The 57,014-nt window shown below is 65.3% G+C and carries 52 protein-coding genes, 1 tRNA gene and 2 pseudogenes (1 of these 55 running past the window's edge); 29 read left to right on the top strand and 26 right to left on the bottom strand.

Going from position 1 to position 57,014, the window contains the following annotated elements; all coding sequences use genetic code 11:
* The 9 genes from ACGFK1_RS24445 to ACGFK1_RS24405 all read left to right on the top strand — a co-directional run.
* On the top strand, window positions 1-182 hold the 3' end of the coding sequence (locus ACGFK1_RS24445; protein WP_393435439.1) for a CaiB/BaiF CoA transferase family protein. It extends 1,027 nt beyond the left edge of the window; 182 of the gene's 1,209 nt are visible here — the last part of the coding sequence; its start codon lies beyond the left edge, outside the window; the stop codon is at window positions 180-182.
* 3 nt (window positions 183-185) lie between these two features.
* On the top strand, window positions 186-1,352 hold the full coding sequence (locus ACGFK1_RS24440; protein WP_393435436.1) for an acyl-CoA dehydrogenase family protein: 1,167 nt from the start codon (window positions 186-188) through the stop codon (window positions 1,350-1,352).
* Window positions 1,349-2,266, top strand: a complete 918-nt coding sequence (locus ACGFK1_RS24435; protein ID WP_393435433.1) for an acyl-CoA dehydrogenase family protein — start codon at window positions 1,349-1,351, stop codon at window positions 2,264-2,266. The genes ACGFK1_RS24440 and ACGFK1_RS24435 overlap by 4 nt, the downstream gene beginning before the upstream one ends.
* A complete protein-coding gene (locus ACGFK1_RS24430) occupies window positions 2,263-3,429 on the top strand; it encodes an acyl-CoA dehydrogenase family protein (RefSeq protein ID WP_393435430.1) in 1,167 nt (388 codons plus the stop codon). Before ACGFK1_RS24435 ends, ACGFK1_RS24430 begins: the two co-directional genes overlap by 4 nt.
* A complete protein-coding gene (locus ACGFK1_RS24425; RefSeq protein ID WP_393435428.1) occupies window positions 3,429-4,382 on the top strand; it encodes an acyl-CoA dehydrogenase family protein in 954 nt (317 codons plus the stop codon). The genes ACGFK1_RS24430 and ACGFK1_RS24425 overlap by 1 nt, the downstream gene beginning before the upstream one ends.
* A complete protein-coding gene (locus ACGFK1_RS24420) occupies window positions 4,383-6,089 on the top strand; it encodes a thiamine pyrophosphate-binding protein (RefSeq protein ID WP_393435425.1) in 1,707 nt (568 codons plus the stop codon).
* Between the two features lie 14 nt (window positions 6,090-6,103).
* Window positions 6,104-7,528, top strand: coding sequence for an aldehyde dehydrogenase family protein (locus tag ACGFK1_RS24415; RefSeq protein WP_393435423.1), 1,425 nt, complete (start codon window positions 6,104-6,106; stop codon window positions 7,526-7,528).
* Window positions 7,529-7,546: 18 nt separating this feature from the next.
* Window positions 7,547-8,443 (top strand): amidohydrolase family protein, encoded by an 897-nt coding sequence (locus tag ACGFK1_RS24410; RefSeq protein WP_393435420.1) that lies wholly within the window; start codon window positions 7,547-7,549, stop codon window positions 8,441-8,443.
* A gap of 136 nt (window positions 8,444-8,579) precedes the next feature.
* On the top strand, window positions 8,580-9,350 hold the full coding sequence (locus ACGFK1_RS24405; protein ID WP_393435417.1) for a VOC family protein: 771 nt from the start codon (window positions 8,580-8,582) through the stop codon (window positions 9,348-9,350).
* A gap of 1 nt (window position 9,351) precedes the next feature.
* On the opposite strand, the gene ACGFK1_RS24400 is transcribed toward ACGFK1_RS24405, so the two are convergent.
* Entirely contained in the window at window positions 9,352-9,987 is a 636-nt protein-coding gene (locus ACGFK1_RS24400) for an SDR family oxidoreductase (RefSeq protein WP_393435415.1), read from the bottom strand.
* 122 nt (window positions 9,988-10,109) lie between these two features.
* Between ACGFK1_RS24400 and ACGFK1_RS24395 the strand changes: the two genes are divergently transcribed.
* Window positions 10,110-10,832 (top strand): 3-keto-5-aminohexanoate cleavage protein, encoded by a 723-nt coding sequence (locus tag ACGFK1_RS24395; protein WP_393435412.1) that lies wholly within the window; start codon window positions 10,110-10,112, stop codon window positions 10,830-10,832.
* On the opposite strand, the gene ACGFK1_RS24390 is transcribed toward ACGFK1_RS24395, so the two are convergent.
* Entirely contained in the window at window positions 10,822-11,268 is a 447-nt protein-coding gene (locus ACGFK1_RS24390; protein WP_393435409.1) for a cupin domain-containing protein, read from the bottom strand. The two genes, ACGFK1_RS24395 and ACGFK1_RS24390, sit on opposite strands and share 11 nt — an antisense overlap.
* Window positions 11,269-11,313: 45 nt before the next feature.
* Between ACGFK1_RS24390 and ACGFK1_RS24385 the strand changes: the two genes are divergently transcribed.
* From ACGFK1_RS24385 to ACGFK1_RS24375, 3 genes are read left to right on the top strand one after another with little or no spacing between them, the layout of a single operon-like run.
* Window positions 11,314-12,114 carry an alpha/beta hydrolase gene (locus tag ACGFK1_RS24385; RefSeq protein WP_393435406.1) on the top strand — a complete coding sequence of 267 codons (801 nt, stop codon included), beginning with the start codon at window positions 11,314-11,316 and terminating at the stop codon, window positions 12,112-12,114.
* Between the two features lie 9 nt (window positions 12,115-12,123).
* Complete coding sequence (locus tag ACGFK1_RS24380) at window positions 12,124-12,549, top strand: hypothetical protein (protein ID WP_393435403.1); 426 nt, start codon at window positions 12,124-12,126, stop codon at window positions 12,547-12,549.
* Window positions 12,546-13,142 carry a GNAT family N-acetyltransferase gene (locus ACGFK1_RS24375; protein ID WP_393435789.1) on the top strand — a complete coding sequence of 199 codons (597 nt, stop codon included), beginning with the start codon at window positions 12,546-12,548 and terminating at the stop codon, window positions 13,140-13,142. The genes ACGFK1_RS24380 and ACGFK1_RS24375 overlap by 4 nt, the downstream gene beginning before the upstream one ends.
* An 82-nt stretch (window positions 13,143-13,224) precedes the next feature.
* Here ACGFK1_RS24375 and ACGFK1_RS24370 read toward each other — a convergent pair whose 3' ends face one another.
* The 4 genes from ACGFK1_RS24370 to ACGFK1_RS24355 form a co-directional block, all read right to left on the bottom strand.
* Window positions 13,225-13,674, bottom strand: a complete 450-nt coding sequence (locus ACGFK1_RS24370) for an Hsp20/alpha crystallin family protein (RefSeq protein ID WP_393435400.1) — start codon at window positions 13,672-13,674, stop codon at window positions 13,225-13,227.
* A 102-nt stretch (window positions 13,675-13,776) separates the two neighbouring features.
* Window positions 13,777-14,628: a winged helix-turn-helix transcriptional regulator gene (locus ACGFK1_RS24365; protein ID WP_393435786.1), complete on the bottom strand. Its 852-nt coding sequence runs from the start codon at window positions 14,626-14,628 to the stop codon at window positions 13,777-13,779.
* A gap of 29 nt (window positions 14,629-14,657) precedes the next feature.
* Window positions 14,658-16,172, bottom strand: coding sequence for a carotenoid oxygenase family protein (locus ACGFK1_RS24360; RefSeq protein WP_393435398.1), 1,515 nt, complete (start codon window positions 16,170-16,172; stop codon window positions 14,658-14,660).
* Window positions 16,169-17,386 carry an acetyl-CoA acetyltransferase gene (locus tag ACGFK1_RS24355; protein ID WP_393435395.1) on the bottom strand — a complete coding sequence of 406 codons (1,218 nt, stop codon included), beginning with the start codon at window positions 17,384-17,386 and terminating at the stop codon, window positions 16,169-16,171. Before ACGFK1_RS24355 ends, ACGFK1_RS24360 begins: the two co-directional genes overlap by 4 nt.
* A 202-nt stretch (window positions 17,387-17,588) precedes the next feature.
* Here ACGFK1_RS24355 and ACGFK1_RS24350 point away from each other — a divergent pair, with 202 nt between their 5' ends.
* Both ACGFK1_RS24350 and ACGFK1_RS24345 read left to right on the top strand, forming a co-directional pair.
* On the top strand, window positions 17,589-18,278 hold the full coding sequence (locus ACGFK1_RS24350; protein WP_393435392.1) for a GAF and ANTAR domain-containing protein: 690 nt from the start codon (window positions 17,589-17,591) through the stop codon (window positions 18,276-18,278).
* 71 nt (window positions 18,279-18,349) lie between these two features.
* The gene (locus ACGFK1_RS24345; protein ID WP_393435389.1) at window positions 18,350-18,793 is read left to right on the top strand and encodes a hypothetical protein; all 444 of its coding nucleotides are present in this window, start codon (window positions 18,350-18,352) and stop codon (window positions 18,791-18,793) included.
* Window positions 18,794-18,936: 143 nt separating this feature from the next.
* Here the strand turns inward: ACGFK1_RS24345 and ACGFK1_RS24340 are convergent, their stop codons facing one another.
* From ACGFK1_RS24340 to fdxA, 7 genes and pseudogenes are all read right to left on the bottom strand, one after another.
* Complete coding sequence (locus tag ACGFK1_RS24340) at window positions 18,937-19,845, bottom strand: esterase family protein (RefSeq protein ID WP_393435386.1); 909 nt, start codon at window positions 19,843-19,845, stop codon at window positions 18,937-18,939.
* A 99-nt stretch (window positions 19,846-19,944) separates the two neighbouring features.
* Window positions 19,945-20,520: a DUF5994 family protein gene (locus ACGFK1_RS24335; protein WP_393435383.1), complete on the bottom strand. Its 576-nt coding sequence runs from the start codon at window positions 20,518-20,520 to the stop codon at window positions 19,945-19,947.
* 682 nt (window positions 20,521-21,202) lie between these two features.
* Window positions 21,203-21,640, bottom strand: a complete 438-nt coding sequence (locus ACGFK1_RS24330) for a DUF5994 family protein (RefSeq protein ID WP_393435380.1) — start codon at window positions 21,638-21,640, stop codon at window positions 21,203-21,205.
* Window positions 21,641-21,662: 22 nt separating this feature from the next.
* Window positions 21,663-22,175, bottom strand: coding sequence for a hypothetical protein (locus tag ACGFK1_RS24325; RefSeq protein WP_393435377.1), 513 nt, complete (start codon window positions 22,173-22,175; stop codon window positions 21,663-21,665).
* Between the two features lie 132 nt (window positions 22,176-22,307).
* Window positions 22,308-22,499 carry a ferredoxin gene (locus tag ACGFK1_RS24320; RefSeq protein WP_393435374.1) on the bottom strand — a complete coding sequence of 64 codons (192 nt, stop codon included), beginning with the start codon at window positions 22,497-22,499 and terminating at the stop codon, window positions 22,308-22,310.
* An 11-nt stretch (window positions 22,500-22,510) separates the two neighbouring features.
* A pseudogene (locus ACGFK1_RS24315) lies at window positions 22,511-23,171 on the bottom strand (helix-turn-helix transcriptional regulator).
* Window positions 23,171-23,515 (bottom strand): ferredoxin, encoded by a 345-nt coding sequence (fdxA, locus tag ACGFK1_RS24310; RefSeq protein WP_393435371.1) that lies wholly within the window; start codon window positions 23,513-23,515, stop codon window positions 23,171-23,173. The pseudogene ACGFK1_RS24315 and the gene fdxA overlap by 1 nt, the downstream one beginning before the upstream one ends.
* A gap of 373 nt (window positions 23,516-23,888) precedes the next feature.
* Between fdxA and ACGFK1_RS24305 the strand changes: the two genes are divergently transcribed.
* Together ACGFK1_RS24305 and ACGFK1_RS24300 are read left to right on the top strand one after the other, a co-directional pair.
* Entirely contained in the window at window positions 23,889-29,054 is a 5,166-nt protein-coding gene (locus ACGFK1_RS24305; protein ID WP_393435369.1) for a hypothetical protein, read from the top strand.
* Between the two features lie 13 nt (window positions 29,055-29,067).
* Window positions 29,068-33,252, top strand: a complete 4,185-nt coding sequence (locus ACGFK1_RS24300; protein WP_393435366.1) for a hypothetical protein — start codon at window positions 29,068-29,070, stop codon at window positions 33,250-33,252.
* On the opposite strand, the gene ACGFK1_RS24295 is transcribed toward ACGFK1_RS24300, so the two are convergent.
* From ACGFK1_RS24295 to ACGFK1_RS24285, 3 genes are all read right to left on the bottom strand, one after another.
* Window positions 33,249-33,419, bottom strand: a complete 171-nt coding sequence (locus tag ACGFK1_RS24295) for a hypothetical protein (protein ID WP_393435363.1) — start codon at window positions 33,417-33,419, stop codon at window positions 33,249-33,251. The two genes, ACGFK1_RS24300 and ACGFK1_RS24295, sit on opposite strands and share 4 nt — an antisense overlap.
* Before the next feature lie 191 nt (window positions 33,420-33,610).
* Window positions 33,611-33,683 (bottom strand) — tRNA-Arg (locus ACGFK1_RS24290).
* A 29-nt stretch (window positions 33,684-33,712) separates the two neighbouring features.
* Window positions 33,713-34,537 (bottom strand): LLM class F420-dependent oxidoreductase, encoded by an 825-nt coding sequence (locus ACGFK1_RS24285; protein ID WP_393435361.1) that lies wholly within the window; start codon window positions 34,535-34,537, stop codon window positions 33,713-33,715.
* 170 nt (window positions 34,538-34,707) lie between these two features.
* On the opposite strand from ACGFK1_RS24285, the gene ACGFK1_RS24280 reads away from it, so the two are divergent.
* From ACGFK1_RS24280 to ACGFK1_RS24270, 3 genes are read left to right on the top strand one after another with little or no spacing between them, the layout of a single operon-like run.
* Window positions 34,708-35,799: a glutamate--cysteine ligase gene (locus ACGFK1_RS24280; RefSeq protein WP_393435358.1), complete on the top strand. Its 1,092-nt coding sequence runs from the start codon at window positions 34,708-34,710 to the stop codon at window positions 35,797-35,799.
* Window positions 35,800-35,853: 54 nt separating this feature from the next.
* Window positions 35,854-37,440 carry an amidohydrolase gene (locus tag ACGFK1_RS24275; RefSeq protein WP_393435355.1) on the top strand — a complete coding sequence of 529 codons (1,587 nt, stop codon included), beginning with the start codon at window positions 35,854-35,856 and terminating at the stop codon, window positions 37,438-37,440.
* A 10-nt stretch (window positions 37,441-37,450) separates the two neighbouring features.
* Window positions 37,451-38,812 carry an APC family permease gene (locus ACGFK1_RS24270; protein WP_393435352.1) on the top strand — a complete coding sequence of 454 codons (1,362 nt, stop codon included), beginning with the start codon at window positions 37,451-37,453 and terminating at the stop codon, window positions 38,810-38,812.
* A gap of 37 nt (window positions 38,813-38,849) precedes the next feature.
* On the opposite strand, the gene ACGFK1_RS24265 is transcribed toward ACGFK1_RS24270, so the two are convergent.
* The 6 genes from ACGFK1_RS24265 to ACGFK1_RS24240 all read right to left on the bottom strand — a co-directional run bounded on the left by ACGFK1_RS24265 (window position 38,850) and on the right by ACGFK1_RS24240 (window position 43,762).
* Entirely contained in the window at window positions 38,850-39,920 is a 1,071-nt protein-coding gene (locus tag ACGFK1_RS24265; protein ID WP_393435349.1) for a poly-gamma-glutamate hydrolase family protein, read from the bottom strand.
* A 70-nt stretch (window positions 39,921-39,990) separates the two neighbouring features.
* Window positions 39,991-41,217, bottom strand: coding sequence for an Nramp family divalent metal transporter (locus tag ACGFK1_RS24260; protein WP_393435346.1), 1,227 nt, complete (start codon window positions 41,215-41,217; stop codon window positions 39,991-39,993).
* A gap of 62 nt (window positions 41,218-41,279) precedes the next feature.
* A complete protein-coding gene (locus ACGFK1_RS24255) occupies window positions 41,280-41,525 on the bottom strand; it encodes a hypothetical protein (protein WP_393435343.1) in 246 nt (81 codons plus the stop codon).
* A gap of 34 nt (window positions 41,526-41,559) precedes the next feature.
* A complete protein-coding gene (locus ACGFK1_RS24250) occupies window positions 41,560-41,850 on the bottom strand; it encodes a hypothetical protein (RefSeq protein WP_393435341.1) in 291 nt (96 codons plus the stop codon).
* 33 nt (window positions 41,851-41,883) lie between these two features.
* Window positions 41,884-42,960, bottom strand: coding sequence for a Gfo/Idh/MocA family oxidoreductase (locus tag ACGFK1_RS24245; protein ID WP_393435338.1), 1,077 nt, complete (start codon window positions 42,958-42,960; stop codon window positions 41,884-41,886).
* Between the two features lie 10 nt (window positions 42,961-42,970).
* Window positions 42,971-43,762, bottom strand: a complete 792-nt coding sequence (locus ACGFK1_RS24240) for an SDR family oxidoreductase (protein WP_393435336.1) — start codon at window positions 43,760-43,762, stop codon at window positions 42,971-42,973.
* A gap of 198 nt (window positions 43,763-43,960) precedes the next feature.
* Between ACGFK1_RS24240 and ACGFK1_RS24235 the strand changes: the two are divergent.
* Window positions 43,961-44,814 (top strand): annotated as a pseudogene (locus tag ACGFK1_RS24235) (hypothetical protein).
* Between the two features lie 88 nt (window positions 44,815-44,902).
* The gene (locus ACGFK1_RS24230; RefSeq protein ID WP_393435333.1) at window positions 44,903-45,370 is read left to right on the top strand and encodes a glucose-6-phosphate dehydrogenase; all 468 of its coding nucleotides are present in this window, start codon (window positions 44,903-44,905) and stop codon (window positions 45,368-45,370) included.
* On the opposite strand, the gene ACGFK1_RS24225 is transcribed toward ACGFK1_RS24230, so the two are convergent.
* From ACGFK1_RS24225 to ACGFK1_RS24210, 4 genes are read right to left on the bottom strand one after another with little or no spacing between them, the layout of a single operon-like run.
* Entirely contained in the window at window positions 45,371-46,294 is a 924-nt protein-coding gene (locus tag ACGFK1_RS24225) for a Ku protein (RefSeq protein ID WP_393435330.1), read from the bottom strand.
* Window positions 46,295-46,303: 9 nt separating this feature from the next.
* Complete coding sequence (locus ACGFK1_RS24220) at window positions 46,304-47,272, bottom strand: carbohydrate kinase (protein WP_393435327.1); 969 nt, start codon at window positions 47,270-47,272, stop codon at window positions 46,304-46,306.
* Window positions 47,269-48,687: a mannitol dehydrogenase family protein gene (locus tag ACGFK1_RS24215; RefSeq protein ID WP_393435324.1), complete on the bottom strand. Its 1,419-nt coding sequence runs from the start codon at window positions 48,685-48,687 to the stop codon at window positions 47,269-47,271. The genes ACGFK1_RS24220 and ACGFK1_RS24215 overlap by 4 nt, the downstream gene beginning before the upstream one ends.
* A complete protein-coding gene (locus tag ACGFK1_RS24210; RefSeq protein WP_393435784.1) occupies window positions 48,684-49,685 on the bottom strand; it encodes an NAD(P)-dependent alcohol dehydrogenase in 1,002 nt (333 codons plus the stop codon). The genes ACGFK1_RS24215 and ACGFK1_RS24210 overlap by 4 nt, the downstream gene beginning before the upstream one ends.
* Window positions 49,686-49,764: 79 nt before the next feature.
* Between ACGFK1_RS24210 and ACGFK1_RS24205 the strand changes: the two genes are divergently transcribed.
* The 7 genes from ACGFK1_RS24205 to ACGFK1_RS24175 all read left to right on the top strand — a co-directional run.
* Entirely contained in the window at window positions 49,765-50,829 is a 1,065-nt protein-coding gene (locus ACGFK1_RS24205) for a sugar-binding transcriptional regulator (protein WP_393435321.1), read from the top strand.
* Window positions 50,830-50,843: 14 nt separating this feature from the next.
* Window positions 50,844-52,208 carry an ABC transporter substrate-binding protein gene (locus ACGFK1_RS24200; protein WP_393435318.1) on the top strand — a complete coding sequence of 455 codons (1,365 nt, stop codon included), beginning with the start codon at window positions 50,844-50,846 and terminating at the stop codon, window positions 52,206-52,208.
* The gene (locus ACGFK1_RS24195; RefSeq protein ID WP_393435316.1) at window positions 52,208-53,182 is read left to right on the top strand and encodes a carbohydrate ABC transporter permease; all 975 of its coding nucleotides are present in this window, start codon (window positions 52,208-52,210) and stop codon (window positions 53,180-53,182) included. The genes ACGFK1_RS24200 and ACGFK1_RS24195 overlap by 1 nt, the downstream gene beginning before the upstream one ends.
* Before the next feature lies 1 nt (window position 53,183).
* Complete coding sequence (locus ACGFK1_RS24190) at window positions 53,184-54,068, top strand: carbohydrate ABC transporter permease (RefSeq protein ID WP_393435313.1); 885 nt, start codon at window positions 53,184-53,186, stop codon at window positions 54,066-54,068.
* Between the two features lie 10 nt (window positions 54,069-54,078).
* A complete protein-coding gene (locus ACGFK1_RS24185; RefSeq protein ID WP_393435310.1) occupies window positions 54,079-55,158 on the top strand; it encodes an ABC transporter ATP-binding protein in 1,080 nt (359 codons plus the stop codon).
* 69 nt (window positions 55,159-55,227) lie between these two features.
* Window positions 55,228-56,505 (top strand): DUF4032 domain-containing protein, encoded by a 1,278-nt coding sequence (locus tag ACGFK1_RS24180; protein WP_393435307.1) that lies wholly within the window; start codon window positions 55,228-55,230, stop codon window positions 56,503-56,505.
* A gap of 39 nt (window positions 56,506-56,544) precedes the next feature.
* Window positions 56,545-57,014 (top strand): DUF222 domain-containing protein (locus ACGFK1_RS24175; RefSeq protein ID WP_393435304.1); only part of this gene is annotated, 470 nt, incomplete at its 3' end.

Raw genomic sequence — 57,014 nt, 5'->3', positions numbered from 1 at the left:
GGTTTCCTGGTGTGCCGACATGGTTTTCCCGGACCCCGGGAAAGGTTGCAGGCCCGGCTCCGCTGCTGGGCGCGGACACCGACGCCGTGCTCACCCAAATCGCCGCCGAGGCTACGGTTTATGACGGAAATCAGCCGGATCTTGTAAGAAACCGTAGCGTCGATGCGGCCGGGCAGGAGTAGCCGGTGGACTTCGAGATGGGCCAGCGGGCCGACGAACTGCGCCGTGACCTTCGCGATCTGGTGAAAGCCCATGTGCCCGAGCACTATCTAGGCGCGTTCACCGACAACCCGGCCGACCTCGAGACGGCTCAGCAGTTCTGCCGCACCCTCGCCGACCGTAATCTGCTGTGCCTGGCGTGGCCGGAGAAGTTCGGCGGCGGCGGTGCGTCGGTGTGGGAGCAGACGGTGGTGCGCGAGGAGATGTGGGCGCACCACGAACCCCGCGGCGCGCAGTACATGGGGGTCAACTGGGTCGGTCCGATCATCATGCGCCACGGCACCGAGGAGCAGCAGCGCAAACACCTGCCGCCGATCGCGCGCGGCGAAGTGATCTGGTGCCAAGGGTTTTCCGAACCGGAGGCCGGCTCGGACCTGGCCTCGCTGCGCACGACCGCTCGGCGCGACGGTGACGGGTGGCTGGTCAGCGGCCAGAAGATATGGACGTCCTACGCGACCATGGCGCAGTGGTGCTTCCTGCTGGTCCGCACCTCGAAAGTCGGAGAGGGCGCAACCCAGAAAAAACAACAGGGCCTGACAATCTTCCTTGTCCCGATGGATGATCCGGCGATTGCGGTGCGGCCGATCCGGTGCATGATGGGGCCGCATCACCTCAACGAGGTGTTCTTCGACGACCTGCGCGTCACCGAGGCCGATGTGCTCGGCGCCGTCGACCAGGGCTGGTCGATCGTGCAGGACGTGATGTCGTACGAACGCGTCGGAATCGCGCGCTACGCACGGTGTGAACGGTTACTGGCCGCCGCGCCAGAAGTTCTCGGCGATCGCTGGGACGATCTGCCCGCCGAACTGCGCGCAAGGTGGGTGCGGATGCTCACGCACTGCCGCCGTGCCCGCTTGATGGCATACCGCGTCGTCGATCTGCAGAGCAGTGGGCGCATCCAGCCAGGTGATGCGGCGGCCTATCGGATCGCGGTGACCAAGCTCGACCAGGACAGCGCCGAAGTGCTGATGGACATTGCAGCAGAGGTGTCGCACGACGATCCGCGCGCGAAATGGTTCCTCGGTGAAGTCGAGGACCACTGGCGCTACTCGCAGGCCTCGACCGTGTCGTCCGGCAGCATCGAGATGCAGCGCATCCTTCTGTCGCGAACATTGTTGGCGGGCAGGAAATGATTCTCGACCTCGCCGACGACGCCAAACAATATGGCCGCGAAGCGCTTCGGGCCTTCGAAGCCGCGGGCGGCGATCAGCTGGTGCAGCAGGCCGAAGCCAAACCGGATGTGCGTGAGTCGCTCGTGGGGCCGGTGCTCAACGAACTCGGCGCATGGGACCTGGACCCGCGCGCCGACGCCGACGGACTCGAGGCGGCCGCATCGTTGTGCCGCAGCGCGGGATACTGGGCACTGCCGTACCCGGTGGCCGAGCGGTTGGCCAAACCCGTCGACCTCGACGTCGACGCGCTGCTCGTGGTGGCGGACAACCGCCCATCCGGTGTGGTGGCCGGGCTGGAACTGGATTGGGCCGCAGTCTCTTCGGCCGGCTCGCGCAGCCGCGTGGTCGGTCAGGGCCCTGCAGGTGCGGGGTTCGTGGCAGAACTGGACCTTTCGGCCATCGACACCGACGGCGCCGGCGATGTCGCGCTGGGCCTGGTGCTGCCGTGCTGGACATTGCTCGGCATGCTCGACCGCGCCCTCGAGCTGACCATATCGCACGTCAGCCTGCGCAAGCAGTTCGGCCAGCCGCTGTCTGCGTTCCAGGGTGTGCAGTTCCAACTGACCGACGCCGAGGTGGAACGCAGCGGGATGGAGATGTTGGCCAAGTACGCGCTGTGGAGCATCGGCACCGGTCAGACCCAGGCGATCGATGACGCACTCGCGTTGCGGATGTCGGCGCTCGAGGCCGCCGAGGTGGTCTTCCGTGTGTGTCACCAACTGCACGGCGCCGTCGGATTCTGCGATGAGACGACACTGTCGTGGCTGTCCCGCTACAGCCAACCACTGCGCAGGCTGCCGCTGGGCCTGTCGGCGACCCGAGACGAACTGACTCGCCGCGTCGGGCGAACCGGGCTGACAGGTCTGTTCACGTGACCGCCGATCTCGACGAATTCCGCGCGACCGTCCGAACCTGGTGCGAACAGCACGTCCCACCGGACTGGCGCCAGACGCAGACCGGCGTCGGCGACGACGAGTTCGTCCAATTCCAGAAGTCCTGGTTCGCCGAACTGCACGGCGCCGGTTACGCGGTGCCGCATTGGCCACGCGAATGGGGCGGCGGGCGTTCGGTTTCCGAGCAGATCGTGCTGTATCAGGAACTGGCCGCCCATGACGCGCCGCGCCTGGTGCTGGCGTTCGTCGGCATCCACCACGCCGCCGTGACGCTGCTGGCTGCTGGCACTGACGAGCAGCGTCGACGACACTTGCCTGCGATCCTCGACGGCGAGATCTGGGTGCAGGGGTTCTCTGAACCGGAAGCCGGTTCCGACCTGGCCAGCCTGCGCACGTCGGCCCGCCGCGTCGGTGACTCCTACGTCGTCAACGGCCAGAAGCTGTGGGCCAGTGGCGGCAAGCACGCGGACTGGTGCCTGCTGCTGGCCCGCACCGACCCCGACGCACCGAAACGGAAAGGCATTTCGTATTTCCTGCTCGACATGACCACGCCGGGTGTCGAGGTCCGCCCGATCCGCAACGCCATCGGCGACTCGCACTTCTGCGAGATCTTCCTCAACGACGTGGAGATACCGGCCGCCAACCTCGTCGGCGCGGAAAACGCCGGATGGCAGGTCGCGCAGGCGACACTGGGCGCCGAACGCGGATTGACCATGCTCGAATTGGCCGAGCGCCTCGGTAATGCCGGCTTCCGCTGGTTGGTGCAAGCGGCGCCGGTGGACGATCCGGTCGTGGCCGACCGGCTGGCACAGTTCGAAACCGAGATCGCGGGGCTGCGCGGGCTGTGCCGAAAAGTAGTGCAGGACAGTGAATCTGGTACCGCCAATCCGGCCGACGCGTCGATCGTCAAGCTGTTCTACAGCGAGCTTCTGCAACGGCTCACCGACTTCGGTGCCGAAATCGGCGGCCTGCCTGCTCACACTCGGCTGGTGAAGCCGATGTCCAGCGGGTGGGAATCCGGCGCGTGGATGCTCGACTTCATCGGCTCGTGGGAGTGGACGATCCCCGGCGGCTCGAGCGAGATCCAGCGGACCATCATCGGCGAGCGCGGGCTGGGGCTACCCAGGGAACCGAGCGCGGTGTGATGGCAGCCGAGTTCTCGGAGTTTCACGGCGAATTACGGGCGGTGGCCGCAGATCTGCTTGCCAAGGATCGGTCGGTCGACTGGGCGTCGCTGCTCGACGCTGGGTGGGTCGGACTCGAGGTGTCCGAGGAGTTCGGCGGGGCGGGCGCCACGTTTGCCGAAGTCGCGGTCGTCTGCCAGGAGATGGGCCGCGCCGCCAGCGCGAACAGCTACCTCGGCAGTGCCGTGTTGGCGGTCGGCGCGCTGAACATGCTGCAGCCCAGCGATACCCGTGACCGGCTGCTTGCCGATGTGGCGTCCGGCGCTGCCAGGTTGGCGGTTGCCGTGGAATCCGAGTTCGTGCCCGACGCCGAAGGAGCCGACTACATCCTGCTGATCACGGCCGACGATGTCGCCGTGGCCACCGCCACCGTCACACCACAGCCTGTCCTCGACGAGACGCGGCGCCTGGCCCGTGTCGATGATCTGGAGATCTCGCAGCGACTCAGGTTCACCGAAAACGCCGAGCGGTTGCGCGACCGCGCGGCCGTCGCAGTCGCCTGCGACAGCCTGGGACTCTGCGAGGCAATGCTTTCCGCGACCGTCGGCTATGCGAAGATGCGTCACCAATTCGGCCGCCCGATCGGCTCGTTCCAGGCCGTCAAGCACGCCTGCGCCGACATGGCGGTCAGCATCGCCGTCGCTCGCCAACTCGTCGACGCGGCAGTGCAGGCGATCGTCGACGATCGGGCCGACGCCGGGGTGGCCGCCGCGATGGCGAAGTCCTACGTCTGCGGCGTCGCCGTCGACGTCGTCGGCAAGGCCATGCAGTTGCACGGCGGCATCGGCTACACGTGGGAAAGCGGCATCCACGTCTATCTCAAACGCGCCGCGCTGAATCGTTCGCTGTTCGGTTCGCCGGGGGAGCACCGCGCGCAACTAGCCAAACGTTATCTGCAGAAGGAGTCTCGATAAATGGCGGTACCTGTCTACAAACGCATCCTCGACCTGTTCGAGGCCGAGGGGGTCAACACCCTGTTCGGCATACCCGACCCGAATTTCGTGCACATGTTCGCCGAGGCGGATGCACGCGGTTGGTCGGTCGTCGCGCCGCACCACGAACTGAGCGCAGGCTTCATGGCCGAGGCCGTCTCACGGATGACCGGCGGACCTGGGCTGTGCATCGGCACCCTCGGCCCGGGCATGGCCAACATCGCGGGTGCGATCCAGTGCGCGAAGGTGGAGAACTCGCCCGTCATCTTCCTCGGCGGCCAGCGAGCCCGCATCACCGAGCGCCGGGTCCGTCGCGGCCGCATCCAATTCGTACGCCAGGAACCCCTTTTCGCGCCGTCGGTGAAGTACAGCGCGTCGATCGAATATGCCGACCAGACCGACGAAATCGTCCACGAGGCGATCCGACGGGCAATGTCAGGCACCCCAGGTCCGGCGTACATCGAATATCCGGCGCACGTTTTGCTCACCGAATTGGATGTGCCGGATCCGCTGCCGCCGCATCGGTATCGGCTGGTCAATCAGGGCGCAGGTGCGGCTGAGGTGGCCGAGGCGGCGAAGCTGATTCGTGAGGCACAGAGTCCGATCCTGTTGGTGGGCCACGCCGTTCACACATCGCGCAGCCAGGCCGCGGTCAAGGAACTCGCCGACCTGATGGCCTGCCCCGTCATTCAGACGTCCGGTGGCACGTCGTTCATCCCGGGCCTGGAAGACCGGACGTTCGCCTACGGCTTCTCGCCGTCGGCCGTTGAAGCGGTGGTCAACTCGGACCTGTGCGTCGCGCTCGGCACCGAACTCGGCGAGCCGGTGCACTACGGCAAGACCCGACACTGGGCGCAGCGCAACGACATTCGCAAGTGGATTCTTGTCGAACAGGACCCGTTCGCCATCGGCGTCAACCGGCCGATCGACGTGCCGCTGGTCGGCGATCTGCGCGGTGTCGTCCCGCAGTTGGTCGAGGCATTGAAGGACACTCCTCGCCAGCCGTCGCCGAACCTGGACGTATTGATCGAGAAGGACGCCGACGAACTCGCTCAGCTCGCGGAGAACGCACCGACGGGCAGGACGCCGATACACCCGGCGCGCTACGTCGTCGAGGCCACTCGCGCTTTCCCGAAGGACGGCATTCTCGTTCGCGACGGCGGGGCCACCGTCATTTTCCAGTGGACCTATTCACAGGCCAAGCCGCGCGACGTGATCTGGAACCAGAACTTCGGCCACCTGGGCACCGGCCTGCCCTACGCGGTCGGGGCGTCGGTCGCCGACGGCGGTAAGCGCCCGGTCATGTTGCTGACCAGCGACTCGGCCTTCCTGTTCCACATCGCCGAACTCGAGACCGCAGCGCGGCACAACCTGCCGCTGGTCTGTGTGGTCGGCGTCGACCACCAGTGGGGCCTGGAGGTCGGGGTCTACAAGCGCACGTTCGAACAGCCGTCGCCGCAGCCAGGCGTGCACTGGAGCAAGGACGTGCGGTTCGACAAGATCGCCGAGGGCTTCGGCTGCCACGGCGAATACGTGGAGAAGGAAGACGAGATCGGCGCGGCCATCGAGCGGGCGTACGCCAGCGGTAAGACCGCCGTGGTGCACGTCTGCATCGACCCGAAGGCCAACTCGGAGGAGATGCCGAAGTACGACGAATTCAGAACTTGGTACGCCGAGGGCACGCAATGAGGAAAGGTGGCGTTATGCGCGAATATCTGAAGTTCTACATCGACGGCAAGTGGGTTGATCCGGTCGAGTCGAAGACGCTCGACGTCGACAACCCGACGACCGAGCAGATGTCCGGCAGGATCGCACTCGGCGCGGCCGCCGACGTCGACAGGGCGGTCAAGGCGGCGCGCACGGCGTTCGCCACCTGGTCACAAACCACCCGCGAGGAACGCCTCGATGTGCTGCAGGCGATGCTGGTGGAATACCAGAAACGGGCGGCCGACCTCGCCGACGCGGTGACCGAGGAGATGGGGGCGCCGCGCTCGCTGGCGGCAGGCCCGCAGGTCAACCTCGGCCTCGGGCATCTGGCGACGGCCATCGACGTGCTGAAGAACTACGAATTCGAAGAGCAGCACGGCAGCACACTGGTGGTCAAGGAGCCCATCGGGGTGTGCGGGCTGATCACGCCGTGGAACTGGCCGATCAACCAGATCGCGGTGAAGGTGTACCCGGCGCTGGCCACCGGCTGCACGATGGTGCTCAAGCCGTCGGAGGTGGCGCCGTACTCCGCGCAGATCTTCACCGAAATCATCGATGCGGCAGGCGTTCCCGCAGGCGTGTACAACCTGGTCTACGGCGACGGGCCCGGTGTCGGTGCCGCGTTGTCCAGCCATCCCGATGTCGACATGGTGTCGTTCACCGGATCCACCCGCGCCGGTGTCGAGGTCGCCCGCAATGCGGCTCCGACGGTGAAGCGGGTCAGCCAGGAACTCGGCGGCAAGAGCCCGAACATCGTGCTCGACGACGACGAGTTCGCGAAGAGTGTGACCGCAGGCGTGTCGGTGATGATGATGAACAGCGGGCAGAGCTGCAACGCGCCGTCGCGCATGCTGGTGCCGAACTCGCGCAAGGACGAAGCTGTTTCGATCGCGAAGGCCGTCGCCGAACAGGTGAAAGTCGGCGACCCCGGCGACAAGACCGCGATCGGGCCGGTGGCGTCGAAGGCGCAATTCGACAAGATCCAAGGGCTGATCCAGAAGGGCATAGACGAGGGCGCGACGGTCGTCGTCGGCGGCCTTGGCAGGCCGGAGGGACTGGACACCGGCTACTACGTCAAGCCGACGGTGTTCGCGGACGTCAAGAACGATATGACGATCGCGCGCGAGGAGATCTTCGGGCCGGTGCTGTGCATCATCGGCTACGACGACCTCGACCAGGCGCTGGACATCGCCAACGACACCGAATACGGTCTGGCCGGTTATGTTTCGGGCGCCGACCTCGACCAGGCCCGCGCGGTCGCCCGTCGGATTCGCGCCGGCTCCGTCGCGATCAACCACGGCTTCGACATGAACGCGCCGTTCGGCGGCTACAAGCGCAGTGGCAACGGGCGTGAATGGGGTCAGTTCGCCTTCGACGAGTATCTGGAGACCAAGGCGGCCCTTGGCTACGCGCCGGAGTAGCCGCAATACACTGCGGCCATGCCCAGCGAAAAGTACGAATACGGTATCGATTTCGAGCATGTCGCGGCCATCGACATCCACACCCACGTGGAGGTCGACGGCCACGGCCACAAGGCCTACGACGACGAACTGGTCGACGCCGTCGGGAAGTACTTCAAGCGGGGGCCGGGCGCACTGGCAAGCGTGGACGCGTTGGCCGACGAGTACCGCAGGCACAATACCGCCGCGGTGGTGTTCACGATCGATGCACGCACGGGTGCGCGGCATGTGCCGAATTCGATCGAGGACCTCGTGGCAGGCGCGATCCGCAACAACGATGTGCTGATCCCGTTCGGCAGCGTCGACCCCTGGCATGAGCGGCGCGCGGTGCACCGCGTGCACGAACTGGTCCGCGACTACGGCGTCAAGGGCTTCAAGTTTCATCCCAGCATTCAGGCGTTCGAGCCGAACGACCGTCGCTTCTACCCGATCTACGAGGCGATCACCGAGGCCGGTGTGCCCGCGTTGTTCCACACCGGTCAGACGGGCCTCGGCTCCGGGCTGCCTGGGGGCCATCGGATCAAGCTGCGCTACTCCGACCCGATGCTGCTCGACGACGTGGCCGCCGACTTCCCCGAGCTGACCATCGTGATGGCGCATCCGGCCGTGCCGTGGGTGGACTCGCAGATCGCCATCGCGTCGCACAAGACCAACGTCTACATCGACCTGAGCGGCTGGTCGCCGAGGTACTTCCCGCCGCAGTTGGTGCACGCCGCCAACCGTCAATTGCGGACCAAGGTGCTGTTCGGCACGGACTACCCGTACATCACGCTGGACCGCTGGCGGCGCGACTTCGAGACGCTGAACATGGACCCCGCGGTGATACCGCTGCTGTTCAAGGGCAACGCGCTGCGGGTGCTGGGGATCCATCGGTAGCGCGAGCAGACGCATAACTGCCCTATTTCGCGCGATTTTGGGCAGTTTTGCGTCTGCTCGGCATAGAACGGCGATGAGTTTCTGACGGGTGGGTGGTCTGCATCGGTGACCGACCCCCTACGTGAAGGAGACCATCGTGCCCATCCGTGACGGCGCGCCGCTCGGCGCCCCATGCTGGATCGACCTCGCGACGTCAGACCTCGAGCGCGCCCAGGATTTCTATGGCACCGTGTTCGGCTGGACGTTCGAGTCGGCCGGCCCCGAATACGGCGGCTATGTCAACGCCGCCAAGGACGGCAGGCCGGTGGCCGGCCTGATGTACAACGACCCGCAGTACAACAGTCCGGACGGGTGGACCAGCTATCTGCATACCTCGGACATCGGCGCGACGGTGCGTGCGGCCACCGCCGCGGGCGCCACGACGTGCGTCGAACTGATGGAGATCCCCGCCAAGGGCCACATGGCGATGTTGACCGATCCCACCGGCGCATTCTTCGGGCTGTGGCAGCCGACCGGACACCCCGGCTTCACCGTCGTGAACGAGGCAGGCGCGCCCGTCTACCACCAGCTGACCACCCGCGACTACGGCAAGGCGCTGGACTTCTATCGCGAGGTGTTCGGCTGGCAGGCCGAGACCGTTTCCGACACCGACGAATTCCGCTACAGCACAGCCAATTTCGACGGTCAAGCCCTGCTCGGTGTGATGGATGGCACCCGCGATCTGCCCGAAGGCGCACCGTCGAACTGGTTCTTCTTCCTCGGCACCGACGACGTCGACAAAACCGTACAACTGGTCAAAGACAACGGCGGCAGCATGATCCGCGACGCCGAGGACACGCCCTACGGCCGGCTGGCGGCGGTCTGCGATCCCACCGGAGCCGGATTCAATTTGTCATCGCTGCAATGAGTCAAGCCGCCACGTAGACGATTCCCGAGGGATTCGCGGTGTTGGCCGCGTTGACGATCGCGCCTGCGAAATCGTCGTCGATCATGTCACCGGCGACGACGGTCAACTGCACACCGGCGCGCCGGAAGTCGGGGCGCATCGCGTTCAGGGTGGCCTCGCCGGCCCGCTTGCTCGCGGCGACGGCCGTGTATCCCTTGGGCACCGCCTTGTAGGGATAGAAGTGCGCCTGATGACTGGTGACGAACACGATGCGGCCGCCCGCGGGCATCAGCGGCAGCGCCATCAGGGCGAGGCGACGTTGGGCGTCCCGGTTACGGCGTTGCGCGTAACCGGGGTTCGCGCCCGGTTCGGCGCCGACCGACGCGTTGAGGATCAGCGCGTCCAACCGCCCGAAGTCGGCCTTGACGGCGTCGATCATCGCCGTGCACTCACCTTCGTCCGAGAGATCGGCGCGCCACGTCGACGCGGACCCGCCCGCGAACCGGATGGCAAGCGCCGTGGTCTCGGCGTCCGCGGCGTTCTGAAGATAATTCACGATCACGTGGGTGTCGGCGCTCGCGAGTTGCAGCGCGGCATCGGCGCCGATGCCCCTGGACCCGCCAGTGACCAGGACTATCCGTGCAGGTGCGTGATGCATTTCGGCTTCCTTCTGTCGCTCCGGAGTCCTCACCGTACACCAGTTCTTAAGAAAAATAAGGCGAAGATAAGGTCACAATAAGGCAATCATCGGGTGTCCGCAGCCTGGACGAAGATGGTGAGATGCCCACCAAGACCTACGTCAAAGCTTGTGTCAACGGCGCCCGCACGCCGGATGCGCACCCCAACCTGCCTGTCACGCCCGAGCAATTGGCCACCGAGGCGCTCGCTGCGCACGGGGCTGGCGCCAAGGCGGTGCACATGCATCCCAAGAACGCCGACGGTGTCGATTCACTGCACCCCGAGCACGTGGACGCCGCGGTGGCCGCGGTCCGGCATGCGGCGCCGGGTTTGCCGCTGGCGGTGACGACGGGATACTGGGCGCTGCCCGACGCAGAGGCACGACTGCGCGCCGTCGACGGCTGGACTGTGCTACCCGACTTCGCATCGGTGAACTGGCACGAACCTGGCTCTGAGGATCTCGCCCGACTGCTGCTGAGCAAGGGTCTGGGTGTCGAGGTCGGCATCTTCGACGCTGACGCAGCCGAATCATGGGCGGCTTCGGAGATCGCTAAGCACTGCATGCGGGTGATGGTCGAGTTGCAGGGCGACGGCGATCTCAGCACCGCTGACGAGTTGCTCAGCCAGGTGGCGGCCGCGGGATCGCCAGCGCCCGTCCTGCTCCATGGCATGGACGAAAGTTGTTGGCGGCTACTGGAACACGCGGGCAGATGTGGGGTGCAGACCCGAATCGGGATGGAGGACACGTTGCGGCTGCCGGACGGTTCGATCGCGCCGGGTAACGCCGCGCTGGTGTCTGCGGCGGTGCAGTTGCTCAGTCGGTAGGCGCGGCCATCGCGAAGTCGGCGAAGTCGAACCCCGGTATCACCACGCAGCTGACCAGGCACGGCTGGTCGCCTTGCGGACGGGCCCGTTGCCAGTGTCCCGGCGGAACGATGATCTGCGGCTGTTCACCGGCGATGATGTCGGAGCCGAGCAAATGTGTTGTGGCGGTGTCTTGTTCGGCTCCGATCTGCAGGACCAGCGGACCGCCCAGGTGATATAGCCACAGCTCGGCGCTGCGCACGGTGTGCCACGCTGACTGCTGACCTGGCATGAGTAGGAACAGGATTGCAGTGCCCGCACTGCGCGGGCCGGTGTAGTCGGGCGGCAACGCGGACTGAGGCATCATCAGCCCGCTGCGCCATGTTTCCTTGAACCAGCCGCCCTCGGGGTGCGGCGACAGGTCAAGCCGGCGAGCCCACTCCGGAAGGTCGCTCATGCATTTCCCCCATTAATCAGGTGCTGGCACTCCACAATAGAGACGATGGCAACCGACACGGCACCTATCGTCCTGATCCACGGGTTGTGGATGTCGCCGCATAGTTGGCGCGGATGGTTCGAGCGCTACACCGCAGCGGGATACACGGTACATGCACCCGCATGGCCGGGGGTGTCCGAGTACGGCGAGCAACTCGACCACGCCAAGGCGCCCGCCGACATCTCCATCGAGCGGGTGGTCGATCACTACGCCACGGTCGTGGCCGGGCTGCCCGAACCGCCTATCCTGGTTGGTCACTCGGTCGGCGGACTGATCACCCAGATGCTGCTGTGCAAGGGGTTGGGCGGGGCAGGCGTCGCGATCCACCCCGCCGCCCCCCGCGGCGTCTACCGCCTGCCGCTGTCGGTGCTGCGATCGACGTTCCCGGTGTTCCGGAGTCCTGCAAACATCCGCCGCGCAGTGCCGCTGACGCCCGCCCAGTTCCACTACGCGTTCGCCAACACCGTCTCGCGCGACGAATCCGATGCCTGGCGCGCCGAGTTCGCGATCCCCGCGCCGGGCCGGCCGTTGTTCCAGGCGGCATCGGCCAACTTCAGTCGCAAGTCGAAGGCCGCGACGGTGGTCGACTTCCGCAAGGGCCGGGCGCCGCTGTTGCTGATCGCGGGCGGCCGCGATCACATCGTGCCCGCCTCCGTTGTTTACGAGAACTTCAACCGCTACCGGCGCTCACCCGCCGTGACCGATTTCAAGCTGTTCGAGGATCGGCCGCATTTGACCGCGGTGCTTGACGGTTGGAGCGACGTGGCCGACTACGCGTTGACGTGGGCGGCGGCCCGCAGCCGATAGTCTGAGCGAATGGCACGCCTGCGCCCCGGTTGGCTGGTGGTGTTGTGTGCAGCGGTGCTGGCCGTCAGTGTCTGGCTGCCGTGGTTGACCAACAGGGCCGACGGCGGTGGGCGGGCGAATGCGATCGGCGGGATCGTCGGCAGCATGCCGGTGCCTCCGGCGGGGTTCGGGGTCGGTCAGCTCATTGTGCTGCTGGCATCGACGTTGATCGTCGCGGGTGCGATGGCCGCACGTGGTTTGTTCGGCAGGCTGGCATCGTCCGCGGCGCTGACCATCTCCGTGCTGCTTGTCGTGCTGACCGCGTGGTACTACCGGCTGTACGTGTACGCGCCGGTGTCGGCGGGGTACGGGCTTTACCTCGGCGGGGCCGCAGCGGTGTGCGCGATGGTGTTGTCGGTGTGGGCGATGTTCGCCTCGTGGTCGGCGGCGTCATGACCGGGTTCGTCGAACCCGTCTCGTTGACCGGACAGCGCTGGGTGACGCTGGAACCGCTTACCCGCGAACACCTTCCGGAGATCGCTGCGGCCGCCGCCGACAACGAGTTGGGTCGGCTGTGGTTCACCCACGCGCCGAGGGCGGGCGTCGCCGAGCAGTGGGTCGACATGCGGTTGGCGGCGCAGAAGCCGGACCAGGGGCTGACGTTGGTGGTGCGTGGCCTCGACGGTGCGCTCCTCGGGTCGTCGAGCTATCTGAACGTCGACTCATCGAACCGCAGGCTGGAGATCGGCAACACGTGGTACGTGGCGTCGGCGCGGCGAAGCGGGGTGAACTCCGAAACCAAGTTACTGATGCTGGGCCACGCATTCGACGAGTTGAATTGCATCGCAGTGGAATTCCGCACGCACTTCTTCAACTCGACCAGCCGTGCGGCCATCGAGCGGTTGGGCGCCAAGCTCGACGGCGTGTTGCGCAGCCATCAGGTACTGGCCGACGGGTCGCGGCGCGACACCGTGGTGTATTCGATACTCGACATCGAGTGGCCCGCGGTGCGCAACAATTTGCGTTACCGGTTGGACCGCCACACGTGACGGCTTGAGCCGCCGAGACTGCGGCCAGATCGCGTTTGCAGGCTGATCAGCGATCTGGCCGCAGTCTCGAAGCGGCGCCGGTTTATTCGGACTCGACGGTGGTTGTTTCGATCGACCTCTGTGCACCACTGTGGGAGACGTCGATCTTGCGCGGCTTGGCGCGTTCGGCCAGCGGGATGGTGACGGTCAGCACGCCGTTCTCGTAGGTCGCCGAAATCGCCGACGCGTCAATGCCTTCACCGAGAGACAGCTGCCTGCGGTAGGAGCCGAAGAACCTCTCGTTGGCCAGCCACTGCACGGAGTCCTCGGAGCGGGCGGTGCGATGTGCGGCGATGGTCAGCGTGCCGTTGTCGACACTGACGTCGACCGAACCGGGATCCACGCCGGGCAGGTCGGCCGTCAGCAGGTAATGATCGTCGATCTTGCAGAGATCCATCGGCATGAACCGAGGGGAACGATTTGATCCGGATTGGCTCGTCAGCAAGCCCCGGGTCAAGGCATCAAGGTCACTGAACGGATCAAAGCGCAGCACAGCAATCCACCTCCTAAGTCGCCTCAAGGCCCGCCACCCTGGCGGGCAGCCAAATCACTGTGCAACCCAAGGCTAGCACTCTCTCTATGAGAGTGCTAGCCCCTAAATGGCTGCGACCTGGGCTCCCGTCAGGGGTTCTGCGCACTGGTCGCAGACCAACACAGCGGAGAACCGGCCGCCGCACCCGGTGTGGGTCATGACGACCGCCGGACCTTCCTTCGACGTGAACCACCGTTGTGCCCATTGCAGCGCAAGCACCAGCACAGCAAACATGGCGCGGCCCTTTTCGGTGAGCCCGTACCGGTTGCCGGAACAGTCGAGCACGCCGTTTCCGGTGAAAATCGACAGCCGGTCGGCGATCGAGCCAGGAGGGGCGGCGAGCTGTCCTTGGAAGTCCGTGAAGCGACTGATCCCGACGAACGCCGCGACCAGCAGTGCGAAACCCCAGCGGTTGCCCAGCACGCTCATGGTCTGCGGGAACAGGCCCGCGTCGTCGCGGTGATCGACGGAGCGGCGCCGCGTCGACCCGACGGGGATGGACCGCGGCCACGAACCGCTCGGGCCCCACTGCGCGACAACATCTTTGTCGCTGACACCCTGACCGCATGCGCGGCAGACCACCAGAGGACTGAAGTCTGCGTCGCACGCCCGGTGTCGCATCCTTGGCAGCCTCTCGGCGTGCCGGGGCACCCACCGGCGCTCCCATTCCCAGATCGACACCAGCATCGGCCACAGCGACCGGCTACGCGGCGTCACCACGTACTCGAACCGAGACGGGTTGGTCTGGTACTGACGACGGTCCAACAGGCCGTCGCGGGTGAGGGACTGCAGTCGGCGGGTCAGCACCGAATTCGAGATCGGAAGCCGCGCCTTGAATTCTGCGAATCGCGTCGCCCCCAGCAGACACTGCCGCACCACCAGCAGTGTCCACTCGTCGCCGAGCAGTCCGAGCATGTGGGCGACGGCGTTGGGCTCCTCCTGCGTCACTGGAGTCCGATTGCCGCCGCCGGAAAGTCGGTCTGATGCCAGCGGCGCAACTCGGACCCCGGCGCCCAGGTCGAGTGGGTTCCGCTGGAAATACGCTCTGGCAGAGCCAATTTGCATACAGGCCCGTCGCTGACCCTGGCCGCGTCGAACACCAGGCAGTAGGAGGCGTCGGCGGTCATATCGGTGGTGAGCGTGACAAGATAACCGTCGTCTTCGCTCTTGCCGCCTACGCGGGGCGCCATCGCGGTCTCGCTGCCGTAGACCCCCGAGTCGAACGCGAACCGCTGTTCGGCGCCGGTGTGCAGATCGTGTTTGACGAGGCCGTCGAACAGGAACCAGGACGGCTTGCCGGTCGCGGCGTACGCGTACCGATAAGGGGCGCCGGCATATCCGGAATTGATCATGCCGAACTCGGTGATGCTGTCCGAGAGCTGTTCCTCGGTAACGTGTCCGGTGAGCAGGTTGAAGCGCCAGCGGTGCAACCGCGCCTGCATCCGGTCCAGCGCGAGGAAGCGAAACGCCCTTTCCCACTTGTTGCCCATACCGTTGTCGGCCGGCTCGGGGTCGCCCTGGAAGAAGCCGTCGAGCACGATTTCGTCGCCGTCTTCGTAGGCATTGGTGAAGTGAAGTACGAACGTCGGCTCCGCCTCGAACCACTGGATATCGGTGCCGCGGCGGGGGATGATCGCGAACCGCGACGGCATATCGCGATGAAATCGCGCCACATGTGCGTTGCGGTCGAGTAATTCAGGATCCCAGAACAACGGAAAGTCGTTGAGGATGACGTAGTTCTCGGTGAACGCCATGTCGTGGGGGAGTCGAGGCCCTGGCAGCGGCACGTCGAGGTAGTGCACGAGATCGTTGTTCTCGTCGACGACGCCGTAGTGCATATAGGGCGCCTGCTTGCTGTAGTTGAAGAACAGCAGTTCGCCAGTCTTGTCGTCGACCTTAGGGTGCGCCGACACGCCCCAGTCGAAAGGGAACGCGCCGTTCCATGACTCCTTGCCCAGTGTGTCGCCCGTGTCCGGGTCGACGCGATAGAGATCACCGCATTGATAAAAACTCGTCAGCGCGATGCCGCGATGCACCAGGACGTCGGTGCTCGACGCATCCTTCATCAATCCACGCGCTCCCCAGCCGCGATCCCGTCTGGACAGGGACACCGGCTCGGCGATGCCAGGCCACAGCGGCCCGCCGGCCTCGTTCTCCGCGGCAAAGCCCTCTGTGCGGACAAACCGGTTGCGGTAGAACGCCTTCCCATCGCGAAAACCCACGACGTGCAGCATGCCGTCGCCGTCGAACGGGTGGTACGCCTTCAGTGCGGGGTGCAGCGGGTTCTCGGTATTGCGTAGATAGACCCCGTCGAGATCCGTCGGAAGCTGGCCCTCGACTACGGTCAGGTCGTCGGCGTCCCATTCGGTGGTTTGCGGACGCCAGGGCCCGGTGCGGTATGGGTGGTCGTCGTCCTCCGGCAGCGTGGACAGAAACTTGCCGACGATTTCGGTGTTCACTGCGAGGCCCCGCTGACGATGAAGCTGATCGTTGTCGCGGTGCTGCCGCCGAAGTTCAACGTGCCGAACGTTGTTGCGCCCTCCACTTGGTAGTCACCGGCGCCGCCGCTCACTTGTTTGGCGGCGTCGACCAGCATCCGTATCCCCGACGCGCCGACCGGATGACCACCCCCGATCAGCCCGCCGCTGGGATTGATCGGCAATCGCCCACCCAGTTCGATCTCGTTGTTCTCGATCGCTTTCCACGATTCGCCGGGCCCCGTGAGACCGATGTGGTCGATGGCCAGATACTCACTTGGCGTGAAGCAGTCGTGCACCTCGAAACCGTCCATGTCGTCGAGCGTGACCTCGGCGCGGTCGAACGCGTCATGCACGGCCGCCCGCACGTGGGGAAGCACGTAAGGGTCGTCCGCGGCGCGGTCGAGTTTCTGCTCCAGGCCCAGCCCCACCGTGCGGTGGCCCCAGCCGTCGATACGGCCGATCGGCCGGGCATTCGGATGCTCGCGGAGATAGTCGTCGGTGACCAGCACGATGCCGGCGCCGCCATCGGTCATCTGGCTGCAGTCGAACCGGCGCAGCAATCCCTCGACCGGCGGATTGGCGTCATCGGCGGCCAGCGGGTCTGGCACCGTCCAATTACGGGTCTGCGCATTGGGATTGGCGCGCGCGTTGCCGAAGTTCAGCTGCGCGATGGCGCGCAGATGCACGGTGTCGAGGCCGTATCGGCGGTCGTATTCGTCGGCGATTCGGCCGAACATGTACGGCCACATGAACTTTGCGTCGGCACCCTCGTGGCCGGTCCACGCGGCGGCGCCCAGGTGTTGCGATGCCGTATCTCCGGGCACGGTCTTCTCGAGTTCGACGCCGACGACGAGGGCAGTGCGGTAGGCGCCGGAGCGCAGGTCGGAGATCGCGGCGAGCGTTGCGACGCTGCCCGACGCGCACGCCGCTTCGTGGCGGGATGAGGGGGTGTCCCACAAGCCGTCGTTGACACTGGCCGGCATCGCGCCGAGGTGGCCCTGACGCGCGAACATCTCGCCGAACGCGTTGGCGACGTGCACCACCTCGATGCTGCAGGCGTCGACTCCCGCCGCTGCCAGTGTCCCGTTCACGACTTCAGTCGTCAGGTCGGCGAAATCGCGTCCTTCGCGCGTCCAATTCCTGGCGAAGTCGCTTTGGTAACCGCCGAGGATCCAGACATTGGAAGCGCCCATGGTGGGACGGTACTACAACTAAGAGAGTGACTAACGCCGATCCGACAACTGGAGGCGGCCCCGCCGGCTCCGGTCTGAACCGACGAGACCTCAGCGAACACCATGGTCGACCATTGCGTTCGCCTGTACTGGGACATTGCCCACTGAGGCGAATGACAAACCCCGATGCGTAGGGCAGACGGACAACGGGAAGCCCATAGGGATGACGAAGCCGCGGAACTTCGATCTGGCGGCGCGGATGGCGGAGTTGGCCCGCAGCTCAGCAGCCCCGCGCAGTGTCAACGACGTCCTCTCGGGCGTGACGACTGCGGCGAAGGAGTTGATCCCCGGCACCGATTCCGCGGGTGTGCTGCTAATCGGCAGGGGCGGCAAATTCGAGTCATTGGCCGGCACCGACGACCTGCCACATCAATTGGATGACCTGCAGATGAAGTTCGACGAGGGGCCGTGTGTCCAGGCGGCGCTCGACGAGGTCATCGTGCGCACCGATGATTTTCGCGACGAGGGTCGCTGGCCCCAGTATTCGCCCGCGGTGGTGGAGATAGGCGTGCTGAGCGGGTTGTCCATCAAGCTGTATACCGCCGAGCGGACAGCGGGCGCGCTGAACCTGTTCGCGTTCAAGCCCAAGGCATTCGACGCCCAGGACGAGACCACCGGCGTGGTGCTCGCCGCCCATGCCGCGGCAGCCATACTGGCCAGCCGCCACGGCGAGCAACTGGAATCGGCGCTGTCGACAAGAGACCGCATCGGCCAGGCCAAGGGCATCATCATGGAGCGGTTTAGCGTCGACGATGTGCAGGCGTTCGAGATGCTGCGCAGGCTGTCGCAGGACAGCAACACCAGGCTGGTCGACGTCGCGCAGCGGGTCATCGAAACGCGGGGCGATAAATAGCGCGCAGAAGATTGACGCGCACGTAAAGGGGTAATTGACTTCGTGTCGGGGACGGATACGAGGGGGACCTTGTGCACGTCTGGATATCTGCGTTCGTCGGCGGCGCCGCTGCCGTCGCGGCGGCGGCATGCAATCTGTCGCCGCAGTCCACGCCGATAGCCCCTGTCCAGACGCCGGCACCTGCTCCCATCGCGGTTACGGCGCCTGTGGCCGCACCAGTCGCGCTACCACCGAATGCCGACGGCGACCCGCCGTGCCCCGTCGCGGACGCCTGGGGAAAGGACCCGTTTGGTGCGGGCATTCTGGTCACCCATTGGAGCGACGACAGCGCGGCCGTGACCGTGCTGGTGCGAACGAAAGCGGGCAATGATCAATCACAACGAGCGGTGCTGACCCATGGCGAGTTGCGGTTGTTCGAGTTTCCCGACATCGACCAGGCAACCGTCGACGGGGTGCTGATCATGACGAACACCAGGCGGTGCTACGTCTCCGCGGACCCCGCCGCGCTGGGCTAACCCCTGGTCTGGGTACCGACGGAAACGCTGGTGTCGCCGATCCGGACACTGCCATCGCAAGACGACTTCTGCGGATTCACCGACGTGACTCGCGGATTGCTCGGCGGGTCGGGTTGTGGGTCGAAGGCGTGCGCCGTACTCAACTATGTGCCGCTGGCGCCGAGCACGCGCTGCAGGTCGGGCTTCATGGCTTGCAGTTGAGCGCCCCAGTACGGCCAGTCGTGGGTGCCGTTCTCGGGGAAGTTGAACGTCGCGTTGTTTCCGCCGGCCGCCTGGTAGTCGTTCATGAAGTCGAGGTTGCTCTGGTGCAGCATGTTCTCCAGGAACTCCGCGGGCACGTTGGCGCCGCCGAGGTCGGACGGTGTCCCATTGCCCGCGTAGATCCACAATCGGGTGTGGTTGGCGACGAGCTTGCCCACCTGAACGGTGGGGTCGTTGCGGGCCCAGGCCGGATCGCTACCCGGCCCCCACATCGCGTCCGCCTTGAAGCCGCCGGCGTCGTTCATCGCAAAACCCACCAGCGTGGGCCAGATTCCGTCGGACAGATGCAGGAAGCCTGACAACGAGCCCGCATAGACGAAGTTCTGCGGATGATATGCGGCCAGGATCAGCGACGCCGATCCCGACATCGACAGCCCGACCGCGGCGTTGCCGTTCGCGCTGACGCCCTTGTTGGCCGAAAGCCAGGCCGGCAGTTCCTGGGTCAGGAACGTTTCCCACCTGTAGGTCTGCGTCGTGCCGTTGCCGATGGCCGGCTGATACCAGTCGGAGTAGAAGCTGGACTCTCCGCCGACCGGCATCACCACCGAAAGGCCCGACCCGTTGAACCATTCAAACGCGGTGGTGTTGATGTCCCACCCGTTGTAATCGTCCTGCGCGCGAAGACCGTCGAGCAGATAGACGGCGTGCGAGCCGCCACCCTGGAACTGCACCTTGATGTCGCGTCCCATGGATTGTGACGGCACCATGAGATACTCGACGGGAAGGCCGGGGCGGGAAAACGCGGATGCGGTCCCGACGCTTCCGATGACGCAGACTGCTGCCCAGATCATCGATGCAGTCAGTGCGGCGGTGCTCAGCCGCTTCCCATTGATCCTCGTTCGCCATTGCCGTCTCTTCACACCACAGGTGAACGCCGAGCAGGCGCTGTCTCATTCGGCTCGCGGCGAGTTCTGTGCCATACCGCAGCCGATGGCCAGTCGACTCACAGGTTCGACGGTCACCGCGCCTCCTTCGGATTCCCATCGTTCGAGTGCGACGGGAGACAGCAGGCGATCGTCGCCGCGGCGGGTGATTCCGAGTAGTTGGTCGGGTGTGGATGCGTCGTCCACGCGGGCTGCGGTCGTCACCACGTTGTAGGCGTGGGTGGCGTCGGTGTACGGGGGCACCACCAGCAGGTCGAGGCGCCCGAAGCGCGGCCCGAACAGTGAGACGACGTTCGGCCACTCTTGGTGTGCCCCAAGGATCACCTGATCGCCTTGGTGTTTGATGCTCAAGGGCGCTGCAGACCAGTTGCTTTCGTGGTAGAGCACGCTGTCGATCGGGCCAACCCGTAAGGACAGTGCCGCCAGAAGCGAGGGAAGTTCGCTGCCGAGCTCAGTTGAGCGTGGCCACCAGGCACCTTGGACAAAGCCACATGACCTGTGTGCGGGCTTCAACCGTAATCGCAGCGTTCCAACCGGCCGGTGCGCCGGTGCGCCGGTGATCTTCTCAGAGATCGTCAACATCTGCTGCCTTCCGTTGTTGTGTGATGGGTTCTGTGGGTTCGTGTCTCGGCGGTTGCAGGGCTCTGTTCTGAGCTTCCAATTCGCGGATGCGTCGGTGGGCCTTGGCGAGCTGGGTGATGAGTGTGCCCACCGTGGGTGGTGTTGGACACACGGGACATTCCTCTCAGCAGTCGGTGATGCCGTCACCGGCCTCGTTATTCGGCCTGCAGCCGCGAGTGGGCTTCGCGCGTCATCCAAAGACATTCCGTACCAGTCATTTCCGAATACATCCTTTCGTTGAGGCGTGGTTGTCAGGCGCCCGTGATGGGGGTTCACGGGCGCTGTGGACCGTGGCGGTCGCGGTCGGTAACCCGACGACGCCCGCGTGGCGACGGTCGCTCGTTACCTCAATGGTGCGGGCCGAGCCCGCGAACTGCTTGCGGAAATCCGACAAGCAGGCGACACCCGGTTGTGGCGATCCGACAAAGCCGCCAGCGGGTGGAATTTTATTTTTGCTCGCGTATGGTCGAGGCAGGTGATTGCCACTTCGTACAAAGGAGCGACAATGGCTGACAAGACTCCGGGTAAAGATCTTCGAAAACCTGCGCTGTCCATCAAAGAACGGCGAGCGGCCAAGCGCGCCAAGATCATAGAGTCGACACCGCGCAAACGCAAGCGCTGACCGGACGGCCGGTTTGCTCGATCATTCCAGCAATTGCTCAACGCTGGACGCATTGTCAGGATCGGCCGCCGCCAGCACCGCGGCGTATGCGGCCATCGGGTCGGTGTCGGGAGGAACCACAAGCAAAGTCAACGTCCCGAACTTCTTGCCGGCGACGGTCAGCGTGTTCGGTGAGGCGTCGCTGGGCTCGAGAATCACGCTATGGCCGCGAAATTCCATCCGCAATGATGCTGCGGCCCAACGGCTCTCGTCGTAAGTCACCCGCTCGATCACCCCCGCCCGCGACGACAAGGCCGCCAGCAGGTGCCGAAGTTCGATATACAGCTGGTCGGTCAGCGGCCACCAACCACCCTGCACGACGCCTGCTGAGCGGTGGGCGGGCTTCAGCCGCAGACGCGGATGTTCGATCGTCCATCGGCGGGATTCGGACATCTCGAAGGTCAACGGAGGTGCGGACATAGACATGTTCTCCCGTGCTCATTCAGGGCTGGCGTGGATTTGTGCTGCCGCGGCCGAGCAGGTTGTCGATGGTGTGCTGCCAGCTATTTTCGCGGATGCGGTCACACACTGCCCTTGTGCCTGCCAGCAGGACCGCCGCGGTGGCGGTGACGCCCGCCCACATGAACAGCGCCGCCGTCGCCGCTTCCAGCCCCGCGCGGCTCGTTGGGGTCGGTTCATCAGGTTCGACAGCTGACTGTGCGGCGACCGTCGCGGTGACAAGGTGTCGAGCATCGTGCTGCTGGGCATAGACGTCGCGTCTCGAGTCGTGAACGGCGGTGCCGATCGCGGCGGCGATCGGGATGGCCAACACCGACACCAGCACGGTCAGCGCGATCACCAGTGCCTCGACCCGATCGCTGGCACGTACCAGCGGATTACGGCGGAATAGTGCGAGGACGCGCCACCGCGGTAAGCCCACTGTATATGTTTCCAGCGCATCGTCGAGCCTCGCGTGGGTATTGAGCGGGCGGTCATGCGGACGTGGGACGGTCATCGAAATCTCTACTCGTCAAGGTGCTTTCTGTCTCAGGCGCTTCAACCCATGATTACCGGGAGTCGCGGCCGTCTGCTTGCCCGCGCCGAACAACGACGCCGCCGCGCTTTGTCGTGATTCGACAGCGGCGGCTTATTCCTTGCGCGACAAGGCCGCTCGCGGGCATTCGGCGATCGCCCGCTCGGCGAACGCCTCCTGGTCGGCGGGGACGGGGTCGACGGTGACCATGGCGTACTCGTTGTCGTCGAGTTGGAACACCGCGGGCGCAAACTTCACGCAAAGGGCATTGCCTTCACAGCGATCTCGGTCCACAACTACGCGCATGCGATCTCCTTCTACCCGGTACCGGTTCGAGACGGTGCGTCCGCCAGGCGCGCCACGCACAAGTCGGGTTCGACGAACGGATCGAGACGATCCACGGTGACCGGTGCCCGCATCGCGCTGAGTGCGCCCTGCATCAGGCCGAGGTGCACAGAACACCACGTTGCTGTGCTCTTCGGCCAGGTTCTGAAACGGGCAGTGCCGCAACCGGATCTCGGGCGCGCGCCGGTCGTCGGCGGGCTCGGGCGCAAAACCCAACTCCGCCAACAAGTCCACCAGTTTGGCGACTGAGCGAGTTTTCGACGGCGGCTGGCGGCGGCCGGAGGCCTCGACCAGCGCGGGGCTCGTCGTGCGGCCCAACTGAACGGCGACGCGGGCAGCGTCGGGACGGTCGGCCACATAGCCGGTCAGAATGCCTGCCAGTAGCCGGTAGTTCGTCGGCCCCGAGGGATCCATCCGGCGGCTGGCGCGAAACAGAAGCGGGGGCCGGCCGGGACCGGCGGACTCGCCAAGGACTTGGTCGACCCGGCCCGCGCGCAACAGCGCCTCGAGGTGAAACCGAACCGTGTTCGGATGCACCCCTAGTTCGTCGGCGACGCCGGCGATGCTGCGCGGCTGCGCCGATGCCCGCAACAACTGCAAGATGACGTCTCGGCGTCCCGGGGCGCCCACCATCAGTCGCCCTGCGGCGGGAGTGCCGCCACTATCGGGGTGTCGGCATCGACGACCCCGAGTTTCGCCGCTCCTCCGGGTGACCCGAGGGGGGCAGTCTGCCCGGGCAGTGTGTCGGTGAAGAACTTGACGTTCTCATCGATGTAGGGCCGCAGCGGTTCGGGCACATCGTCTTCGTAATAGATCGCCTCGACCGGGCATACCGGCTCGCAGGCGCCGCAGTCGACACACTCGTCGGGGTGGATGTAGAGCATCCGTGCGCCCTCGTAGATGCAGTCGACCGGGCACTCGTCGACGCAGGCCCGGTCCTTGATGTCTACGCAGGGCTGTCCGATCACATACGTCATGCCCCGACATTACTCCAAATATCACTTGTAAAAATAGTGCGAAAAGCCGGCCTCGGCGGTCTGACTGCATAAAAAGTGCCCCCGGCAGGATTTCGAACCTGCGGCACTCGGATATTCTCTCGACGGCCGCGTGGCGGAGCGGGAATGCCTGGTTCTCAGTGAGCGCCTGCTCGCCGCGGTTAAGCGGGCTGAGGCCAGAATGGCCCCCGGCGCTAAATCCGTCCTGCGCGCACACACGCGCTGCTAAGCGGCGGCGACAATCGTTGGTCAGGCGCGATTCTGCTTCGACAACATTGTCCAATTAGCGAAATCGACGGTTGTGAAAACGTAGGCTCCCACACGCGCGACATCCTACTTCACGACAGGCGGGTCCATGGACAAGCAGCGCCTCACCTCGACCTTGCAACAACTCGCCGGCCACCTCGTCATCGAAACCCCCGAGCAGCAACGCCAATTCGAGCGGCTGACGGAGTCGCTTTCTGCATCCCCTCCCGGGGACGACAGCGTCGACGCGACCACCGACTTCTCCATCGCCCGCACGGACCTGTTTTCCGTCGACCACATTCCGCTTCACCGCCGGGAGACTCTCGACAACCTCGCCACCCGCCTCGACGACGCCACCGAGCCCCCCAGCCAACGGGTGTTCGTCCGCGAAGTTCCTCTTCTCGACCCGCTTCTCGGCGCCTCGGTCCCCGACTGGGCAACCGGCGCCAAGATCAGCGAGACCATCGGTCCTTTCGTCAACAAGGACGGCCGCCAGTTCTGGTTCGACTTCTATCCGATCGTCACCTTCACCGCGCTCTACGTCCAAGGCATCGCCAAGCCGGTGCTCCTGTTCAAGTCCGAACGCCGCATCGGCCTGATCGTCGACCGCGGCCGCTACGAACTGAGTCGCGGCAGCTTCTGGATCCTCAGCACCGTGCTGACGCCCGGCGCACCGCCGAACAGCTACGTCGGCCTCGCGATCGACGGCGGCCGCATCAGCCTCAACACCACCCCGCAAGTGCACGACGGCGTCCTCACCGTGTCGTCCGCGACGAGGGTCACCGTCGAACTCGAGCTATCCGCGGTCACCGCGTCCGAGCCGGACCATCCCACCGACTACGGTGTCGACGCCCGCACCGCTACCGTGCGTACGCCGCGCCGCTTCGTCTTCCACTTCTCCGGGGCCGGCCGGACGATCGACGAGATCACCGCCGCCGTCTGGGATCTCTACGGCCAGCACATCGACTTCACCTGGAACTCCAACGCCCAGCCCGCTTACGATGCCGGACTTAAACGCATCGTCATCCCCTACCGCGTCTCCCAATCCCGCCTCGACATCGTCGACTGCGATTCGCCGTTCCACGGTTTCGAAGGCGCCGCCGACATCCACCGCGCAGGCTGGGCGCTGCCCGTCGCGACCATCGACGTCGCCCACCCACCTGAGGCGCAGGGCAGCGGTGGCATGATGGTTCAGACCGGCGACGGCATCACCGATCGCTGGGCCAATCTACGAAGTGCGCCACTTCGGTTGGCGCAGCCCGCTTTTCTGCTGAGCCCCGGCCAGATCACCGTCTCCGACGCCACCAGCGGCGGACCTCAGCTGCGTCAGCGCTTCAACCTCTGGCGCGACGCGCTCAACGCCTATGGCACCACCGTCGACGTCACGTTCTCCGCGCCGATGACATACGCCTACGTGTCCGCCTCCCTCGGCACGGAGATCTTCACCTGCGTCGCCGACGCCGACTTCAAGCTCGACCGCCCCGTCGCGGCTGACGGCGAGCCGCCGCGCGTGCGCTCGAAGCACTCGACGCTGATGGTGTCCGCCACCGACACCCAGCGCCTGTTCTACCTCTACGACGACAACCTTCTCCAGGACTCGGGCGCCACCGACACCATGGCGATCGCGCTGACCAACGCGCTGTTCAAGGTGTCCCAAGCCAACGGCTGCCTGCTGTTCGGTATGCTGTCAGAGGACTATGCGACGGTCGAGAACGGTTTGCTGTTCCTGACATTCGGCCTGTACACCTACCTGCCGACGCTGCCCGACCCCTACGCCGCCAACCTCAGTCAGCTGCGCCGACCGACCGGTACCACTGTCCGCGCGCTCGCGTCGACGCCCCTGCAGGCGTGGCTCGTCGCCCGTGTGCGCTGGCAACCGCCGGTCGAGGAGATCAACGATGTCGGCGTCTCGTTCCACTTCGCGCCCCTGGCCAACCAGTTCGGCGGCGTTTCGTTCACCGACGACGAAGGCGAGGCTGCCGACGACACGCACCAGGAGATACCGATAAGCGGTGTCGTCGCCAATGCCTTTGCGGTACAACCGCAAACCGCCGCAGCCGCCGTCAATCCTCGGCAGATCAACCCTCCACTGCCCGACTACGTCGCCCAGTGGGACCAGAGGACCGGCCAGATCAGCCAAAGCTTGTTCTCGCTACTCGACGTCAGCACCAACGCCGATTTGATGGGCGTCAGCTTCGCGATTCTCGGTGGACGAACCACGTCGAGAGTCACGCATGTTCCTGTGGCAGCGGCGGACCCGGGTTTCCCGATTCAGGCCGACGGCATGGACGTGGTGAGCGCCGGCCGCAACGTGCGTGTCTTCACGGTGCCGCAGATCTCCTGGGAGCCACTCATCAACCTCACCAAGCCCGACCTCCCCAATGGCGGCGACCCGCCGATGGGCTTCAACTACTATCCCGACGACGGCGGGCCGACGCAGATCATCAACAACAGCGATGACACCATCGCCCTCGCGCCGCTGCCCGTCACCGACCACCTCTTGGGCGGATTCGAAGACCACTCAGAGACATTCGCCGCACTCGCATTCATGACCCTGCCATTCGGGATGAAAACCCTGGCCCTGCTGTCTCACAACTACCCCAACGTGCGGCCGCGGCAGGGCACTCGGCTCTCCAAGAACTCCGAAGACTTCGGCAACGAGCTCAAAGGTGCACTGCAGCTGCGGGTCGACGGGGGAGAGGCCGTCATTCCCGGCGAGAGCGACATGTTCGTCGGCAGCACCATGCAGCTCAACAATGTGCTCGACTATACCGGCGCGGGCGACGGCGACAGCACGCTGGGCCGGTCGGTGACGATGATCTACAACAACGAGTTCTTCGAGCCCACCAATCAGCTTGTCCGCGAGCGCGGTGTGCCGCTGGAACGCATCGACCTCAGCGGATACGGCGCCAGCGCGTTCAGCAACTGGCTGAACCCCAAGGCCGCCTTCGCCCAGACCAGCCAGGCGAAATTCGACGTGTTCGTCGGACGATGTGCCCATGAGATCATTCAGGTGAAGAGCATCATCTATCCGTGGGGCATCAAGGTGGTCCGCACCATCACCATGTTCCGGGTCGGCAGCGGTTACGTGTACCGCCACGACTCAGGCTGGAAAGCGGAGTCCAACGGCGAGTTCGACTTCCGCTACTTCGTCAACGTGCTGGACGGCGACGGCAACGTCATCAAGGAAGAGAAGCCGTCCCCGTTCGCCATTCATCCTGGCGTCGTTAAAGGGCTGTTCAACGTCGCGAACATCGTCGAAACCCCGGACATCGCGGTGGAAAAAGGGTCGATGCCCGCGCTCGGCGAGGTCGAGGGCAGTGGCATCTTCGTCGAAAAGTCCGGCCTCAGTCTGGAATACGAGCTGCAGCCCGTGTACTTCGACGCCGATATCGAGGTCGAAGAGACCGTCTCCGGTTTCACCAAGAAGAAGATCAGCGGCGTCGACCGCAACGTGGTGGCATCGAGAAAAATTCTCGGATACGTGCAGCTGGCACCCCGTGGTATCCCGATCGCGGTCGATACGCTTCGCAACCTCGTGACCGTCCAGCTCGGCTCGATCGGCGGCTCCATCGACTGCGTCGCGAGCCTGGCTGCGTCCGGTCAGAAGATTCGGCTGAACCGGTTCGATTTCAACAATTCATTCGGCGCCAACGGATCTGACGTGGAATTCGCCGTCGCCGGCCGCGGAAACGTCCTGCTGCCCAAAGACGGCGCCTGGTCCATGGTCAAACACGAACGTGGCAGCGGCAACGTCACACCCGTTCCGTCGGACCTCAGTGTCCCCGTCATCCGGGTCGGCAAGCTCGTCAAAGACGGCGACGGGCAGAAGCTCGACACACCCGCCGAGGACGCCCTGGTCCGCATTGCCGACCCCTTCGAGCTGCTGCGCGCACCCGTGGCAAGCACCGTGAACTACGGCTTCCTGCAGAGCATGGACACCCAGAAGGCACTTTTCCTCACCCCGGCGTTCCAGCACGGACTCGAGAAGATGTTCAGCAAGTCGCCGCCACTGTTCGTCGACGCCTTCCGAATCGTCAATTCCAAAGCCATCTTCCCCAACGTCGGTGATGCGCAGACCGCGATCGGTGACGCGATCTCGCTGACATCGAATGCGGGAGCCTTCGCCAAGGGCGCCCTGAAGGACGGCGGCGCGGACGTCTGGCAGTTGATGGACGTCACCTCGGCTGCCGAGAACGCCGCACAGGCCGGCTACAAATTGCTCAAACAGATTTCGACCTTCCCGCTTCCCACAGAGTTCGATCTCATCGACCTGGGCGACGGCAACTTCCGCATTTACATCCAGTACAAGCCGAAGAGCATCCCCGGAGCGCTGGACTACGACGTCGACTCCGCGGCGGCGAACATCGCCGACACGTGGAAGAGCAACATGGAGGGCATCGCGCTGGTCGTCGACCTCGCGGGCATCGATGCCCTGATGACCATCAGCGGCCGATGGGATTCGAAGAAGGGATCCGAGGCCAGCTATCCGCAGCCGAAAATGGAGTTCGCGCCGGAGCTCGAGCCCGTCATCGAGATCCTCCAGATCCTCGCCCAGCTGCACGGTGGCGACTATGCCGCCGCGGTCGCCAGCGGTCTCAAGCTCGCGATGAGCAATAAGGCCGGCTCGTGGGAGTACAAGTTCGAGGCGTCCAAGGAGATTCCCGTCCTGCGCTTCCCGCCGACCGACATCCTCTATAACGCCCCGAACTGCCCACTCAAGCTCGAGGCGGGAATGAAGATCGGTGCCTATTTCAATGCGGCGCTGCAGGTTCCGAGCAGCATCGACGCCAAACAACTTCTGCCGACGGCCGGCGGGCTCATGGGCTTCTACGGCCGCCTGTCCGTAATGTGCGTATCGCTGGAGGCCGCGACGATCTACGCCATCGGCCAGGTCAACCTCGACATCGCCGCCGACACGAAGGCCGGGCCGTCGCTGCGAATGAAGTTCGGCTTCGGCGCTCAGATCGTGGTCGGCCTTCCAGTGGTCGGCAACGTCAGCGTTCTCTACATGGTCGGCGTCGAGATATTCGCCGCGAGCAACCAATTGGACCTGACCGCGTTCCTGCGCTTCGAGGGGCACGCCGAACTGCTGGGCGGCATCGTCGGGGTCACCATCACGATCGAGGCGAAAGGCACGGTGTCGCGCAAGGCGATCGGCAGCGGCCGCACGGACCTCGCATGTGAGGTGACGTTCGGCCTCGACATCAGCATCTTCCTGGTGATTGACATCAGCTTCTCGACGTCGTGGAGCGAACAGCGACAGATCGCGTAGAGGGGGAGTGACCATGGAACCGAATCAGCGATTCTCGATACTGACCTTTCCTCAGTACTTCGACGGATCCGAGCTAAACGTCAACATCGTCGTGCTTCCGCGCGACCAGAACCCGCTGAAGGGCGCAATCAGCGCCGAAGCCGCCATCCCCGACGCACCCGCGTTCGCTGACGCCGAATTCAACTTCACCGCAGCCATTTTCGACGACGTGTCGGTCTTCCCGCACAACTACGCGCCCATCACCGGCGTCCCGCTGCCCGTCGATGAGCCCGACGATCCCCGCGCGGTTTTCCAGGCACTCGCCGCCCAGCTCCAGATCACGAACCTCGACTACACGAACAGAAACGTCGATCTCGCGTCGCTCAGCAAGGACTCCAAGCCGCCCGACCCTAAGCCGCTCGACATGACCGTCAAGAAGTACCTCCCGCGCACCTACCGCGAAGCGTTCAACTTCACCCGTCCGCGCAACGCGAACATGGTGACTGACGACAGCTACCATTGCGCGATCCGCGACGGCCAGAAGGACCCGACCTTCACGCGCGACGGCAACGCGGTCAGTTGGGGCCAGGTGTTCGCCTACCTGATGCGCCAGCCGTTCATCGCCACCAAGGCCGGAATGATCTACGAGAGCAGCTTCACCGTGCAGGCCGACCACTTCCCCGACGGCGGTTGGCTTTACGTCGATCTCTCACCCGACAGCGACTACCGCGAACAACTCGACGCCGACCATCGCTTCATCCAGCGCTACGCCGCACGAATACCGCGGCTTGTTCCCGGGGAGCCACGGCAGGTCTTCGCCGCTGTGCAATTTCCCGTGCGGTACAAGGCCACGCCGGGCGACCCCGACCTCACTCCGAAGGGCTACGACAGGCTCTTCGTCGAAGCAGCCGACTACGACGACGGCTTCGCGAAGATCGTGCACTGCCGCCAGCCCGTCAACCGCGACATGCTCGAGGAGCACGCCGACGGCAACTATCCCGTCAAGGACGTCGGGTTCAGTCTCGGGTGGGACGACGAAGAGATCACCGAACGCTACATTCGTCAGCTGCTCGATGACCCGAGCCTCGGCGGTCGCATCGACGCGCCTCTGGGCGTTCATGGGTTTGCCGTGGACGTCAGACGTGCGGGGGCCGTGCAGTGGGAGTCGCTCAACCGCGTGGTGAGCCGTGTACCGCTGACGGTGGCCAATCCGGCGACCGGCGATGCGGTGCTGCTCGGCAATTTCGACGGCGAATTGCCCTATCAGGTGTATCCGGTGCTCGTCGACGGCCGCAAGAACGGACCCTATTGGCTGCCAATGTATTTCGCGAACTGGAACGGGCACAGCATGGTGCTGCCCGACCAGGATGCGGCGGATATCTACCGCACCAACGACGGCAATGTGAAAGAAGATCCGCTGAACCCCGCAGACAACACGGGCACCGGCGCGGCCAAAGGCGGTGCCCCCAACAAACTCAACGACATCTACTGGCCGCGCCCGATCCAGACCGAACTGCGCTACGGCGGGGACTTCGAGTTCCGCGTCCGCATGATGGACCTCAGCGGGGGAGTGCCCGACCGCAGCCGCTCGCCGATCGACGAGACACTGTCCTACAAGGCGAGGAAGAGGTTCCGGCGCTATATCTCGCCCAACCAGCCCCGCATCGCTCAGACCCAAATCGGCGCCGACGACGATGTCGCCAACTCGGACTCCCCGACCGCCATCAAGGAGCTCACACTGCGTCGCCCCAAGCTCGGTTACCCCGCCGTCGTGTTCACCGGAAAATACAGCGATCCGGTCGATCGGCTGAAGAATGCGTCGGACACCGCTGCAGACCCCGACAGCGATCCCGAGCACCACGAGGGGCTCGGCATCGCCGACCCCGACGTCGACCGCATCGAGATCACCGTCGAAGTTGCCAGCGTCAAACTCGACAAGCTCGACAGCGTCTCGGGTCGTGAAGACTATGTATTCCTGTACCGGACGACGCGGCCATTTCCTGCCGTCGCCGATGACGACGGCTACGAAGCCACGCTGACCGTTCCGATCCACTACCACGACGTCCACGTCCTACGCACCGGCGAGGACATGGATCTGCAGACAGATCTCGGCCTCGACGGCGACATCGACGACCTCGACGAGATCGTTCTGCCGACCGCACGCACCGTGCGGCTGACACTGCGCGCCCTCGCCGAGGACAAGGACGAGAACAAGGATTACTACGGCGTCATCGACAACGACAATCCGTTGCTCGACAACCGCTTCGGTGAAACGGTGCAACTGCTGGCCCACAAGCCGTCCACCGACGAGACCGAGCTGCTGTTCGACCCCGCAGACGCCCCTCGAATTCAAGGTATCTACCTGCAGCCCGACCTTGTCACCGCGACCGACGGCAAGCTCACGACCATGCTGCTCGGCAGTGCCGAAACCGTCCAGCGGGACAACGTCGCGCAACTCGCCGGGCAGATCGGCATGCGGTCGGCCGGCTTGACCCTCAATGGCGCCAAAGGACAACGCGTCGTCTTCGGATGCACCAGCGCGATCCGCCACACGCTGGCACCCGACGGGTCGTCGATCACGTTCTCCTCTAAGGGCGATCTGATCAACCACTGGATCGTCGCGCTCAGCTTCGACGTCAACCGGGACTGGATGTGGGACGCGGTGGCCAACCGCAGCTTCATCGTCCGCCGGACGAAGAAGTTCACCCACGACGCCGCCGCTGCGGAGACCGACGTCATCGTCGGCGATGTCTCGGTGGTGCATACCGCGTCATTCGAGGCACTGGAGAATCCCCACCGCGATTCGTGGCGCATCGTGTTCCTCGATGCCGTCGAACCGAAGAAACCCAAACCCGCCGATGCCGACGAGCCCGGAATCCCCGACACCATCGAACTCGACTACACCGTCGAAACCCAGTTCAAGCCCGACCACGGCGACGATCACGACGACGCTGTAGCGCTCGACCTCGAACTGCCCATCACCACACCACCCACGCAGGTGCCCAAGATCGCGTCGGCCGGACTGGCGCTGTCGCCCTACTGGCGCAGTCCGGACTACTCCGAAACCCGCGTGCGCCAACGGTATCTGTGGATCGAGTTCACCGAGCCGATCAAAGATCCGCAGGACACGTACTTCGCGCGAGTCCTCGCCGTCGCCCCGGACCAGCTGCTGTCCAACAACCATCCCGAACTGCTGCGGGCACCTGAGGAGCCCGTGCTGCCGATCGATCCCGAGTACATCCGGGTCGTCCAGCCCAACCCCACCCATGATGCGGCGGGATTGGATGCTATGCAGCCGATGACCAAGAGCACGACGAGCGATCGGCACTACCTCATGCCGGTTCCGCCGGGCCTGCACGCCGAGGCCGACGAGATGTTCGGCTTCTTCACCTACGAGTTGCGCGTCGGGCACTACCGGCATCCCGACGACGGCACGATGGTGTGGTGCACTGCGCCGGGCAGGTTCGGAAGACGCCTGCGCGCGACGGGGATTCAGCATCCCGCGCCGACACTGATGTGCATGGCCAACCGGGACAGGGCGAAGGTGTGGGTGACGGCGCCGTATGCCGTCGCGGTGCATGACGGCCGCAACGTCACCGCCGATCCGCCGCGCACGGAACTGTGGGCGCTGCTGTACGCGCAGGTGAAACAGGCTGACAACAAGGACTTCCGCAACATCCTGCTCGGTGACAGGCGACTGGACTGGCGGGTCACCGTCGAGCGCGAGCCGGACGTAGACATCGTCGGCCGCTACACGGAGGTCCAGCGCGATGTCCTGACCAAGGTCGCCTCGCAATCGGTCAAGTACGCCGCTGATGGCGGCATCAGTGCGAACAAGCTCAAGCTGGTCGACTACGAGACGAAGAACAAGGACGCCACCCGCTACGGCACCGTCGTCTGGACGCAGAAGGAGGTACACGCCCTCTTGAAAAGCGTTGGCCTACAGGTCACATCGCCGCTGAGCGTCCTCGTCGTCGAGACGCTGCCGCAGATCACCAACATCTACGAGCATGTGTCGCATCTGGACGAGGCCCGCATCGCCGCTGCGGCCTCGATGGTGTCAAGGATCTACGATCCGCAGACGTTCCACCTCGGTGTAAAAGACGCGGCGCTCCGGAGCCTGGACGTCGAACGCCGTCCGAGCCCGCTCAGCGATCGTCTCGGTCATCAACGGCTGCTGCGCACATCGCCGCTGACCCCGGTCCCGCCGGCCTGTTAGCGCTTCGGGCGCCGGACCGCGACGTCGGCAGACCGCGTCGGCGATGCGTCGTCAGCCGCGACGACCTGCACGGCCAACCGTGCCCCGGTCTCGGCGTCGTGGAACGCCACCGGCCGCGGTCTTTCCTGCAGGTGCTTGTCGCCCCGTTGCGTCAGCGACATGGACACGGGTAGCAGATTTTCGCCCGCGTCGGTGAGCCCCAGATGAGAACGGCGATAAGCAGTGCGAGTCTTCCCCGTCGGGGACCAATGAGCGCCACCTCGTGTCATTGGCTCACCGACCAAGCACCGACCAGCGGGCTGCCCGACCGATAGTGGGCACGCATGGAAACTGTGGCTGAGCTGCGCAAATGATAAAGTGCCCCCGGCAGGATTCGAACCTGCGACACCGGCTTTAGGAGAGCCGTGCTCTATCCCCTGAGCTACGAGGGCTTGACGCTGGGAGCTTACCGGTACACACGTCAGCGCAGTTCAGCGATCACCTTCGAGAACACCTCCGCGTGCGGCGCCTGCACGATGATGTAGCTGATTCCGTAGTCGTCGCGGTAGCTGCGGAACCGGTCGGCCATGTCCCGCGTCGACCCGGACAGCACGCCGGGGTGGCGCAACAACTCCTCATCGCTGAGGTGCGGTAGGAACTGGCGTGGGATCTTCAGATCCGGCATTCCCGATCCGTCGATCGGCATCGCGATGACCGCGAGGTTCAACTCGAGCGCGTCGAACCGGTCGGGCGCGGCGCTGCGGACAAAGCCGATCCGTTCGGCCAGCGGATCGTCGGACTCGGTCGCCGCGCGGTCGCCTCCGGTGAGGCCGAGGATGTCGGCCTGTTTGGCGGCGATGGTCAGCACCCGATCGCCGTTGCCCGCGATCAGGATCGGCACATCCGGCAGGTGCTCGCGCATGTACTCGATGACATGCGCCATGTGGTCGACCCGCTCGCGCGCGCTGGGATACGGCAGCTCGGCCGCCTCGAACTCCTCGCGCACATACCCGGTGCCGAGCCCGAGCTCGAACCGGCCCTCGGTGAGGTCGCGGACCGCGCCGACGTCGCGCGCCAGCAGCGCGGGCTTGTAAAAGCCCGAGTTGAGGACGAACGTGCCAAGCCGCAGCGTGCTGGTGACCGCGGCCGCCGACATCAGCACCGGAAACGGCGCGGGCGCGCCGAGATGATCGGGCACGTGCAGCACGTCGTAGCCCAACTCCTCGGCCCGACGGGCGGCGTCTTGCACCTTCGCCCGCGTCCTGGCGTCGTGCAGACCCACACCGAACCGGAAGTCGTTGACCATGCCCTCGATGTAAGCAGCCGATCGTGATGTTTGGCCAGCGCCACCAGTGGGCAATCTCGGTCCGCCGACCTTGATACCCGAGGTCCACAGCAGAAGGACTTACCGCCCGATCCGGCCCGTCGTGAGATGACTCCGACGGGCCGGATCAACGTCTACACCCCCCTTTCACCATGGCCACTCATCCCACCTTCGGCGTCGAAGAAGAATTTCTCCTCGTCGACCCGGCGACCGGCGCACCCGTCGCCGTGAACGAAGCCGTGGCGGGTCACGCCGCCGATCGAGGCGTCAAGCTGCAGCTCGAGCTCAGCAGCTGCCAGGTCGAGACCACGAGCGAAGTCGTCAGCGACAGTGGTCAGCTGCTACACGAGCTCACTCGGCTACGGCGCATCGCGGGTGAAGCCGCCGAAGCCGGAGGTGCGCAACTGCTCGCCGCGGCGCTGCCCCCGACGCGACCGCATGGCTTTCCCGTCACCGACACCCCGCGATACCGCGAGATCGCGGCCAAGTTCGGCCGGATCGCCGAAGAAGGCATCTGCGGGGCCCACGTGCACGTCGCCGTGCCGAGCCGCGAGCTGGCGATCAGGGTGACCAACCGGCTCCGCCCCTGGCTGCCGTTGTTCCTTGCCCTGACCGCGAATTCGGCGGTGTACTCCGATGCCGACACCGGCTACGCGAGCTGGCGCAGCATCGTGTGGGCGCGATGGCCCAGCGCCGGGCCGCCTCCCCATTTCGACTCCATCGACGAGTACGACGCGATGGTGCGGATGCTGCAGCGAGCCGGTGCGGTGCTGGACGACGGCATGGTCTACTGGGACGTGCGACCGTCCGCCAAGTTCCCGACCGTCGAGGTGCGCGTTTCCGACGTTCCCGCGACGGTCGGTGAAACCGTGTTGCTGGCCAGCCTGATTCGGGCCAGCGTGATGACGGCGCTGGCCGACGAGCGGCGCGGTGAACCGACGCCGCCGCTGACTCCGCACGCACTGAAGGTCGCCTACTGGAAGTCGGCCCGCGACGGCCTGGACGGTCATGCGATCGATCTGCTCGAGAGCCATGCGCCGACGCCTGCACGAAAATTGTTGCAAGACATGATCGACCGGGTCAGGCCAGCGCTCGAAGATGTCGGTGACTACCAGATGGTGAGCTCCGCGTTGGCGCGACTGGACGACGAAGGCAACGGCGCGATGCGGCAGCGGCGGGCGTGGAACCGGCGGCACGAAGTAACGGATGTCGTCGCCGAGTTGGCCGCCGCGACATTGTCTTGAGCCAGAGCTCGCCGGAACCGCGCGGGGCGCGGACCGGTGCGATACCTTCCCGTGGTGCCTTCGACGTTTTTCCGTGGCGGGACCATCTGGACCGGGGTCAGCGGTGAGACCACCGACGCGCTGCTGGTGACCGACGGAGCGGTGCAAGCCGTCGGCGAAGCCGCGCATGCGCAGGCCGACGGCGCCGAGGACGTCGACCTCGACGGCGGCTTTTTGATGCCGTCATTCGGCGACGGTCACGCGCATCCGCTTCCGGGTGGTCTCGAGGCGGTGGGGCCGCAGGTCCGACCGTGCCAATCGGTCGACGAAATCGTGGCCGAGGTGAAGAGATATGCCGCCGACCACCCCGACGAGGACTGGATCATCGGCGCCTCCTACGAGAGCAGCATGGCGCCGGGCGGCCTCTTCGACGCGCGCTGGCTGGATGCCGCCGTGCCTGACCGGCCCGTCGTCCTGCGCGCCTGGGATTACCACACGGTGTGGTGCAACAGCGTTGCGTTGCAGCGGGCAGGCATCACCGCAGACACCCCCGACCCGGTGCTCGGCGAGATCCCGCGCCGGGAGGACGGCACGCCGCTGGGCACCCTCCGCGAGTGGGGGGCCGTCGACCTCGTGCACAAGATCGTGCCCGAACGCGACCCCGCGGTCCGCGTGGCCGCGCTGCAGACGGCCGCCCGCTACTACCAGGCGCGCGGCGTGACATGGGTGCAGGACGCATGGGTCGAACCCGCCGACGTCGACACCTATTTGCAGGCCGCCCGGCAGGGCGCTCTGGACATCCGGTTCAACCTCGGCCTGTACGCGGACCCGCGCTACTTCGACGCGCAACTCGAGCATTTCGTCGACGCCCGAAGCCGCGTCAAGGACGCGGCATCGCCCCTGCTGACCGCGAACACGGTCAAGTTCTTCGCCGACGGGGTGATCGAGAACGAGACCGGCGCGCTGCTGGCGCCGTATTGCGGCGGCCTGCACGACCACCAGGGCATGCAGGTGTGGGACAACCTCGCTGACGCCGCCCGCGCGGTCGACGAGCTCGGTTTCCAGATCCACATTCACGCGATCGGCGATGCGGCGGCGCGCCAGGCTCTCGACGCGATCGAATACGTCGTCGCCAGCAACGGGTCGAAGGACCGAAGGCCGGTCATCGCGCACGCGCAACTAGTCGACGACGCCGACTTGGAACGCTTTGCCGCGCTTGGCGTGATACCCAACATGCAGCCGCTGTGGGCGCAACTGGATCCGTTGATGGTGGAGCTGACGCTGCCGCGGCTCGGACCCGACCGCAGCGACAAGCAGTATCGGATGCACAGCCTCGACGAGTCGGGGGCACCGCTGGCATTCGGCTCGGACTGGCCGGTGTCCTCGGGTGCACCGTTGGACGGCATCGCGATCGCCGTGTCACGCGGCGGGTGGACACCACACGAGATCATCACCGTCGAACGCGCGCTGAGCGCCTACACCGCCGGTGTCGCGAAACAGGCTTTCGCCGAGGACCGTTGGGGCACGATCACCCCTGGCGCAAGTGCCGACCTGGTGTGGTTGGACGCCGATCCGCGCGCTGTACCTCCGGACGAACTTGCCGACGTTCGCGTGCGCGCCACATATCTGTCAGGTCGGTCGGTCTACTCGGCCGAGGATTGAAAGGATCGCCATGTCGACTCCGCCGTCGAGCCCGCCATCGACACTGCAGGGCGAAGGTCATCTGCGTCGTGTCCTCGGAGTGCCGTCCCTAGTCCTTTTCGGACTGGTGTACATCGTCCCGTTGACGGTGTTCACCACCTACGGGATCGTCGTCCAGGAAAGCGGTGGCCGACTTCCGTTCTCCTACTTGGTGACTCTGGCGGCCATGGTGTTCACCGCGAGGTCGTATGCGCGGATGGCGGCCGCATACCCGGTGGCCGGGTCGACGTACGCGTATACGCAGCGCACCTTCGGCGCACCGATCGGGTTCCTGGCCGGGTGGTCGCTTCTGCTGGACTACCTGCTGCTGCCGATGCTGAACTACCTCGTCATCGGCCTCTACCTCAACGCCGCGATCCCCGCCGTCCCGGCGTGGGTGTTCGTCTTGCTGATGATCATCATCGTCACGGTGCTCAACATCCTGGGCATCGTCTCGGTAGCGCGAGCCAATTTGTTGATCATTGCGCTGCAAACGGTGTTCATTGTGGTGTTCCTCGTGCTGGCCTTCGTGACGTTGTCACATAGCGGCACAGTCGATCTGGCCGCCCCGTTCACCGGCGACGGCAGCGCGCCAGGATTGCAACCGGTATTGGCGGGCGCGGCGATTCTGTGTCTGTCGTTCCTCGGCTTCGACGCGGTGTCCACGCTGGCCGAGGAGGCCAATGAACCGACCCGCAGCGTGCCGCGCGCAATCATGATCGCCACGGTCAGCGCCGGTCTGCTGTTCGTCGTGCTGTCGTACATCTCGCAGCTGGTGTTCCCGTCCAATCAATTCACGGACGTCGATTCCGGCTCTCTCGACGTGATGAAAACGGCGGGCGGACAATTCTTGTCGACGTTCTTCACCGCGGCCTACGTCGCCGGCGCGCTCGGATCGGCGATCACCTCACAAGCTTCGGTGGCTCGCATCCTGTACGCGATGGGCCGCGACGGCATCTTGCCGCGGCGGGTGTTCGGGCACATTCCACCGCGGTTCACCACTCCCACCTACGCGATCCTGGTGGTCTCGGTGGTTTCCCTCGCCGCGATCTGGGCGCATCTGGACGCGCTCGCATCGATTGTCAGTTTTGGTGCGCTGGTGGCGTTTTCGGCCGTCAACCTCACCGTCATCAAGCACTACTTCGTCGACGCCGGCGACCGCGGTGGCGGCGGCTTCGTCAACAACCTGGTGCTTCCGCTGATCGGCTTCGCGTTGACCGTGTGGTTGTGGACAAGCCTGTCGGGTTACGCGCTTGTGTTCGGGTTGTGCTGGTTTGCGGCGGGATTCTTGTGGCTGTTGTGGATGACGCGCGCCTTCTCGCGGCCGACGCCCGTGCTCGAACTGGAGGAGTAGCGACGCCGGGCAGTCGACCGCGTTGAGCACGGCGGCACTAAGCCGAGGTCAGTTGCCACGATCGCGCCGTCGCGATCAGGCCCTGCACCAACCTCGAGGTCGCGGGACTCAGCCCGTCGTCACCCGGCAGTCCGCTTCGCGGGCTGATGCCGCGCACCCTCGGCGTCAGCTCCAGTTGGGTGCCGCCGCCGCGGACCCGGTTCACCGGGTTGTCGGGGTGCAGGCCGCGCAGTTCGCGCGGGATCTCGGCGAGGTCGGTGACGATCCGATATCCGGGCACGTCGACGTGGCGCGCGAGGTGCTCGGCCAGTTGCCGGTTGCGGCCGCCCGCCAGTAGCTGCGTGCTGCGCCCGATGCGGCCGTAGCCGTGCAGCGACACGACCACCTCGACGTGATCGAGGAACTCGGCCAGTCGATCGGACTCCTCGGCCCGGTAGCGCGCCGACGGCAGATGATGTGGATACCCGTCGGGATGCCGCAGCGCATACAGCGACGCGCCGGCGCCGTCGGCGGCTCGCTGCGCGATGACGTCGGTCATCTGCTCCAGTCCGCCGCCGTGGATGGCGAGAAAACCGAATCGCGACCGCAGCGTGCTGTCCTCGATGACACCGGGATCGGCGAGCAGTTCCGAAAGCGACTGTGGTGCACCGGAAGTCGGCATCGCGATGCGCATGGGCCAGTTCGCGGGATCCCAGCGCCGCAGGAATTCGATCCAGCGGCGGGGCAGGCCGTGGTGCGTCGCGCCGGCGACGATGCGCTCAAGATAGCCGGGTCGGGGCGGGCCGGGATCGACGCGGTGGTCGATGTAGACCCATGCGTCGGACGGGCCGTCGTCGGTGTACACCGTCAACCGGTCGCGCCGATACCGCATCGGCACGCCTTCGGCACTGTCCAGTGTCGCCAGGTCATGATCGGTCACCTGCCACAGCACACCGTGTACCAGCGACCCGTCGAAAGGCTCGACGGTGGCCACGCCGCGCTCGTTGATCAACCAGTCGTGATCGGCGAGTCTGGCCGGCTTCGGATTGACCGCGCCAGGGCATCGTTGCGCCATTTGCCGCACGCACAGATTGGACCCGTACGCGAAATAGCTGTGGCGTGCACGCATTGAGCCGATTATCCCAGACGCGAGTTCGGCCGATCCGGTCGACTGATATTTGCGCACAGCAGGCCGGTGTCTAACCCCGCAGGGTCAGGTAGATCAGCCCGACGTTGAGCAGGCTGATCAGCACGGCGACGGCCCACCCGAGGCCCGTGGTGAGCCGGTGATTGGTGTCCTCACCCATCAGGTCCCGGTCGCTGGTCAGCCGCACCAGCGGGATCAGCGCGAAGGGGATCCCGAATGACAACACGACCTGGGACAGCACCAGGGCGCGGCTGGGATCGACGCCGATGGCCAGGATCGCCAGTGCCGGGATCAGCGTGACAAGCCTGCGCAGTAGCAGCGGATACGAGCGACGCAGCAGGCCCTGCATGATCATGGCGCCCGCGTACGCGCCCACCGACGTCGACGCCAGCCCCGACGCCAACAAGCCGACCGCGAAGAACAGCGCCACCGTTGGTCCTAGCGTGTCACGGACCGCGGCGTGCGCCTCTTCGATCGAGTCGGTGCTGTCCATACCCTGCAGGTTGGTCGCGGCGACCAGCAGCATCGACAGGTTCACGGCGCCCGCGACGAGCATCGCCAGCGTGACGTCCAGCCGCGTCACCTTGAGCAGCCAGCGCCGTTGCCTGCCGGGCCCGGGGTGGCCGTGCCGGTCGCGGGCCAGCCCGGAGTGCAGGTAGACCGCGTGCGGCATCACCGTCGCACCCAGCATCGCGGTGGCCAGCAGCACGCTCTCGGCGCCGTCGAACCGTGGCAGCAGACCAGCGGCCACCTGGCCCGCCGGCGGCGGCTCGACGAACAGACTGGTCAGAAAGCCGATCGCGATGACCAGCAGCAGCCCGCTGATCACCCGCTCGAACATGCGTTGCCCGCGCCGGTTCTGCACCGCAAGCAGCAGCAGTGACACGAAACCCGTGATCACCCCGCCGATGACGAGGGGAAGATCGAACAGCAGGTGCAGTGCGATCGCGCCACCCACCACCTCGGCGAGATCCGTTGCCATCGCGACCAATTCCGCCTGCAGCCAATAGACGATGCGGGTGCGCGTGCGGGTGTGGGCGGCGACCGCCTCCGGGAGACTGCGCCCGGTGACGAGGCCGAGTTTGGCCGAGAGGAACTGGACCAGCCCGGCCATCACGTTGGCCACGATGATGACCCAGACCAGTAGGAAGCCGTACTGAGCGCCAGCGCTGACGTTCGCGGCGACGTTGCCGGGGTCGACGTAGGCGATGGCGGCGACGAAGGCAGGTCCGAGCAGTAGCCAACTCGGCCGCAGCCGCGGTTCGGCGTCCTGGATCACCTAACCCACTTTCTATCCGGTAACGCGAATAGAAAAGTTAGGTTAGCCGAAACCTCCTCGAGCTACCAGCCCCACCCGCCGATTCCGATGACGATGCCACCGCCGCCACCCCACCACGGCCATCCGCCGTAGAAGTTGTTCTGCTGGGGCGAGGTGACGATCTGCGCGCTGCCGTTGGTTTGGCACTGCGTGGTGTTCGGAGCGGTGGTTGTGCATTTCGGCTGGGCTGCGGCGGCGGGCGCCAGCGCAACGGCCGCGCATCCGCCAGCCGCCAAAACCAATGAGAGGGAACGAATAAGGCCTCGCATGGTTGGCCTCCTTGATGGGCCAGGACAAATGTGATTAGCGACGGCCCTCGCCACCGCCACCGATGATCAACGCTGGACCCCAGAACTCGTCATCCCACGGATAGGGATAGTCCGTTTCGGGCGGGGTGGCGTTGAGCTGGACATTGCCGGGTGTGGCGCATTCCGTCGTCCCAGCGCCCATATCAGTCACGCCGCCGACGTCGGTGCAGTCCGGCAGGGTGGAAGAGTCGCCGGGATCGGCAAGTGCGGCGGGCGCGGAAAAAACTGTCGCTGCGGTGCCTGCCGCGACAATCAGCGGGGTGAACGTGCGCAGGATCCTCCGCATAGGCAAGTCCTTCTTCTGAAGTCAACCCCCGGGTTATGAGCCAGCGTACAGCCCTTTTCCGGTGACAAGGGGCAAGTCGAGCGTCGTGGTGATACCGGGATCGGCATCGATCACGGCTGGAATCGCGTTGACGACCCGCGCGGCGGTGGCGACCAATCCGGCATGGTTGTGATCGCCCTTTCGGCTGCTCAGACACAAGTCCAGCGCGTAGGACGGTTCGCCGGTGATCTCGATGCGGTAGGAGCCACCGTCTTGCGCAGGCTGCGGCCAGTCGGGGTGCAGATCGTCGCGCAGTCGGGTGACGTGTTCGAGAACGACCGCGACCTTGCCGTCCTTCATGCCGCGCACCTCGAATCGCAGCGCCGCAGCGGTGCCCTTCGCGATGTGCCCCGACGCAATGTCGAAGTCCTCGGGCGCGGGGGTGCGGGTGTAGGTCTCGGTGACCTCGTCGAGTTCGATGCCGAGGCCCGCGGCGAGTTGGCGGACAACCGAACCCCACGCCAGGCTCAGCACGCCGGGTTGCAGCAGCATCGGGATGTCGTCGAGCGGCTTGCCGAATCCCATCACGTCGAACATCACGGTGGCGCTGTCATAGGTGTCGTAGTTGATGATCTCCATGCAGCGGATCTGCTCGATGCGCTGGCACGTACCTGCCAGCGCGAGCGGCACCAGATCGTTGGCGAAGCCCGGATCGATGCCGTTGACGAACACGCTGGCGTTGCCCGCCTTGGCGGCTTCCTCGATCGGAGTGATGAGCTCGGCGGGCAGCGTCTGCCACGGGTACTGGAGGAACACGGCGCTGCTGCCGACGACGTTGACACCCGCGGCGAGAATCTTGCGGTAGTCCTCTAGTGCGTCGGGCAGGCGGTTGTCGGCCATCGCGCAGTAGACGGCGCATTGCGGATTGGTCGCGAGCACCGCGTCGAGGTCCGTGGTGGCTCGGACGCCTGTCGAAACATCAAGTCCCACAAGCTCTCCGGCGTCTTTGCCGGCCTTGGAATCACTGGACACCCAGACGCCGGTGAGCTCGAAGCGTGGGTCGGTGATCAGTTGGCGCAGCGCGTGGCGGCCGACGTTTCCAGTGCCGATCTGCGCGACTTTGATAACCATGACTAGCTCCTCACAGATCGGGGATGGGCAGGTCCAGATTGGGGATGTTGAGTCCGCCGTCGATCTCGAGCACTTTGCCCGTCAGGAAACTGCCTGCGGGCGATGCGAGATACACGGCGGCGGCGGCGATGTCGGCGGGGTCGCCGAGTCGCCGCATCGGGGTCGCCTTCTCCATGGGCTCACGCAGTTCATCGTTGGAGGCGACGATGTCGAGTGCGGAGGTGAGGATGGATCCCGGCGCGATCGCATTGACCCGGATCCTCGGGCACAGGTCCAGTGCGGCTTGCCGGGTGTAGTGCGCAAGCGCCCCCTTCGCGGTGGCATACGCGGCGAATCCGCGGCCTGCCAATCGGCCCATGGTGGAGGTGATGTTGATGATGTTGCCGCCCCCGGAGTGCTCGAGCATCAGAGGAACCGCGGCGGTGGTCAAGGCGTGGGCGGTGAGCACGTTGAACGTGAACGCGTCCTTCATGTTCTTGATCGAGGTTGTCAGCAAGGTGTTCGGCATGGTGCCGCCGACGTTGTTGACGACGATGTCTAGTTTGCCGAAAGCGTCGACCGCCTCGGTCGCCAGCTTGGCCGTGTCATCCGGGTGGGCCAGATCGGCGACGACGATGTGTGCCTTGCGGCCCGCCGCTCGGACTTGGTCCGCGACCTCTTCGAGTTGCGACTGTGTGCGGGCCGCAATCACCACGTCCGCACCGACTTCCGCGAACGCCACTGCCATCGCCGCGCCGAGTCCGCGGCCCGCCCCGGTGACCACCGCGACCTGGTCGTCCAGCCTGAACTTGTCGAGAATCACTTGGGTCTTCCTTCCCTCGCCGGGCGAACCGTAGCAGGCGGGCGACACCCGTGTGCGTCATTTCTGAAACACGTTCTACTTTTCTGATGCCGCGGTGATTTCTGCGTGAAGGTCGCGATCGCGGGTTGTCCACAGCCCCGCTGCAGAAATCGACGATCTGGGCGGACTCTTGTCGGCGGTTGACGTGAGCATCCCAGCATGTCAGAGCCATTCATCGGCGCCGAAGCGCTCAGCGGACGCGGGCTGACTCGCGGGCAGTTGCGGTGGAACAACACCGCAGTGCACCCGGGCGTCTACATAGCCAACGGCGTCGAGCAGACGCTCCTGCGCAAGACGGTCGCGGCCTGGCTGTGGACGCGTCGTAGAGGCGTCATTGCCGGGTGAGCCGCGGCCGCGTTGCACGGAGCGAGATGGGTCGACGCGTCAACGCCGATCGAGTTGATCACCGAACACACCCGCAGACGTCGCGGCGTCATTGTGCGCGAAGAGCGGATAGGCGACGACGAGATCACCTATGTCGGCGAGCTTCCGGTCACCACAATTGCACGGACTGCCCTGGAGCTGGCCAGACACTTGCCTCGGGACGTCGCGATAGCGAACTTGGACGCACTGGCGGCGGCAACCGGTGTGTTGCCCACTGACGCGCTCGAGCTCGCAGCGAGATACCCCAGGTTGCGGGCATCCGACGGGCCAGGCTCGCGCTGGCGTTGATGGATGGCGGGGCCCAGTCGCCGAAGGAAACGTGGCTGCGCCTCGTCCTCATCGACAGCGGGCTGCCACGGCCGCGAACGCAGATCCACGTCACTGATGGTGTGAACGAGGCATTTCTCGATATGGGCTACGACGAGCCGATGGTCGCGTTCGACTACGACGGGCAGCACCACAGCAAGAACCGACATCAGTATGTTCGCGACATCGGCCGCGCGGAATTAGTCGACGGGCAAGGATGGATCGACATTCATGTTGTCGCCGAACACAGTCGGCGCTACATCCTGTACCGAGGGCACCAGGCCTTCATTCGCCGCGGTTGGCGGCCGTCGATTTCTGCGTGAGGGTCGTCATCCACCGTTCGCCGCAGCCCTGGTGCAGAAAACGACGTGAGCGCACAATTGAATGCACGTCTGGAATTGGGGAGCCGCGATGAGCGAGCAACGGTACGACTTCTTCGGTGAGATCTTCGAGCGCTACTTCCGGCCTGCGATCGACATGTGTCCACCGATGGGCGACGCACTCGTCGAGAGGTTGTTCACGCTCAGCGACGATCTCCCGGACCGGCTGGCGCAGATGCGGCGCGCCGCGGTGGCATGGGGCAAGGCCGAAACCCCGAACGCGGGCATGTCGACGGAATTCTTCGTGATCACCCAACGCGGACTGATGTATGGCGCCGTATTGGCGCAGTCGCGCCGGGCGCTGTACTACCTGGCCACACCGCCCGGTCTGTTCGATCCGCTCGTCGATCAAGTCGACACGGCCGACCTGCGCGAGGGGGCGGTCGCCGTCGTGGACAGCGGGTTCCGCCGCGACCTGGCATCGGCTCATCCGATGGACGCCGCGCTGCGTCGGATACTCGATGAGCATGATGCGCTGCGGGTGAATCTGCCCGCATAGCTACTTCTTGGCGGCGGCCTTCTTGGCCGCTTTCTTCGCGGGGGCTTTCTTGGCCGCTTTCTTCGCGGGTGCCTTCTTCGCCACGGCCTTCTTGGCAGGGGCCCGCTTCGCCGGTGCGTCTCCGTCGGAGCCGCCGCGCCGCGCCTTGACGCTGGCCTCCAGCTTGGCGAGCAGATCCGACACGTCCTCGGTCTCGTCCAGCTCCTTCGGCTGCTCTTCGGTGGTGAACGCTTCACCACCCTCGAGTTTCGCCTGAACGAGCTCCTGCAGCTGCTCTTGATAATCGTCGTGATAGCGGTCCGGGTTGAAGTCGTCGGTCATCGACTCCACCACCTGGCCGGCCATCTTCAACTCCGCCGGTTTGATCTCGACTTCCTTGTCCAGCACTGGGAAATCGGGATCACGAATCTCGTCGGGCCACAACAGAGTCTGGACGATCATCACGTCGCGCTTGCTGAAGTCCTGCACTCGCAGGGCGGCGAGCCGCGTCTTGTTGCGCAACGCGAAGTGCACGATCGCAACCCGGTCGGTCTCCTTGAGCGTCTTGGTCAGCAGCACGTAGGACTTCGACGATTTCCCGTCGGGCTCCAAGAAGTAGCTCTTGTCGTACATCATCGGATCGATGTCGCTGGCCGGAACGAACTCCAGCACCTCGATCTCACGACTGCGCTCCTCGGGCAGCGTGGCGATGTCCTCGTCGGTGATCACCACCGTCTGTCCGTCATCGGATTCGTAGGCCTTCGCGATGTCGCGGTACTCCACTACCTCGCCGTCGAGTTCGCAGACCCGCTTGTACCGGATGCGCCCATTGTCCTTCGCGTGCACCTGGTGAAACTTGATGTCGTGATCCTCGGTCGCGCTGTAAACCTTGACCGGCACGTTCACCAGGCCGAACGCGATCGAACCTTTCCATATGGAACGCATAAGCCCAGGCTAACCCGGTTGGGGCAACAACGGGCCCGACCCGGCCGCCGCGGCATCGCGCGTCGCTCGATCCGGCAGGTCAGCGCCCGCGCGCGCCACGGTCAACGCCGACGACAAGGCCGCCGTCTGCACCACTTCCCGCAGCGCCTCCAGCGGAATCCGCGCCAGGTGCGGGCGGCGCTGCGCGCCTAGCAAGCCCAGTGACCACAACGCGTCGATCAGCCCCGTCATGAATGCATCGCCTGCTCCGACGGTGTCCACCACGTTCACCTTGAGCGCAGGCACCCGTACTGTCCCCGCCGCGCACATCGCGAACGCGCCTGCCTCACCCATCGTCACCGCGACGATCGACGGGCCCAAGCCGAGCCACGTCGCGGCGACCTGTTCCGGCGACCGGTTCGGGTCGATCCAGCGCATGTCCTCGTCGCTGGCCTTGACCACGTCGCAGCGTTCGATCCAGCGGTCGATGCGGCGGCGCGCGACGTCGTCGTCCTCGATCAACGCGGGCCGCACGTTCGGGTCGAACGTGATGGTCGCTGACGGGTGATACGCGTCGAGCAGCGCGGCGGTGGCCCGGCAACCCGGTTCCAGCACCGTCGCGATCGACCCGGTGTGCGCGACCAGTGGCGGTGCCACCTCCGGTGTGCCCGAAAGCTGCCAGTCGATGTCGAACACGTATTGCGCCGAACCGTTGACGTCCAGCGTCGCCAGCGCCGTCGGTGTCCGATCAGCGCTCAAGCTGCCCGAAACCAATTGCACCCCAGACTGTTTGACATAGTCGACGATGCGACGGCCACGCGCGTCGTCAGCGATGTGGGTGAGGAAATCGACGCCACGGCCCAATCGCGCCAACCCGACCGCCACATTCAACGGGCTGCCGCCGACGTGCTCGCCCATGACCGCGCCGTCACGCTCGACGATGTCGATGAGCGCCTCGCCAATCACCAGCGCCCGCTGTGGCGCGCCAGGCGCGGTCATGTCGTCTCCTTCAGAAGTAACGTTTCCAGCGTCGCGCGCGCCCCGTCGCGGTGCAGCGAGTCCAGCGCCCACAGATACGCCTCGACGAAACGTGGCTGCTCCGCCAGATCTCCGAACAATCCGGTGTTTTCGATGAAGGCGGTCGGGTGCTCGCGCTGCGACTGCGCCAACGGCACCAGCGTGTCGGCCAATTGATCCTGGACGTCGATCGGCTGGCCTTGTTCGTCGACGCCTTCGGCGTATCGCGCCCAACTGGCCACCGTCGCCGCGGACAGCCGGACTGGTCCGCCCGAGGCGAGGTTGGCACGGATGACCGGCACCAGCCACTTCGGGATGCGGTCCGAGGACCCGAAGCACAACCGCGCGATGGTGTCCTTCACCCCTGGATTGGCGAACCGCTCGATCAGCGTGCGCTTGTAGTCGGGGAGGTCGATACCGGGCACCGGCTTGAGAGTCGGCGTTGCCTCGGAATCCATGTAATCGAGCAGGAATTGGGCGAACAGCGGGTCGCCGGCCGCGTCGTGGACAAGCCGGTAGCCGGCCAGGTATGCGAAGTAGCACAGGCTCTGATGACTCGCGTTGAGCAGCCGCAACTTCATCAACTCATATGGCATCACGTCATCGACCAACAGTACGTCGGCCTTCTCCAGCGGTGGCCGCCCGTCGGCGAAATCGTCCTCCAGCACCCACGAGGTGAACGGTTCGGCGACCACCGGCCACTGATCCTCGACGCCGAATTCGGCAGCCAGAACCGAGATCACGTCGGGCGTGGTGACCGGGGTGATGCGATCGACCATCGAATTCGGGAAGTGGGTGTGCTCGGTGATCCACGCGCCGAGGCCAGGATGCACCCGGTCGGCATGGGTGGTGAACGCGTGACGGGCGACGTCGCCGTTGGCCTCGATGTTGTCGCACGAGACGATCGTCGGCGATCCGATACCGCGGTCGCGCCGTCGCGCCAATGCGTCGGCGACCAGACTGAAGACGTTGACGTCGGGCAGGTTGTCGATGTTGTAACCGCCCTCGGTGATGGTCAGCGAAATGATCCTGGTGCTCGGCGCGGCAAGCAATTCCACGACGGCGTCCGGATCGTCGGGTGCGTAGCGGTAGTCGACGATCGACCCGATCACCCGCGCGCTGCGGCTACCGTCTGGATTCTCCAGCAGCAGCGTGTACATGCAGTCCTGCGCGGCCATCACGTCAGCCATCTTGCGGTCCGCGGGCAACACCCCGACTCCGCAGATGCCCCACTGGGTGGCGAGTCCCATCTCGAGCAACCGGTCGACATACATCGCCTGATGGGCGCGGTGGAACCCGCCAACCCCGAAATGAACTATGCCGACCCCGATTTCGTCACGACGGTAGCTCGGCTTGTCGATCGGGATCTGCGCGAGCGTCTCTGTGTTCAATTTCATGACACCACCACCACGGACTTGACGCTACCCCGCTGCCGGTCGGATTCGAGTGCGTCGGCGGCCCTCTCCAACGGAAAGCGCGCGGTCACCATCGCGTCGAGATCCACCCGCCCGGACTCGACGAGCGCGAGCGCCGTCGGCCAAGTGTCGGCATAACGGAACACCCCGGTGAGAACCAACTCGCGATTCTGAATCAACTGCGTCGGCAACTCCATCGACTCCGCTCCGGACCCGACGAGCACCACCGTCCCCGCCGGCCGCACCGCCTTGATCCCGGCGACGACCGCCGACGGTGCGCCCGACGCGTCGATGAACGCGTCGACGCCGAGGTCGCCGATCGGCTGTGCGGTCGGGTCGACCACGGCCGTGGCGCCGAACTCCTTGGCCTGCGCCCGCCGCGCGTCGTCGGGATCGCTGACCACGATGTCGGTGGCGCCGTACGCGCGGGCGAGTTGTGTGAGCACGATGCCGATCGGGCCCGCGCCGGTGATCAGCACCCGCGCGCCCCCTGCGATGTTCGCTTTGCGGATTGCCGCGATGCCGACCGACAGCGGTTCACACAGTGCTGCGGCGTCATCGGACACCGAATCGGGCACGCGGTGGGCGTACCCGGCGCCGATGGTGACGTAGTCGCAGAACGCGCCGTCCACCGGTGGTGTCCCGAAGAACCGCATGTGCGGGCACAGGTTGTAGTGACCGCGACGGGTCTCGATGCTGTCGGGGTCGGGCCGCTGCGGTTCGATCGACACCCGCTCACCGATGCGCTCGACCGGGACGCCGGCGCCGACGCCGACGATCGTGCCCGCCGCCTCGTGGCCGAGCACCAAAGGCTGCTCGACGACGAAACTTCCGATTCGGCCGTGCCGGTAGTAGTGCGCGTCGGACCCGCACACCCCGACCGACGAGACCCGCACCAGCACGTCTCCGGGTTCCGGCCTGGGTATCGGCCGTTCCTCCATCTCGATGCGACCAGGTTCGACGAGTACCGCGGCCCGCATTTGGGTATCTGGCGAAAGTGTTGTGTGCGTCACAATCCCCATGCTAACGTCATGAGCATCTACTCGCACCCCTGAGCAGATGTTCACAGGTCGGAGAGGAGACGCAGTGTCGACACCGTCGTCGAATGGCAAGGTTGCCGAGCTCGGTGGCCGGGTCGTATCGCCGGCGCGGGACCGCGCTGCCACTCCAGAAGACCTGCGGCTGGCGTTGCGGGCCGCGACGCTCTATTACCTCGACGGGTTGACGCAGGCCGAGATCGCGTCCCGGCTCGGCGTCTCACGGCCGACGGCGGGCCGCCTGGTCGCAAGAGCCAAGGCAAGGGGACTGGTCCGCATCGAGGTCGTCGTCCCGCAGGACATGCGGGACGATCTGCACGCCGACGAGGAACGGGAACTCGAGCGGCGGTTCGGGCTCACCGAAGCGGTGGTGGCCGGGCATGGCGCCGACGTCGGCGCGTCCGCGAGGCCCGCGGCATTCGCAGGTATCGGCCGCCCAGCAGCCGCACTGTTGATGCGCCGACTCTCGCCCGACGATGTCCTCGGATTCACCTGGGGCCCAGAGCAAGTCGCGGTGGCCGACGCACTCACGCCGGGTGTGGCCAGCTGCCGCGCGGTGGTTCAACTCGACGGTGCGATGTCGACCGCCGCGTATCAGACCGGCACCGAGTTCATCCTGGGCCGCTGCGCGGACGTGCTGCGGGCCACCACGATTCGGCTGCCCGCCCCGCTCTATGCGGACCCCTCGACCGTGGCGTCCATGCGCAGCGACTCGCTGATCTCCCGCACGCTCGAGGCGGGCAGGCGTGCCGACGTGATGCTCTTCGGCGTCGGCGCGGTGTCGACCTCGACCACGCTGTTCGAGGGCAGCTTCCTCGACACCAAGATGCTCGACGAGCTGGTCTCGCTCGGCGCCGTCGGGGAGATCGGCGGCCGATTCTTCGACGCCGAGGGCGCATCCGTCGACACCGAACTGCAACAGCGTGCCGTCTCCGTTCCGCTCGAAGACATCCGGGCGTGCGAGAAGACCATCCTGATCTCCAGCGGTGAGACCAAGCATCGCGCCACCCTCGGCGCGCTGCGTGGGAAGCTCGCACGCCTGCTGGTCTGTGACATCGATTGTGCCCGTTGGCTGTTGGCACAGTGAAAGGTGAAGTCAAAGTGAAAGCGCTAAGAAGACTCGGAGTGTGTTTGGCGGCGACTGGGCTGGTGGTCACCTCCGGGTGCGCGGGCGCGGGCAGCTTGGGGGCATCGGCGAACGAGGTGACGATTGCCCTGGTGTCCAACTCGCAGATGACGGATGCCCAGAAGTTGTCCTCGGAATTCGAGAACGCGAATCCCGGGACGAAGCTGAAGTTCATCTCGCTGTCCGAGAATCAGGCACGGGCAAAGATCACCATGTCGACGGCGATGGGCGGCAGTGAGTTCGACGTCGTGATGATCAGCAACTTCGAGACGCCGCAGTGGGCGAAAACCGGTTGGCTGCTTCCGCTCAACGACTACATGACGAACACCCCGGGCTACGACGAGAACGACTTCATTCCGTCGCTGCGGGATTCGTTGTCCTATGACGGGAACATGTACTCGGTGCCGTTCTACGGCGAGTCGTCGTTCCTGATGTACCGCAAGGACATGTTCGAGAAGGCGGGCATCGAGGTACCCAAGGACCCGAACTACCAGCCGCAGTGGAGCGAGGTCGCGGACTGGGCGAAGGCGATCAAGGCCAAGGGCATCTCCGACGCGGGAATCTGCCTTCGCGGCAAGCCTGGGTGGGGTGAGGTGCTTGCGCCGCTCGACACCGTGATCAACACGTTCGGCGGCCGCTGGTTCGACGAGCAGTGGAACGCTCAACTCAACAGCCCCGAGGTCCACAAAGCCGTCAACTTCTACGTGGACCTGGTCAAGGACGCCGGTGAGATCGGCGCCTCGTCGACGGGATTCCAGGAGTGCGCCAACCTGTTCGGGCAGGGTCAGACAGCGATGTGGTACGACGCGACGTCGGCGGTGTCGGTGCTCGAGGACCCGAAGGAACACCCGGATCTGCAGGGCAAGATCGGCTACCTTGCCGCACCGATTGCCGAGAAGCCGAACTCGGGCTGGCTTTACACGTGGTCGCTCGGCATACCGACGCATGCCAAGAACCCCGACGGCGCATGGAAGTTCATCTCGTGGATGACCAGCAAGGACTACATGAAACTGGTCGGCGAGAAGCTGGGCTGGGCACGTGTCCCACCCGGCAGCAGGACTTCGACCTACACGCAACTGCCTGAGTACGAGGCGATTTCCAAGACATACGGGCCGCTGACGCTGCAGTCGATCAAGAATGCGACGCCGAACAAGCCCACGGTGCAACCGGTTCCGTACACCGGCGTGCAGTTCGTCGGGATTCCGGAGTTCCAGGATCTCGGAACACGGGTCAGCCAGCAGATCAGCGCGGCGATGGCGGGGCAGAAGTCCGTTGACGACGCACTGGCCCAAGCGCAGGAATACGCCGAGGTCGTCGGCCGAAGCTATCAGGAGAAGTGATGACTGTAACCGCTGATACCGATACCGCCGCCAGCGAAGCGGCAGTGGCCGAACGAGTTCGCAAGATCCGAGAGGCGCAGGACGTCGGGGTGAGCCGTGCCGAAGGATGGCGACGGCGCGGGCCACTGCTGCCCGCTCTGATCTTCATGATCGTCGTGACGCAGATCCCGTTCCTGTTCACGCTGTACTACTCGACGCTGTCGTGGAACCTGGTTCGCCCGGGCTCCCGGCAGTTCGTCGGGCTGAACAACTACATCGCGGTCGTCAAGGACAGCCAGTTCTGGACGGTGGCCTTCAACACCGTGCTATTGATCGTGGTCGTCGTGCTGGTCTCCGCGTTCCTCGGTCTGCTGATCGCATTGTTACTCGACCGCGCGTTTCTGGGGCGCGGTGTGGTGCGCACGCTGCTCATCACACCGTTCCTCATCACTCCCGTTGCAGCGGCGCTGATTTGGAAGACCACGATCCTTGACGCGACGAACGGCATCTTGAACTGGGTGCTGTCGCTAGTGGGCCTCGGGCCGGTCGACTGGATCGGCGAATACGGCTTCCAGATGGTGATGGTCGTGCTGATCTGGCAGTGGACGCCGTTCATGATGTTGCTGATCCTCGCCGGCCTCCAGTCGATGCCTCGCGACATCCTGGAGGCCGGTCGAGTCGACGGTGCGGGCGCGTTCCAACTCTTCCGCGAGTTGACGCTGCCCCACCTTCGGCGCTTCATCGAACTGGGTGTCGTGCTCGGCGCCATCTATCTGGTCAACACCTTCGACACCATCTACATGCTGACGCAGGGCGGTCCGGGTATCGCGAGCGCGAACCTGCCGTTCTACATCTACCAGCGCGCATTCCTCGGCTTCGACATGGGCCAGGCGGCGGCGATGGGCGTCGTGGTGGTGATCTTCACGATGATCATTGCGAGCTTCGCACTTCGGTTGATATTCAAGTCCTTCAGCGGCAAGGAAGAGGCGGCCTGACATGACTACCCCACAAGTAGTTGGAAGCACCGAAAAAGCTTCGGAGACAACGGCGGCCGCCACCGCCTCGAAGAAGAAGAGCCGCAAGTTCAGCCCGTGGGGTGTAGTGGCGTGGCTGGTCGGGCTGGGGTTTTTCTTTCCCGTGTTCTGGATGGTCCTGACGGCCTTCAAGCAAGAGGGTGACGCGGCGACCAGTCCACCGAAGCTGTTCTTCACCCCGACGCTGGATCAGTTCAAGGCGGTGTTCGAGCAGGGCATTGGGACCCCACTGCTGAACTCCATCTTCGCCACCGTCGTTTCGACAGTCCTGGTGCTGGCACTGGGGACTCCGGCCGCGTTCGCGCTGTCGCTGCGGCCGGTCCGCAAGACTCAGGACGCGTTGTTCTTCTTCATGAGCACCAAGATGCTGCCGATTGTCGCGGCGATCCTCCCGCTCTACGTGATCGTGTCCAACATCGGTCTGCTGGACAACATTTGGGCGCTGGTCATCTTGTACACCTCGATGAACCTGCCGATCGCAGTCTGGATGATGCGGTCGTTCTTCCTCGAGGTGCCCGGCGAACTGCTCGAAGCGGCGAGCCTGGACGGTGCAAGCCTGTGGCGTTCGGTGCGTGAGGTCATCCTGCCGCTGGTCTCTCCCGGCATCGCGGCCACCGCGTTGATCTGCGTGATATTCGCGTGGAACGAGTTTTTCTTCGCGGTGAACCTGACCGCGGTGAACGCTCAGACCATGCCGGTGTACCTCGTCGGGTTCATCGCCGGTGAGGGCCAGTACTGGGCCGTGCTGTCGGCGGCCGCAACCATGGCAGCCCTGCCTGTGATCCTCTGCGGGTGGTTTGCCCAGAACAAGCTGGTGCGCGGACTTTCGTTCGGCGCGATCAAATAGGGAGAAAGCAATGGCATCGATCACTTACAAGAACGCGTCGTGCATCTATCCGGGCTCCGACAAGCTCGCGGTCGATTCGCTCAGCCTCGATATCCAGGACGGCGAATTCGTCGTGCTGGTCGGCCCCTCCGGTTCGGGCAAGAGCACGGCGCTGCGCATGCTCGCCGGACTCGAGGACATCGACGAGGGCGCCATCGAGATCGGTGGCAAGGACATGACCGGGGTGCCCTCCAAGGACCGCGACATCGCGATGGTGTTCCAGAATTACGCGCTGTACCCCAACAAGACCGTCGCCGAGAACATGGGCTTCGCGCTGAAGTTGCGAGGCGTCTCGGCTGACGAGCGGCGCAAGAAGGTCGAGGAGGCCGCCAAGATCCTGGATCTCACCGAGTTCCTGGACCGCAAGCCCGCCAAGCTGTCCGGCGGTCAACGCCAACGCGTCGCGATGGGTCGCGCTATCGTCCGTGAACCACAGGTGTTCTGCATGGACGAGCCGTTGTCGAACCTGGACGCCAAGCTGCGCGTGCAGACTCGCACCCAGATCGCCGCGTTGCAGCGGCGCCTCGCCACCACCACCGTCTACGTCACCCATGATCAGGTCGAGGCAATGACGATGGGGGACCGGGTGGCCGTGCTGCGGTTCGGCAAGCTGCAGCAGTTCGCCTCTCCCAACGACCTGTACGACAAGCCGGCCAACGCCTTCGTCGCAGGCTTCATCGGATCACCGGCGATGAATCTGGTCACGGTGCCTGTCACCGCCGACGGTGTGAAGATCGGCGACGGCACAATGGAATTGGAGCGCGCCGACCTCACCAAGATCAGCGACGCCGGCCTGGACGAGGTCACCATCGGCATCCGCCCGGAGCAGCTGGAGCTCAGCACCTCCAGCGGGGTGGATGTCGTCGTCGACCTCGTCGAGGACCTTGGCAGCGAGGCGTTCGTGTACACCCACGCCGGCTCGGGCGTCGAGTTGGTGGCGCGGTGCAACCCGCGAACCGCACCCAAGCTCGCCGACTCGGTCAAGCTGCGCAGGCATCCCGATGGGGCGGTTCACCTGTTCCATCCGAAGTCTGGCGAACGTCTGAACTGACATGCGCGCGCCGTCCGGCGGGCAGGAGCGGTGGGCCCACGCGCGCAGCGCAGGGGACGACCCGGGGCGATGACAGAGTTTCGGCTTCGGGCACCCTCTGTGGGTCTGCTTGCGCTGCCGTGGGACCGGCCGTTGTCGGCGTGGAACGTCCCGGATGTTCCACTGCGCGACATCGCCGTCGGACCCAGCAGGCACCTGGTGAAGTTCGTCGAGGCTGACGGCGCGCTGTGGGCGGTCAAGGACATGCCACCGCGGATCGCGGCCAAGGAGTACGACGTTCTGCGCAGGCTCGAGGAGATGGGGCTGCCTGCGGTGCGTCCCGCGGGACTGGTGGTGCAGCCGGAGTTCGACACCGCAATCCTGGTGACGCGATATCTCGAAGGGTCATGGCAGTACCGGCGGCTGTTCATGCGACTGCCGCCGGATCAGCCGAAGCACCGGGCGCGACTGCTGGACGGCATGGCAGGGCTGCTCGTGGAACTACACCGCCACGGCGTGTTCTGGGGCGACTGCTCGCTGGCGAACACGCTATTCAGTCGCGACGGCCAGACGCTGCAGGCCTGGCTCGTCGATGCCGAAACCTCGGAAGTGCACCCCACGTTGAGCCGCGGACAGCGCGAGCACGACCTCGACATCATGGTCGAGAACGTCGCGATGGGGATGACGGATCTCGCCGAACGCCTTGGCCAGTCGGCCTTCGAGGATGTGTTGATCGCAGAGGCGGAGCAGACCAGGGTCCGATATGACGATCTGTGGGCTGCGCTGCACGCCGAGCCGACGTTCGGCTTCGCCGATCGATACCGCGTCGAGGGCACGGTGCGGCGGCTCAACGAGCTCGGCTTCGCCGTCGACGAGGTATCGCTGGAGCCGTTGGAGTCTGGCGAGCTCAAACTCCATGTCGCCGTTGGCGATCGGCGATACCACGCGCACCGTCTGCAGGAGCTCACCGGGCTGGACGTCGGCGAGGGGCAGGCGCAGATTCTGCTCGGGGACCTGAGGGCGTATCAAGCCCAGTTGTGCCGCGAGGCGGGTCACGACGTCGACGAATCCACCGCGGCCCGACTGTGGGTGATGGAGGTGCTCACCCCCTACGAGCGGCTCGCCCACGACGTCGTCGGCAACAAGGGCACTCCCATCCAGGCCTATTGCGATCTACTCGAAGTCCGCTGGCTGCTCAGCGAGAAGGCGGGCCGTGATGTGGGCACGAACGCGGCGCTGGCCGCGCTGCATGGTGACGTCATCCCCAGCGACTCGGCGGCGAAGGTCGCGATCGCCGAAACACCAACGGAGCCATTCGAAGTGATCGAACTCGACGACGGTGACCTCTCATCGACTTCTTCAGAATAACGTCGCCAACTTCTTAAGATTCGAACATATGTTCGGGTAGTGAGTTCGGTGCAGTCGGCGGTCGCGGCGTTGCGCGCGGCACACGAGGAGTTGGCTGCCTTGCCCGTCGATACGCTCACCAAGAGGGAGTTGGTCGACGCGCTCGACGAACTAGAAATCCTCTCCTGCCACTTGCCGACTCAGAGCCACCGCATGCTCGCCCGCCTACAGGCGGAGACCACTCCGAAGGAGATGGGCGCCAAGTCGTGGAAGGACGTGCTGGCGATCCGCTGGCGAATCTCGACTTCGGAGGCCGGTCGCCGGCTTGACGAGTCCGCTCTGCTGGGACCGCGCCGCACATTGACTGGAGAACCGCTCGCGCCACTGCTGCCCTGCACCGCGCTCGCGCAGGCGCGCGGGGCGATCAACCGGGAACACGTCAAGGTCATCCGCGAGGCGATGGATCGCATCCCACCCGCGGTGGACTCGCTCACGTGCGCGCAGATCGAGATCGACCTGGTACACACCGC

It is taken from the genome of Mycobacterium sp. NPDC048908 (assembly GCF_043197955.1).
Classification (GTDB): Bacteria; Actinomycetota; Actinomycetes; order Mycobacteriales; family Mycobacteriaceae; genus Mycobacterium.
The sequence above is the reverse complement of the archived record's forward strand: the minus strand, read 5'-3'. Positions and strand labels throughout refer to the sequence as shown.

Excerpts from the sequence above, each read along its gene's own strand:
- ACGFK1_RS24225 (WP_393435330.1), bottom strand. The coding sequence starts at position 46,294 with ATGCGTTCCATATGGAAAGGTTCGATCGCGTTCGGCCTGGTGAACGTG.
- ACGFK1_RS24185 (WP_393435310.1), top strand. The coding sequence starts at position 54,079 with ATGGCATCGATCACTTACAAGAACGCGTCGTGCATCTATCCGGGCTCC.
- ACGFK1_RS24255 (WP_393435343.1), bottom strand. The coding sequence starts at position 41,525 with ATGCGAGGCCTTATTCGTTCCCTCTCATTGGTTTTGGCGGCTGGCGGA.
- ACGFK1_RS24250 (WP_393435341.1), bottom strand. The coding sequence starts at position 41,850 with ATGCGGAGGATCCTGCGCACGTTCACCCCGCTGATTGTCGCGGCAGGC.
- ACGFK1_RS24285 (WP_393435361.1), bottom strand. The coding sequence starts at position 34,537 with ATGGTCAACGACTTCCGGTTCGGTGTGGGTCTGCACGACGCCAGGACG.
- fdxA (WP_393435371.1), bottom strand. The coding sequence starts at position 23,515 with ATGACGTATGTGATCGGACAGCCCTGCGTAGACATCAAGGACCGGGCC.
- ACGFK1_RS24380 (WP_393435403.1), top strand. The coding sequence starts at position 12,124 with ATGGCACGCCTGCGCCCCGGTTGGCTGGTGGTGTTGTGTGCAGCGGTG.
- ACGFK1_RS24415 (WP_393435423.1), top strand. The coding sequence starts at position 6,104 with ATGCGCGAATATCTGAAGTTCTACATCGACGGCAAGTGGGTTGATCCG.
- ACGFK1_RS24265 (WP_393435349.1), bottom strand. The coding sequence starts at position 39,920 with ATGCGTGCACGCCACAGCTATTTCGCGTACGGGTCCAATCTGTGCGTG.
- ACGFK1_RS24220 (WP_393435327.1), bottom strand. The coding sequence starts at position 47,272 with ATGACCGCGCCTGGCGCGCCACAGCGGGCGCTGGTGATTGGCGAGGCG.
- ACGFK1_RS24320 (WP_393435374.1), bottom strand. The coding sequence starts at position 22,499 with ATGCGCGTAGTTGTGGACCGAGATCGCTGTGAAGGCAATGCCCTTTGC.
- ACGFK1_RS24210 (WP_393435784.1), bottom strand. The coding sequence starts at position 49,685 with ATGCGGGCCGCGGTACTCGTCGAACCTGGTCGCATCGAGATGGAGGAA.
- ACGFK1_RS24300 (WP_393435366.1), top strand. The coding sequence starts at position 29,068 with ATGGAACCGAATCAGCGATTCTCGATACTGACCTTTCCTCAGTACTTC.
- ACGFK1_RS24435 (WP_393435433.1), top strand. The coding sequence starts at position 1,349 with ATGATTCTCGACCTCGCCGACGACGCCAAACAATATGGCCGCGAAGCG.
- ACGFK1_RS24390 (WP_393435409.1), bottom strand. The coding sequence starts at position 11,268 with ATGAGCGACCTTCCGGAGTGGGCTCGCCGGCTTGACCTGTCGCCGCAC.
- ACGFK1_RS24280 (WP_393435358.1), top strand. The coding sequence starts at position 34,708 with ATGGCCACTCATCCCACCTTCGGCGTCGAAGAAGAATTTCTCCTCGTC.
- ACGFK1_RS24270 (WP_393435352.1), top strand. The coding sequence starts at position 37,451 with ATGTCGACTCCGCCGTCGAGCCCGCCATCGACACTGCAGGGCGAAGGT.
- ACGFK1_RS24375 (WP_393435789.1), top strand. The coding sequence starts at position 12,546 with ATGACCGGGTTCGTCGAACCCGTCTCGTTGACCGGACAGCGCTGGGTG.
- ACGFK1_RS24330 (WP_393435380.1), bottom strand. The coding sequence starts at position 21,640 with ATGTCCGCACCTCCGTTGACCTTCGAGATGTCCGAATCCCGCCGATGG.
- ACGFK1_RS24230 (WP_393435333.1), top strand. The coding sequence starts at position 44,903 with ATGAGCGAGCAACGGTACGACTTCTTCGGTGAGATCTTCGAGCGCTAC.
- ACGFK1_RS24325 (WP_393435377.1), bottom strand. The coding sequence starts at position 22,175 with ATGACCGTCCCACGTCCGCATGACCGCCCGCTCAATACCCACGCGAGG.
- ACGFK1_RS24425 (WP_393435428.1), top strand. The coding sequence starts at position 3,429 with ATGGCAGCCGAGTTCTCGGAGTTTCACGGCGAATTACGGGCGGTGGCC.
- ACGFK1_RS24400 (WP_393435415.1), bottom strand. The coding sequence starts at position 9,987 with ATGCATCACGCACCTGCACGGATAGTCCTGGTCACTGGCGGGTCCAGG.
- ACGFK1_RS24245 (WP_393435338.1), bottom strand. The coding sequence starts at position 42,960 with ATGGTTATCAAAGTCGCGCAGATCGGCACTGGAAACGTCGGCCGCCAC.
- ACGFK1_RS24180 (WP_393435307.1), top strand. The coding sequence starts at position 55,228 with ATGACAGAGTTTCGGCTTCGGGCACCCTCTGTGGGTCTGCTTGCGCTG.
- ACGFK1_RS24355 (WP_393435395.1), bottom strand. The coding sequence starts at position 17,386 with ATGGGCGCTTCCAATGTCTGGATCCTCGGCGGTTACCAAAGCGACTTC.
- ACGFK1_RS24340 (WP_393435386.1), bottom strand. The coding sequence starts at position 19,845 with ATGATCTGGGCAGCAGTCTGCGTCATCGGAAGCGTCGGGACCGCATCC.
- ACGFK1_RS24410 (WP_393435420.1), top strand. The coding sequence starts at position 7,547 with ATGCCCAGCGAAAAGTACGAATACGGTATCGATTTCGAGCATGTCGCG.
- ACGFK1_RS24335 (WP_393435383.1), bottom strand. The coding sequence starts at position 20,520 with ATGTTGACGATCTCTGAGAAGATCACCGGCGCACCGGCGCACCGGCCG.
- ACGFK1_RS24190 (WP_393435313.1), top strand. The coding sequence starts at position 53,184 with ATGACTACCCCACAAGTAGTTGGAAGCACCGAAAAAGCTTCGGAGACA.
- ACGFK1_RS24305 (WP_393435369.1), top strand. The coding sequence starts at position 23,889 with ATGGACAAGCAGCGCCTCACCTCGACCTTGCAACAACTCGCCGGCCAC.
- ACGFK1_RS24395 (WP_393435412.1), top strand. The coding sequence starts at position 10,110 with ATGCCCACCAAGACCTACGTCAAAGCTTGTGTCAACGGCGCCCGCACG.
- ACGFK1_RS24420 (WP_393435425.1), top strand. The coding sequence starts at position 4,383 with ATGGCGGTACCTGTCTACAAACGCATCCTCGACCTGTTCGAGGCCGAG.
- ACGFK1_RS24385 (WP_393435406.1), top strand. The coding sequence starts at position 11,314 with ATGGCAACCGACACGGCACCTATCGTCCTGATCCACGGGTTGTGGATG.
- ACGFK1_RS24365 (WP_393435786.1), bottom strand. The coding sequence starts at position 14,628 with ATGCTCGGACTGCTCGGCGACGAGTGGACACTGCTGGTGGTGCGGCAG.
- ACGFK1_RS24205 (WP_393435321.1), top strand. The coding sequence starts at position 49,765 with ATGTTCACAGGTCGGAGAGGAGACGCAGTGTCGACACCGTCGTCGAAT.
- ACGFK1_RS24350 (WP_393435392.1), top strand. The coding sequence starts at position 17,589 with ATGACGAAGCCGCGGAACTTCGATCTGGCGGCGCGGATGGCGGAGTTG.
- ACGFK1_RS24215 (WP_393435324.1), bottom strand. The coding sequence starts at position 48,687 with ATGAAATTGAACACAGAGACGCTCGCGCAGATCCCGATCGACAAGCCG.
- ACGFK1_RS24195 (WP_393435316.1), top strand. The coding sequence starts at position 52,208 with ATGACTGTAACCGCTGATACCGATACCGCCGCCAGCGAAGCGGCAGTG.